Annotated in this window: 56 protein-coding genes, 2 tRNA genes and 3 pseudogenes (1 of these 61 running past the window's edge); 19 read left to right on the top strand and 42 right to left on the bottom strand. The window is 40.0% G+C overall.

Features of this window, described 5'->3' with window-relative positions:
* Positions 1 to 826, bottom strand: partial view of a M56 family metallopeptidase gene (locus QMA00_RS08105; RefSeq protein WP_290156747.1) — the 5' portion only. 149 nt of this gene lie to the left of the window's left edge; the window shows 826 of its 975 coding nt (coding positions 1-826); its start codon is at positions 824 to 826; the stop codon falls past the left edge of the window.
* Positions 827 to 843: 17 nt separating this feature from the next.
* Complete coding sequence (locus QMA00_RS08100) at positions 844 to 1,227, bottom strand: BlaI/MecI/CopY family transcriptional regulator (protein ID WP_028834938.1); 384 nt, start codon at positions 1,225 to 1,227, stop codon at positions 844 to 846.
* A gap of 84 nt (positions 1,228 to 1,311) precedes the next feature.
* Between QMA00_RS08100 and QMA00_RS08095 the strand changes: the two genes are divergently transcribed.
* On the top strand, positions 1,312 to 1,665 hold the full coding sequence (locus QMA00_RS08095; RefSeq protein ID WP_028834937.1) for a DUF3147 family protein: 354 nt from the start codon (positions 1,312 to 1,314) through the stop codon (positions 1,663 to 1,665).
* Between the two features lie 219 nt (positions 1,666 to 1,884).
* Here the strand turns inward: QMA00_RS08095 and QMA00_RS08090 are convergent, their stop codons facing one another.
* The 3 genes from QMA00_RS08090 to QMA00_RS08080 all read right to left on the bottom strand — a co-directional run bounded on the left by QMA00_RS08090 (position 1,885) and on the right by QMA00_RS08080 (position 4,136).
* Entirely contained in the window at positions 1,885 to 2,622 is a 738-nt protein-coding gene (locus QMA00_RS08090) for an HNH endonuclease family protein (protein ID WP_193521953.1), read from the bottom strand.
* 41 nt (positions 2,623 to 2,663) lie between these two features.
* Positions 2,664 to 3,725, bottom strand: coding sequence for a DNA polymerase IV (gene dinB, locus QMA00_RS08085; RefSeq protein WP_128583181.1), 1,062 nt, complete (start codon positions 3,723 to 3,725; stop codon positions 2,664 to 2,666).
* A 234-nt stretch (positions 3,726 to 3,959) separates the two neighbouring features.
* Positions 3,960 to 4,136 carry a hypothetical protein gene (locus QMA00_RS08080; protein WP_175610042.1) on the bottom strand — a complete coding sequence of 59 codons (177 nt, stop codon included), beginning with the start codon at positions 4,134 to 4,136 and terminating at the stop codon, positions 3,960 to 3,962.
* Between the two features lie 315 nt (positions 4,137 to 4,451).
* On the opposite strand from QMA00_RS08080, the gene QMA00_RS08075 reads away from it, so the two are divergent.
* The 3 genes from QMA00_RS08075 (at position 4,452) to QMA00_RS08065 (ending at position 7,004) form a co-directional block, all read left to right on the top strand.
* The gene (locus tag QMA00_RS08075; RefSeq protein WP_076922037.1) at positions 4,452 to 4,883 is read left to right on the top strand and encodes a thioesterase family protein; all 432 of its coding nucleotides are present in this window, start codon (positions 4,452 to 4,454) and stop codon (positions 4,881 to 4,883) included.
* A gap of 12 nt (positions 4,884 to 4,895) precedes the next feature.
* Entirely contained in the window at positions 4,896 to 5,948 is a 1,053-nt protein-coding gene (locus QMA00_RS08070) for an aldo/keto reductase (protein WP_076922038.1), read from the top strand.
* 123 nt (positions 5,949 to 6,071) lie between these two features.
* Positions 6,072 to 7,004, top strand: a complete 933-nt coding sequence (locus tag QMA00_RS08065) for an ABC transporter substrate-binding protein (RefSeq protein WP_010390904.1) — start codon at positions 6,072 to 6,074, stop codon at positions 7,002 to 7,004.
* On the opposite strand, the gene QMA00_RS08060 is transcribed toward QMA00_RS08065, so the two are convergent.
* The 3 genes and pseudogenes from QMA00_RS08060 to QMA00_RS08050 form a co-directional block, all read right to left on the bottom strand.
* Positions 6,937 to 7,557 carry a fumarylacetoacetate hydrolase family protein gene (locus QMA00_RS08060; protein ID WP_076922039.1) on the bottom strand — a complete coding sequence of 207 codons (621 nt, stop codon included), beginning with the start codon at positions 7,555 to 7,557 and terminating at the stop codon, positions 6,937 to 6,939. The two genes, QMA00_RS08065 and QMA00_RS08060, sit on opposite strands and share 68 nt — an antisense overlap.
* Positions 7,558 to 7,799: 242 nt before the next feature.
* Positions 7,800 to 10,315 (bottom strand): annotated as a pseudogene (locus QMA00_RS08055) (exo 1,3/1,4-beta-D-glucan glucohydrolase).
* A gap of 16 nt (positions 10,316 to 10,331) precedes the next feature.
* Positions 10,332 to 11,597 (bottom strand): sugar MFS transporter, encoded by a 1,266-nt coding sequence (locus tag QMA00_RS08050; RefSeq protein ID WP_076922040.1) that lies wholly within the window; start codon positions 11,595 to 11,597, stop codon positions 10,332 to 10,334.
* A 251-nt stretch (positions 11,598 to 11,848) separates the two neighbouring features.
* Here QMA00_RS08050 and QMA00_RS08045 point away from each other — a divergent pair, with 251 nt between their 5' ends.
* The 3 genes and pseudogenes from QMA00_RS08045 to QMA00_RS08035 all read left to right on the top strand — a co-directional run bounded on the left by QMA00_RS08045 (position 11,849) and on the right by QMA00_RS08035 (position 15,548).
* Positions 11,849 to 13,183 (top strand): GH1 family beta-glucosidase, encoded by a 1,335-nt coding sequence (locus QMA00_RS08045; protein ID WP_076922041.1) that lies wholly within the window; start codon positions 11,849 to 11,851, stop codon positions 13,181 to 13,183.
* 15 nt (positions 13,184 to 13,198) lie between these two features.
* A pseudogene (locus tag QMA00_RS08040) lies at positions 13,199 to 14,526 on the top strand (MFS transporter).
* Between the two features lie 11 nt (positions 14,527 to 14,537).
* Complete coding sequence (locus tag QMA00_RS08035) at positions 14,538 to 15,548, top strand: LacI family DNA-binding transcriptional regulator (RefSeq protein ID WP_290156737.1); 1,011 nt, start codon at positions 14,538 to 14,540, stop codon at positions 15,546 to 15,548.
* A 12-nt stretch (positions 15,549 to 15,560) separates the two neighbouring features.
* Here the strand turns inward: QMA00_RS08035 and QMA00_RS08030 are convergent, their stop codons facing one another.
* From QMA00_RS08030 to QMA00_RS08010, 5 genes are read right to left on the bottom strand one after another with little or no spacing between them, the layout of a single operon-like run.
* Positions 15,561 to 17,522 carry a response regulator gene (locus tag QMA00_RS08030; protein ID WP_076922043.1) on the bottom strand — a complete coding sequence of 654 codons (1,962 nt, stop codon included), beginning with the start codon at positions 17,520 to 17,522 and terminating at the stop codon, positions 15,561 to 15,563.
* 25 nt (positions 17,523 to 17,547) lie between these two features.
* Positions 17,548 to 18,009, bottom strand: coding sequence for a response regulator (locus tag QMA00_RS08025; protein WP_028834347.1), 462 nt, complete (start codon positions 18,007 to 18,009; stop codon positions 17,548 to 17,550).
* A gap of 1 nt (position 18,010) precedes the next feature.
* Positions 18,011 to 19,495, bottom strand: a complete 1,485-nt coding sequence (locus QMA00_RS08020) for a sensor histidine kinase (protein ID WP_076922044.1) — start codon at positions 19,493 to 19,495, stop codon at positions 18,011 to 18,013.
* 23 nt (positions 19,496 to 19,518) lie between these two features.
* Entirely contained in the window at positions 19,519 to 19,728 is a 210-nt protein-coding gene (locus tag QMA00_RS08015) for a hypothetical protein (protein WP_008111968.1), read from the bottom strand.
* A gap of 39 nt (positions 19,729 to 19,767) precedes the next feature.
* Positions 19,768 to 21,108: a sigma-54 dependent transcriptional regulator gene (locus QMA00_RS08010; protein ID WP_010390890.1), complete on the bottom strand. Its 1,341-nt coding sequence runs from the start codon at positions 21,106 to 21,108 to the stop codon at positions 19,768 to 19,770.
* 225 nt (positions 21,109 to 21,333) lie between these two features.
* Here QMA00_RS08010 and QMA00_RS08005 point away from each other — a divergent pair, with 225 nt between their 5' ends.
* The gene (locus QMA00_RS08005; protein ID WP_076922045.1) at positions 21,334 to 21,852 is read left to right on the top strand and encodes an NUDIX hydrolase; all 519 of its coding nucleotides are present in this window, start codon (positions 21,334 to 21,336) and stop codon (positions 21,850 to 21,852) included.
* A gap of 4 nt (positions 21,853 to 21,856) precedes the next feature.
* Here QMA00_RS08005 and QMA00_RS08000 read toward each other — a convergent pair whose 3' ends face one another.
* From QMA00_RS08000 to QMA00_RS07990, 3 genes are all read right to left on the bottom strand, one after another.
* Positions 21,857 to 22,372: a YgjV family protein gene (locus QMA00_RS08000; protein ID WP_076922046.1), complete on the bottom strand. Its 516-nt coding sequence runs from the start codon at positions 22,370 to 22,372 to the stop codon at positions 21,857 to 21,859.
* A 61-nt stretch (positions 22,373 to 22,433) separates the two neighbouring features.
* Positions 22,434 to 23,000 carry a Crp/Fnr family transcriptional regulator gene (locus QMA00_RS07995; RefSeq protein WP_010390887.1) on the bottom strand — a complete coding sequence of 189 codons (567 nt, stop codon included), beginning with the start codon at positions 22,998 to 23,000 and terminating at the stop codon, positions 22,434 to 22,436.
* A gap of 6 nt (positions 23,001 to 23,006) precedes the next feature.
* The gene (locus tag QMA00_RS07990) at positions 23,007 to 24,041 is read right to left on the bottom strand and encodes a nitronate monooxygenase (protein WP_076922047.1); all 1,035 of its coding nucleotides are present in this window, start codon (positions 24,039 to 24,041) and stop codon (positions 23,007 to 23,009) included.
* 200 nt (positions 24,042 to 24,241) lie between these two features.
* Between QMA00_RS07990 and QMA00_RS07985 the strand changes: the two genes are divergently transcribed.
* Positions 24,242 to 25,618 carry an NAD-dependent succinate-semialdehyde dehydrogenase gene (locus QMA00_RS07985; RefSeq protein ID WP_076922048.1) on the top strand — a complete coding sequence of 459 codons (1,377 nt, stop codon included), beginning with the start codon at positions 24,242 to 24,244 and terminating at the stop codon, positions 25,616 to 25,618.
* Positions 25,619 to 25,696: 78 nt separating this feature from the next.
* On the opposite strand, the gene QMA00_RS07980 is transcribed toward QMA00_RS07985, so the two are convergent.
* The 4 genes from QMA00_RS07980 to QMA00_RS07965 all read right to left on the bottom strand — a co-directional run bounded on the left by QMA00_RS07980 (position 25,697) and on the right by QMA00_RS07965 (position 28,160).
* A complete protein-coding gene (locus QMA00_RS07980; protein ID WP_076922049.1) occupies positions 25,697 to 26,233 on the bottom strand; it encodes a DUF924 family protein in 537 nt (178 codons plus the stop codon).
* Between the two features lie 132 nt (positions 26,234 to 26,365).
* Complete coding sequence (locus QMA00_RS07975) at positions 26,366 to 27,445, bottom strand: endonuclease/exonuclease/phosphatase family protein (RefSeq protein ID WP_076922050.1); 1,080 nt, start codon at positions 27,443 to 27,445, stop codon at positions 26,366 to 26,368.
* 9 nt (positions 27,446 to 27,454) lie between these two features.
* On the bottom strand, positions 27,455 to 27,838 hold the full coding sequence (locus QMA00_RS07970) for a hypothetical protein (protein WP_076922051.1): 384 nt from the start codon (positions 27,836 to 27,838) through the stop codon (positions 27,455 to 27,457).
* A 73-nt stretch (positions 27,839 to 27,911) separates the two neighbouring features.
* Entirely contained in the window at positions 27,912 to 28,160 is a 249-nt protein-coding gene (locus QMA00_RS07965; RefSeq protein WP_076922086.1) for a TIGR03643 family protein, read from the bottom strand.
* Between the two features lie 143 nt (positions 28,161 to 28,303).
* On the opposite strand from QMA00_RS07965, the gene QMA00_RS07960 reads away from it, so the two are divergent.
* Entirely contained in the window at positions 28,304 to 28,960 is a 657-nt protein-coding gene (locus tag QMA00_RS07960) for a YoaK family protein (protein WP_010390879.1), read from the top strand.
* Positions 28,961 to 29,016: 56 nt separating this feature from the next.
* Positions 29,017 to 31,086, top strand: a complete 2,070-nt coding sequence (locus QMA00_RS07955; RefSeq protein ID WP_076922052.1) for a TonB-dependent receptor — start codon at positions 29,017 to 29,019, stop codon at positions 31,084 to 31,086.
* On the opposite strand, the pseudogene QMA00_RS07950 reads toward QMA00_RS07955, so the two are convergent.
* A pseudogene (locus QMA00_RS07950) lies at positions 31,074 to 31,867 on the bottom strand (helix-turn-helix transcriptional regulator). The gene QMA00_RS07955 and the pseudogene QMA00_RS07950 overlap by 13 nt on opposite strands.
* A gap of 114 nt (positions 31,868 to 31,981) precedes the next feature.
* Here QMA00_RS07950 and QMA00_RS07945 point away from each other — a divergent pair.
* Entirely contained in the window at positions 31,982 to 33,175 is a 1,194-nt protein-coding gene (locus QMA00_RS07945) for an MFS transporter (protein ID WP_076922053.1), read from the top strand.
* 48 nt (positions 33,176 to 33,223) lie between these two features.
* On the opposite strand, the gene tyrS is transcribed toward QMA00_RS07945, so the two are convergent.
* The 4 genes from tyrS to QMA00_RS07925 form a co-directional block, all read right to left on the bottom strand.
* Entirely contained in the window at positions 33,224 to 34,486 is a 1,263-nt protein-coding gene (tyrS, locus tag QMA00_RS07940) for a tyrosine--tRNA ligase (protein WP_076922054.1), read from the bottom strand.
* An 84-nt stretch (positions 34,487 to 34,570) separates the two neighbouring features.
* Complete coding sequence (locus QMA00_RS07935; RefSeq protein ID WP_076922055.1) at positions 34,571 to 35,377, bottom strand: LuxR C-terminal-related transcriptional regulator; 807 nt, start codon at positions 35,375 to 35,377, stop codon at positions 34,571 to 34,573.
* A gap of 24 nt (positions 35,378 to 35,401) precedes the next feature.
* Complete coding sequence (locus QMA00_RS07930; RefSeq protein WP_076922056.1) at positions 35,402 to 36,391, bottom strand: fatty acid desaturase; 990 nt, start codon at positions 36,389 to 36,391, stop codon at positions 35,402 to 35,404.
* A gap of 319 nt (positions 36,392 to 36,710) precedes the next feature.
* A tRNA-Leu gene (locus tag QMA00_RS07925) sits at positions 36,711 to 36,795 on the bottom strand.
* 270 nt (positions 36,796 to 37,065) lie between these two features.
* On the opposite strand from QMA00_RS07925, the gene QMA00_RS07920 reads away from it, so the two are divergent.
* Positions 37,066 to 37,566 (top strand): RDD family protein, encoded by a 501-nt coding sequence (locus QMA00_RS07920; protein WP_076922057.1) that lies wholly within the window; start codon positions 37,066 to 37,068, stop codon positions 37,564 to 37,566.
* A gap of 113 nt (positions 37,567 to 37,679) precedes the next feature.
* Here the strand turns inward: QMA00_RS07920 and lptG are convergent, their stop codons facing one another.
* Together lptG and lptF are read right to left on the bottom strand one after the other, a co-directional pair.
* Entirely contained in the window at positions 37,680 to 38,747 is a 1,068-nt protein-coding gene (lptG, locus tag QMA00_RS07915) for an LPS export ABC transporter permease LptG (protein ID WP_013464168.1), read from the bottom strand.
* Positions 38,744 to 39,856, bottom strand: a complete 1,113-nt coding sequence (gene lptF, locus QMA00_RS07910; RefSeq protein ID WP_041695840.1) for an LPS export ABC transporter permease LptF — start codon at positions 39,854 to 39,856, stop codon at positions 38,744 to 38,746. Before lptF ends, lptG begins: the two co-directional genes overlap by 4 nt.
* 307 nt (positions 39,857 to 40,163) lie before the next feature.
* Between lptF and pepA the strand changes: the two genes are divergently transcribed.
* The 3 genes from pepA (at position 40,164) to QMA00_RS07895 (ending at position 45,205) form a co-directional block, all read left to right on the top strand.
* Positions 40,164 to 41,675, top strand: coding sequence for a leucyl aminopeptidase (pepA, locus tag QMA00_RS07905; RefSeq protein WP_013464166.1), 1,512 nt, complete (start codon positions 40,164 to 40,166; stop codon positions 41,673 to 41,675).
* Between the two features lie 172 nt (positions 41,676 to 41,847).
* Positions 41,848 to 42,294 carry a DNA polymerase III subunit chi gene (locus tag QMA00_RS07900; RefSeq protein ID WP_076922058.1) on the top strand — a complete coding sequence of 149 codons (447 nt, stop codon included), beginning with the start codon at positions 41,848 to 41,850 and terminating at the stop codon, positions 42,292 to 42,294.
* A gap of 58 nt (positions 42,295 to 42,352) precedes the next feature.
* Positions 42,353 to 45,205, top strand: a complete 2,853-nt coding sequence (locus QMA00_RS07895) for a valine--tRNA ligase (protein WP_076922059.1) — start codon at positions 42,353 to 42,355, stop codon at positions 45,203 to 45,205.
* A gap of 128 nt (positions 45,206 to 45,333) precedes the next feature.
* Here the strand turns inward: QMA00_RS07895 and QMA00_RS07890 are convergent, their stop codons facing one another.
* On the bottom strand, positions 45,334 to 46,581 hold the full coding sequence (locus QMA00_RS07890; RefSeq protein ID WP_076922060.1) for an outer membrane protein transport protein: 1,248 nt from the start codon (positions 46,579 to 46,581) through the stop codon (positions 45,334 to 45,336).
* Positions 46,582 to 46,863: 282 nt separating this feature from the next.
* On the opposite strand from QMA00_RS07890, the gene QMA00_RS07885 reads away from it, so the two are divergent.
* Complete coding sequence (locus tag QMA00_RS07885) at positions 46,864 to 47,184, top strand: hypothetical protein (protein ID WP_076922061.1); 321 nt, start codon at positions 46,864 to 46,866, stop codon at positions 47,182 to 47,184.
* Here QMA00_RS07885 and QMA00_RS07880 read toward each other — a convergent pair.
* Entirely contained in the window at positions 47,144 to 48,361 is a 1,218-nt protein-coding gene (locus QMA00_RS07880; RefSeq protein WP_076922062.1) for an HD domain-containing phosphohydrolase, read from the bottom strand. The two genes, QMA00_RS07885 and QMA00_RS07880, sit on opposite strands and share 41 nt — an antisense overlap.
* A 283-nt stretch (positions 48,362 to 48,644) precedes the next feature.
* Positions 48,645 to 48,719: transfer RNA gene (locus tag QMA00_RS07875), tRNA-Arg, on the bottom strand.
* Positions 48,720 to 48,957: 238 nt separating this feature from the next.
* Here QMA00_RS07875 and QMA00_RS07870 point away from each other — a divergent pair.
* Positions 48,958 to 49,140 carry a helix-turn-helix domain-containing protein gene (locus QMA00_RS07870; RefSeq protein ID WP_076922063.1) on the top strand — a complete coding sequence of 61 codons (183 nt, stop codon included), beginning with the start codon at positions 48,958 to 48,960 and terminating at the stop codon, positions 49,138 to 49,140.
* Here QMA00_RS07870 and QMA00_RS07865 read toward each other — a convergent pair.
* From QMA00_RS07865 to QMA00_RS07855, 3 genes are read right to left on the bottom strand one after another with little or no spacing between them, the layout of a single operon-like run.
* Positions 49,137 to 49,940: a phosphotransferase gene (locus tag QMA00_RS07865; RefSeq protein ID WP_076922064.1), complete on the bottom strand. Its 804-nt coding sequence runs from the start codon at positions 49,938 to 49,940 to the stop codon at positions 49,137 to 49,139. The two genes, QMA00_RS07870 and QMA00_RS07865, sit on opposite strands and share 4 nt — an antisense overlap.
* Positions 49,941 to 49,943: 3 nt before the next feature.
* Entirely contained in the window at positions 49,944 to 50,567 is a 624-nt protein-coding gene (gene pnuC, locus QMA00_RS07860) for a nicotinamide riboside transporter PnuC (protein ID WP_076922065.1), read from the bottom strand.
* Positions 50,568 to 50,597: 30 nt separating this feature from the next.
* Entirely contained in the window at positions 50,598 to 50,849 is a 252-nt protein-coding gene (locus QMA00_RS07855; RefSeq protein WP_008110382.1) for a hypothetical protein, read from the bottom strand.
* Positions 50,850 to 50,949: 100 nt separating this feature from the next.
* Between QMA00_RS07855 and QMA00_RS07850 the strand changes: the two genes are divergently transcribed.
* The gene (locus QMA00_RS07850) at positions 50,950 to 51,189 is read left to right on the top strand and encodes a DUF2960 domain-containing protein (protein WP_004588463.1); all 240 of its coding nucleotides are present in this window, start codon (positions 50,950 to 50,952) and stop codon (positions 51,187 to 51,189) included.
* Positions 51,190 to 51,259: 70 nt separating this feature from the next.
* On the opposite strand, the gene alr is transcribed toward QMA00_RS07850, so the two are convergent.
* The 9 genes from alr to rpsF form a co-directional block, all read right to left on the bottom strand.
* Positions 51,260 to 52,339, bottom strand: a complete 1,080-nt coding sequence (alr, locus tag QMA00_RS07845; RefSeq protein WP_076922066.1) for an alanine racemase — start codon at positions 52,337 to 52,339, stop codon at positions 51,260 to 51,262.
* Entirely contained in the window at positions 52,339 to 53,718 is a 1,380-nt protein-coding gene (gene dnaB, locus QMA00_RS07840; RefSeq protein WP_016900130.1) for a replicative DNA helicase, read from the bottom strand. The genes alr and dnaB overlap by 1 nt, the downstream gene beginning before the upstream one ends.
* Positions 53,719 to 53,830: 112 nt before the next feature.
* Positions 53,831 to 54,769: a DUF4097 family beta strand repeat-containing protein gene (locus QMA00_RS07835; protein WP_024601519.1), complete on the bottom strand. Its 939-nt coding sequence runs from the start codon at positions 54,767 to 54,769 to the stop codon at positions 53,831 to 53,833.
* A gap of 9 nt (positions 54,770 to 54,778) precedes the next feature.
* Positions 54,779 to 55,258 (bottom strand): hypothetical protein, encoded by a 480-nt coding sequence (locus QMA00_RS07830; protein ID WP_076922067.1) that lies wholly within the window; start codon positions 55,256 to 55,258, stop codon positions 54,779 to 54,781.
* Entirely contained in the window at positions 55,251 to 55,802 is a 552-nt protein-coding gene (locus tag QMA00_RS07825) for an RNA polymerase sigma factor (RefSeq protein WP_076922068.1), read from the bottom strand. The genes QMA00_RS07830 and QMA00_RS07825 overlap by 8 nt, the downstream gene beginning before the upstream one ends.
* Positions 55,803 to 56,029: 227 nt before the next feature.
* Positions 56,030 to 56,482, bottom strand: a complete 453-nt coding sequence (rplI, locus tag QMA00_RS07820; protein ID WP_008110407.1) for a 50S ribosomal protein L9 — start codon at positions 56,480 to 56,482, stop codon at positions 56,030 to 56,032.
* Between the two features lie 36 nt (positions 56,483 to 56,518).
* Positions 56,519 to 56,746 carry a 30S ribosomal protein S18 gene (gene rpsR / locus QMA00_RS07815; RefSeq protein ID WP_002962753.1) on the bottom strand — a complete coding sequence of 76 codons (228 nt, stop codon included), beginning with the start codon at positions 56,744 to 56,746 and terminating at the stop codon, positions 56,519 to 56,521.
* A 12-nt stretch (positions 56,747 to 56,758) separates the two neighbouring features.
* On the bottom strand, positions 56,759 to 57,076 hold the full coding sequence (priB, locus tag QMA00_RS07810; RefSeq protein ID WP_008466122.1) for a primosomal replication protein N: 318 nt from the start codon (positions 57,074 to 57,076) through the stop codon (positions 56,759 to 56,761).
* 43 nt (positions 57,077 to 57,119) lie between these two features.
* Positions 57,120 to 57,461 (bottom strand): 30S ribosomal protein S6, encoded by a 342-nt coding sequence (gene rpsF / locus QMA00_RS07805; protein WP_008110420.1) that lies wholly within the window; start codon positions 57,459 to 57,461, stop codon positions 57,120 to 57,122.
* Positions 57,462 to 57,671 lie beyond the last annotated feature (210 nt).

Below are 57,671 nucleotides of genomic sequence, written 5' to 3'. Positions count from 1 at the left end.
GACTCGTGTAATCATGTCCGAAGTAGCTAACAGACGCCTGATCGCAATCCGTAGGAAGTGCTTTTTGAAGTCTAGCGACATCAATTAATGTCTGTGCGATATCATGGTGGTCGTATTCTTTTGTGACCTCATTGTCGGCCATCTTTTCCGTCATTAAGACATATTGCTCGATTAGGGTTTGTTTTATACGTGACGGATAGAAGCTGGCAAGTGCCGTGAAAAGCACTTTAAATAACGGGTCTCTTGCCGTTACATGAGCCAGTTCATGATTAACGATGATATTAAGTTGTTCATCGCTAACTTGGGTTTGTAGTCCGGTTGATACATATATCTTGGGAGATATAAAACCTGTAGTAAAGGCAACAGGCACTTTAACAGGCATCAATAAATATTGATTGCCATTAGTCGTCCTAGCATCTTGTGCATCAGTAAAGCTTAGTAAACTCGATAATGCGATGGACTGTTTGGTTCTAGCAAAGGTAGTCTTAGTTACGCGCCAAGCTAAATAGATTAGTGCTAAAAGTAAGGTTAACGCGTGCCAACTTGAAAAGCTAAAAATATCGATATGGTGCCAATGGGCAAAATCTTCGAACCAGCTTATGTTAAAAACTTTATCAAACCCTAACGAGTAAGGCATAAAGTAACTAATACAAGAAAAGGCTATCCACCAAGGTGCACTCACTAGTGACCACAATATAAACTTTTGACTATTAAAACTGACTTGTTCGAGTCTGAACAACACAAAACGAGATACGACAGCAACAGTTGCAATACCTATCACAAATGCAAGCACTGAAACACTGAGCAAATTTAGAACGATTGCCATATCTCCAACTAACATAATTAAGCCCGCTCCTTTCTAAGCTGGCGTTGTTTCTCGATCATTTTTTCTAATGTATCGAGTTGTTCGTCATTAAGCTGTGCCGAAGCAGAACTGAACGCAGCAATTAAGCTATTTTCACCATCATCAACAAAGTCACTGGTTACATTTGAAATAAGTTGAGCAATTAAGCCTTCACGATCTACTCTGGCTGAATAACAATACGCATGGCCTTGTTTAGTGCGTTTAAGTAATTCTTTTTTAAATAACCTATCAAGCGTACTTTGGATAGTATTTAACGAATTACCACGAGCTAACCCCAGTACTTTATGTACTTGCTTTGCATCCGCTTCTTTCACATTCCAGAAATGTTGAAGCACTAACTTTTCTAGTTCACCTAACTGCATAACACTTTACTCTATTTAATTCGTTGGCTATATTGTCACAACAAAAACCGATAGGCAATCGGTTTTTTCATTTAAGGACATTATATGGGTTGGCTAATAACTAAGTATTTGATCACCGCTACGGTCATTGTCGCGGCATCAGAGCTAGCAAAACGAAATGATAAACTAGGCGCACTAATAGTGGCCTTACCGACAGTCACAATTTTAGCCATGATTTGGTTATATGTTGAAAAGCAGCCGTCAGAGAAAATAGCCAATCACGCTTGGTACACCTTTTGGTATGTACTTCCCACATTGCCCATGTTTTTACTTTTCCCCATGCTGATGCAGCGCTACAGTTTTTGGCTATCGTTACTCATCAGCTCATTAATAACTGTAATTTGCTTTTGGCTGTTTTCTTTATTGCTGAAGCAGTTTGGAATAGATTTGCTTCCTTGAGGTTAACAGCAAGGTCCGTTGTTCGCCCCACAGCTGCCATTAGAGTATTTACGTTAACGCGTAATGGGGCAAAAGCTTCTTAGAGTTATTGTATTAGTCGATAGTGATACTCATTAAAATTAGTAACAAGTTCGACTTTTAATGGCTGTATGAAAATACTTATATCTGTATTAGTCCAAAAAATCGCATGTATAATTAAATTTTTTATACCTATTATACTTATCCACAATAGCTTTTCTTAAGGCTTGATATTTTGTCTGCTTCGAGTTTGGATAAATTTAATTCGTAAGTTTTATAAACTCGTTGAAATCTTAAAATATACTGACATTGATTTTTAGGCGGTAACCACTCGTCAGGTCCCTTATCACCTTTGCTTCTATTTAAACTAGACTCAACACTTAATAAGTTAGCAGGATCATTAGCAAACTTTATACGTTTTTCATTTGTCCATTTATTAGCACCATGTTTCCACGCCCAAGATAAGGGAACAACATGATCGATATCTATTTCTGAGGCTTTAAAAATTGTATTCCCTGTAAAGGGGGATATCCATTTACCTGATTCAACTTTGCACATTCTGTTCGATTTAAACCTAACCTCTACTAATGATTGAGAAATTAAAGCTTCCATTCTAGAGTTTTGACAATCACCATCTTCATCAGCCCAGCCATTACCAAACTTGTTTCTTGAATATTCGGATCTATCTGCTAATTGCTGAGGTATCTTGTCAGGAATCGCTTGTTTACTCCCAGAAGGTTTTCCTTGCCTTTTAGGTAGCCTACCGCCTGATTCAAGGCAGGACTTTATCGAATTAAATGAATGAAAATTTTTAGTACGAGCATAATAAGGAGTATTTTCGTCGTGACAGATACCACTCTTTGATTTTTTGACTATTGATGCATCAATGTCATTTGAAAACAGAAAAGCGAAAAAAATAAACAACAAATAACGCTTCATATTACTCCCTAATCAAATAATGAAAAATATAAGGTTTAGTATTACTCAAACCCCAGTCCAAGCTGCAAGCTACGTTCTTCGGGTTCTTGTAACCCGATATGAATACCAAGCAATCTCACAGGCTTTCCCTTCCCCCTGACTATTGCTTCCGATAACAGTACGTTCAATAAATCTAAGCTAATTTCACTAGCTTTCTGCTCTTTTGTAGTTTGTTGGAAGTCGCTAAATTTAACCTTTACCCCAAGCTTATTCATAAAACGAGTCTCAAGGTACTTTGATGAACGACGCTTTAACTCAGGTAATAACTTATCAACTATTATCGCTTCAAGTTCACTTTGTGAACTAATATCGAACTCAAAAGTTCTCTCAACCCCAACAGACTTCCTTATACGGGTTACTTCGACTTCTCTATCATCTTTCCCATGACTACGATTCCATAATACGTGACCATATTTCCCAAAATTACTCGCTAAGAAGCTTTCATCAGAGCGCCTTATATCACCACAGGTTTCAAATCCAAGAGCCTTAAGCTTTTCAAAAGTTACTTTGCCCACACCGGGAATCTTTTTTAATGGTAGTGTCTCTAGAAACTCCCATACCTGATCTGGTTTTATTGTACATTGGCCGTTTGGCTTGTTTAGGTCAGAAGCTACTTTAGCGACGAATTTAAGCGGTGCAATCCCTGCGGAAGCAGTTAAGCCTGTAGCTTTTAGTATCTCATCCCTAATCTCTTGAGCAATCAAGGTAGCAGAACCTTGGTGAAGTGAGGAGTCGGATAAATCTAAGTAGGCTTCATCAAGTGACAATGGCTCTATTTTATCTGTGTACTTTTCAAAGATGCCATGAATGATTTGGCTGGTCTCTTTGTACACTTCCATTCTTCCGGGAACTACAACCAGACCGGGACACTTTTTAAGAGCTAACCCAGTTGGCATTGCCGAACTAATACCATACTGCCTTGCAATATAATTACAGGTAGAAAGAACCCCTCGACGATCAGATTTACCTCCAACAGCAACTGGCTTATTAGCTAATGATGGATTGTCTCTTATTTCAATTGAGACATAGTATGCATCCATATCAATGTGAGCGATTTTTCTCATTAGTACTATGTAAAAACTGTCAATATTGACAATGTATTATTTGGAGTATCAGTTTCAATCATATCCAAGCCCTTTATTTCCCTTCGATAAACAGGCTGTCATCTAATTTTGTCAAGGTGTTGACAAGTTAGATAAGATATCTATATGAATAAACTTTTTCATCACACAATAACAACTGTTTATTTATACAGCCATTATTGTGGAATCACTTTTAATTAGCAAGCATGTTATTGCTTAAAAAGAGCGTTTACTTTTCTTTGGCTTATTAAAACAATACATCCAAAATAAAATTTCTAAAGAAAAGCCTAATAAAATCAAAACAATTGCCCCAGCCTCATTACCCATAGCGTAACAAGTAAACGACGCTATAAAAACGGTGCATACCAATAACCAATTAATTATATTCTGCATAGTTATCTCCTTGTGTGTTAATAGTTACTATAGCCATGAATTTAAAGAGGTACAATTTTTACTCAAGGGTTTTTATTTAGCACTGTTGATCTTTCAAGATTATAGTTTGTTCAATCTGGGGCGGTTTACTCGCGGCGCGAGGTTTGTAGTCTAGTGGCCTAAGTAAAAATGGGGCAAAGCTTCCGCGTCCTGCTTATGTCCCTTACTTACATCCACGAAGGCAACACAGAGTAAATACCCCCTAGTTATAATTCCCTTGAGCTCATCCGACCATATTGCTAATCTAAATGCTTTAAAACTAAGAGCAATAAATACATGGAAACGTTTAAACAACAATACCCTATTCATACCGATATCACTGTGGCATGGGGCGATATGGATGCCCTACAGCATGTTAATAACTGTGTTTACCTGCGTTATTTTGAAATAGCCAGAATCGATTTTTTAAATAAATTAAATTTATTTGATACCATCAACTCAAAAGCCACGGGGCCTGTGATCAGTGAAAATAATATTCGTTATAAGCGTCCCGTTACCTTTCCCGACACATTGAGCGTAGGTATTACCATTAGTGATATTAAATCTGACCGCTTTGTAATGAACTACAGTGTGTTTAGTCATGCGCAAAACGCGATAACAACCACCGGCATGTCAAAAGTGGTGATGTTTGACTTTAAAACAGGCCAAAAAGCCACGATCACTGAGCCATTGTTATCGGCTTTAAAAGCAAACTCTCAAACCGAATAATTAGGATTAGCAATGCAATATAGTCAATTAGGCAGTAGTGGTGTTAGCGTTTCAAGAGTGTGTTTAGGTAGCATGACCTGGGGAGTACAAAACACTCAGCATGATGCCGACCAACAGATAGCCTATGCGCTTGAGCAGGGTGTGAACTTTATTGATACAGCAGAAATGTATGCTGTTCCTCCCTCTCCCGATACCTACGGTAAAACAGAAGAAATTATAGGCAATTGGATAGCACGTAATTCACAAAAACGAAAAGACATTGTTATTGCAACTAAAATTGCCGGTAATGGGCTTTCATGGATCCGTGATGGCGGTGATATTACTCGCCAAGCTGTTATTGATGCGGTTGATCATTCTCTAAAACGCCTACAAACCGACTATATTGATTTATACCAGCTACACTGGCCAAATCGCCGTACCCCTCACTTTGCTAGGCAATGGCCTGGTATGCTTAAATTTACCGAGGTAGATGCAAAACAACACACTGCTGATATGCTTGATATTTTAGAGGGGTTAGATGCGTGTGTTAAAGCAGGAAAAATTAAGCATTGTGGGCTTTCTGATGATACGCCTTGGGGAATTAGCCAATTTTTAAATTTAGCAAAAGAGCATAACTTGCCAAAAATGGTGTCTATCCAAAACGAGTTTAGCCTAGTACATGCCAAAGATTGGCCTTATTTAATAGAACAATGTGTACATGAAGATATTGCTTATTTACCTTGGTCACCATTGGCCGCAGGGCTATTAACCGGTAAATACCTAAATGGAGCACGCCCTGAAGGCTCCCGCTGGACATTTATGCAGCGCAACGGTATTTTTCGTGATACGCCACAATCACAACAGGCGACCAAAGAGTATGTTGAACTTGCCCATGCACACGCTATCACCCCAGCTCAATTAGCGCTGGCTTGGTGTAATCAAGTTGATGGAGTGACATCATCTATCATTGGTGCCACTACTATGGCGCAATTAAAGGAAGACATTGATGCGTTTGATCTAACACTGAGCGATGACGTGTTATCAGCGATTGATATCATATTTAGAAATAATCCAATGCCTTACTAATGAAATCAAGCAAAGGGTAAATGTTATTCAATAATGTTGATTCTTTGCTATTCTTTATGTTTATTTTTTAAGCGCTAAGGTATAATTAAATACAGTCATTTCATAAAGAATTATCAGCTTTTTATGGATACAGCTCGTTATTTCTGCCTGCTATTTTTAATATTCTCGAGTAACAGTATTAGCCAATCTAAAAATCAGCTCACTGAAATTTTATGGCTACAAAGCAATACACCACCTTTTCACTTAGACTCAGAGAATACTCAAATGGGCTTGTGTGACAATTTAACTAAGCAACTTATCAGTAGTATAAAGGATGTAAAACATACTCGATTATTTGTTCCACAAAAACGAATTAATAAATATATCAAAGAAGGCAAAAATGTCTGCTTTCCATGCGTAATCCATAAAAAGAGCACCAACGAAGTCTATACATACTCACGCCCTACCTCTATCTACCCTGAGTTTAGTATTATTACAACTAACCAAAAAGCAGAAACACTTACTAAAGCACATGGTAATCCTATAAATTTAATTAGTTTACTTAGCGATGAACGCTTTACCTATGGACAAGCCGCAGCACGACGTTTTTCACCACACATAAATATGATTATTGAAAACTCTTTGAGCCATCATAACGTGTCCTTGAGCTTAAGTAGTGATAATGAGAGTGGCGTTGTGATCGATAGGTTGAGGCATGGCTTTTTAGACTACTCGCTCGATTACCCTTTTATGGCCAGTTACTTTAACCAGCAACAACACCCTATAAAAATCGTTAGTATCCCCATAGCTCAAAATACGCGCTCATTAATCAAAGGAGCTGTAGGCTGTGCGACTAATGCACCTAATGATTTTGCTAATCAGGCAATTAAGAAAATTAATGCGGCATTAGAAAGTACCATACTAGAATCAGCGGCTCATCAACTAAGCCAGCGACACTGGCTAAGTGAACATATCGATAATTTTGATAAACAATATTATCAACACATAATTAACTTTGACTCACAGACCAATGATGCTCCAATAAACACTGCTGACCAGAATAAAGAGCAACGTTGAACTCTCGCCCAGTACTAACCATCCCTACGCCAGCAGGCGTGCCAGTCATAATAATGTCGCCTTCTTCGAGACTCATAAACTGACTAACCTCAGCCAATATTTGTGCAGGTTGGTGCAACATAAGTTGGCTATCACCATGTTGAACCGGCTTGCCATCAATATGTAATTCAAATATAAACGATGTCATTTCTGGCGTTAACTCAATAAAATCACTAAATAGTGCTGAGCCATCGAATGCTTTAGCACGCTCCCACGGCAGGCCTTTTTCTTTTAAGCTGCTTTGCAAAGCGCGTTTAGTCAAATCAAGTCCAATGCCCACACCTGCAAGTTGCTTATTTTTAATAACAAAGCATAATTCAGTTTCATAATGTAGCGTATCACCGTTATGTGAAGAGAGTAAGGCATCGGTGATCGCGCTATTAGGCTTATTAAAAATTACCATTTGCTCAGGGTGTTCGTTGTTTAATTCAGCAATATGCGCACTGTAATTGCGCCCCACACAGACTATTTTTGAAGGTTGTATGCTCTGCGAAGCCAGCTTTATTTGATTCATTCTATCACCTGTTAATTACACAACGCGTTTAATATTTTGGCATACTCTCAAATAATTAACGCAAAAGCGAATGCAGTTTTATTATGTTTTTATGATAACTATTGAGCTGAATATAATCAATCACATAGAATGGAATGAAAGTAAGAAGGGACTAATTTGGTAGGTTTTTGTATACGCGGTTTTAAAGCAATAAGCAGGTACATTTAGTACCTGCTTATTGATGTTTGTTAATAGGTTATTGACTACTTACAAGTAACACTACTTTGCTCGGCAGCATTTGCTGTAATAGCCAGCTTAGCAATAGATACATGCCAATCACCTTGCGTGCTTAACTGCCAAGGGGTAAACACTTGTGCTAAGTCAACACCTTGCTCTGCAAAACAACTTAAGTTGATGTTTAATGTTTGCCATTGACCTGATTGCTCAAGGTTATCAGTAATATCAAACTTAAACTGACAACTCTCACCACACCCCATACCAACCCATAACGGACTAGCCGCGGCTTTATCTACTTTAATTTGTATTTGCAGCTGACCATTGTTTTCAACGTATGAACGTAAGTCAGATGGAAACGCAGCGGCTAAATTAACCCCAGCCATTGCTTGGCCATTAAAACGAATAGCGCGTGCATCTTCTTGCACCTCTTTATCAAATGTTTGGATGCTCACCGCACCTAATGACTCGCGACTGCTCGCCACCGTTTTTTGTTGCTCACCACTTTTTAAAACCAGTGACCACGGTGCTTTAATTGCACGCTCAAACAATACTAAATCATCCAGTTTTTCAGTCTGTTGAGTTTGCTCCACCAAGTCATCTTTAAGTACGTTGCTATCACCGTAAGTAAACCAAAACCATAAGGAAGTAATGGGCTATAAGCTTCGCCGTTGCGGTTTTCATTGTCGATTGGGTTATTCGGCCATGAAAACGATAACTTTCCTTTAAAGTCGTGGTTAATTGAACCGTCTGCATTTTTAAACAATACATCACTAATTGCATCACCTTCACTGCCTGGAAGCCAAATAGCAACAAACGCATCACTGGCATTTAGCTCAGCATTAACCCACATTGGGCGACCGCTAATAAATAATGATACAACAGGGATTCCCGCATCTTTAAACTTTCGCAGTAGCGCTAAGTCGCTTTTATTACCGCGCTGGTATTCTAGGTTATCAACATCACCATTACCCTCTGCATATGGTTGCTCACCAAACACCACAATGGCTACATCTGGGCGTGCTTTGTATTCCCCTTCAACACTCAGCATTGCACTGCCACCAGCTTGCTCTACAGTATCTTTAATACCTGCGTAAATAGAGCTGCCGCCAGGGAAGTCACTGTTGGTATTGCCTGTTCCTTGCCACGTAACGCTCCAACCACCCGACTGCATGCCGATGTTATCAGCCCCTATGCCTGCGACTAATACGTTGGTTTTAGGTGATAATGGCAGTAACTGCTGCTTATTTTTAAGTAATACTAAAGACTCGCGTACAGCCTGTTTAGCCACTGCACGGTGATCGCTACTACCAATAATTTCAGTTTTTCCAGACAGGGGACGCTTCGCAGGGCTTGGTTTATCAAATAATCCTGCGCGCATTTTAACGCGTAAAATACGCGTTACTGCATCATTAATTCTACTGAGTGGGATTTCACCGCTATTAGCTTGGTTAACCAAGTTGCTAAATAATGGTTTCCACTCATCCGGTGCCATGTATACGTCTAAGCCCGCATTAGCCGCTTGAGCACAGTTACTATTAGAACAACCTTTAACCTGCCCGTGGCCATTCCAATCGCCAACAACAAAGCCATCAAAACCCATTTTATCTTTAAGCACATCGGTCAGTAAATATTTACTGCCGTGAATTTTTTCACCATGCCAGCTATTAAACGAGGCCATTACCGTTTGTGCACCTGCACCCAAACCACCAACATAACCTTGAGCATGAAGCGCAAATAATTCTTCTTCAGAGGCGATATTATTACCTTGATCATCGCCATTGACAGTACCACCATCACCTAAAAAGTGCTTAACGGTGCTAACTACCCGCGTATCTGATAAAAAGTCTTCATCAACAGCGCCTTGCAACCCTTTAACGATAGAAGCGGAATACGCTTTCACTATTTCAGGGTCTTCAGAATACCCCTCGTAAGTACGCCCCCAGCGGTCATCACGAACCACCGCAACAGTAGGTGCAAATACCCAATCTATACCGGTAACCATTACTTCTCGCGCAGTAGCGGCGGCTATTTTTTCAATAAGTGCAGGATTGTTTGCAGCACCTAAACCAATATTATGCGGAAATAAGGTCGCACCAATCACATTGTTGTGTCCATGTACCGCATCAGTGCCCCACATTGTAGGGATCGTGCTCCCATCGAGGGAATCATCAATAGACGCTTGATACATCTTTTCAGCTAAATCAACCCAATCTTCAGGGGTTGCATGCTTATTATTGTTTGGAAACGAACCACCGCCATTTAAGTAAGAACCAAAACCATACTTACGCATATCTTCAACCGTGATATTACGGATTTCAGGCTGGATCATTTGCGCTATTTTTTGCTCTAGCGTCATGCTCTTTAGCATATCAGCGATTTTTTGCTCCATTTGAGCATCGCTTTTAATACCTGTTTCTATTGTTGGCCAAATTTCTTTTGGACTTGTCGTATCACCAGCACTGTTAGAGGGTTGCGAACAACCGCTGCTGGTTATTACTGCTAGCATCAGCGCAGTGATTGAAAAAGTGCGTTTAATAATCATAGCATCCACCCAAAACTCAAAGAGGAGTTGACGTTGTTTTTTTTGCACCAAACAGCGCGAAATAAGTAATATATAAATAGCAACCAATGGGCAAAATAAGAGCTAATTGCACACCGATGCTATCAGCTAGCATACCTTGTAATAACGGAATAATGGCACCGCCAACAATCGCTAAACATAAAATACCCGAACCCTGCGAGGTGTATTTACCAAGCCCCTGCAGTGCTAAACTAAAAATAGTAGGAAACATAATTGAGTTACATAATCCAACTAATAAAATAGCCCACATAGCCAGTGACCCTTGACCCGTCATAGCAATTAACACAAGTAAGCCTGCTAAAATACCGTGACAAGCTAATACCTTGGCTGCATTTAATTTTTGCATAATCGCAGCGCCAGCAAATCGCCCTATCATTGCACCTGCAAAATAATAGCTAATATAATGTGCAGCTTGTTGCTCTGGTAAACCTGCAATATGGTCAAGGGTTAAAAAGCCGACTAAAAAGCTACCAATCGCAACTTCAGCACCTACATAAACAAAAATACCAATCGCGCCCAAAATAAGATGGCGATATTTCCAAACACTGCCTAAGTCAACAAACTCTGTGTCACCTTGATTTTCAGCTTCACTATCAATCGCTTTACCGAGTTTAGGTAACTTCAAAAAAGCAAAAATAATAGCCAGTGTCAGTAAACTTGCACTGAGCATTAAGTAAGGGAACTTAACTTGTTCGGCTGTAGCTTGACTAATTTCAGACAAAATCAACCAACTACCAAATAATGGCGCAACCGTTGTTCCTAAAGAGTTAAAAGCTTGGGTCATGGTTAAACGCGAAGACGCTGTTTTTGCAGGCCCTAATACGCTTACATAAGGGTTAGCAGAGACTTGTAAAATAGTGATCCCTGAAGCAAGCACAAATAAAGCAAGTAAAAATAGTTCGTAAACATGTGCCTCTGCAGCGGGGTAGAATAATGCACACCCTATCGAAGCGACAACCAAACCAACAACAATACCAAATTGGTAACCTATTTTACTAACGAGTTTTCCTGCAGGAATTGACATAACAAAGTAGGCACCAAAAAAACAAAATTGTACCAACATTGCTTGGGTGTAATTAAGGGAGAACATTCCCTTTAAATACGGAATTAAAATATCGTTCAGGCAAGTAAGAAAACCCCACATAAAAAACAAGGTCGTAAGCGATGTTAACGCAAAGGTGTGTGTAGACCCTGGTTTTTGGCTGTTTTCTGCTGCCGGTAGTGGCTGTGTGATATGTGCCATAGTATAATCTCTAATTATTTATAATTATCAGATTGTTACCTCTATTTAATTGCGTTTAGTAAAACTTAAAATGCAGATAATAGTTGCAACACCAAATGTAAGCGCTTACATTTATAGCATACAGAGAAAATTTATCAATTTATTTACAAATAACATTGTAAGCGCTTACATTGCTGTATTATACAATTTCTATTGCTTAGCTAATTACGGTAAAGCGCATTATTATTGCAAGCTTAAGGACGTATCTCATTGTGTTTAAAACAATTTCGTTGCCAGGCACGTCAGCCCTTTTAAAATCGCCGTTTATTTTTGGTGTTGCCACGGCCTCTTTTCAAATAGAGGGAAGCCACAACACGCGATTGCCATGTATTTGGGATACTTTTTGTAGCAAACCAAACACCATTGCAGATAACAGTAACGGCAATCACGCCTGTGAGCATGTAAAATATTGGCAAAAAGACGTTCAAATGATTGCCGATTTAGCCGTTGATGCCTATCGACTTTCTATTTCTTGGCCCCGCGTTTTACACCAAGACGGAAGTTTAAACATTCAGGGCATGGCGTTCTATAAGTCATTACTACAGGCCCTTAAAGCACGCAATATTAAAACTTATGTCACTTTATATCACTGGGATTTGCCACAACATTTAGAAGACAACGGTGGTTGGCTAAATCGCGATACCGCGTATCAATTTGCTCATTACGCTCATATAGTAACTCAGCAACTAGAGGGCTTAGTGGATTCTTATGCGACCTTAAACGAACCGTTTTGTAGTGCCTACCTAGGCTATGAAATAGGGGTACATGCACCAGGCATAAAAAGTCAAAAAGCAGGACGCCAAGCGGCGCACCATTTACTATTAGCCCATGGACTTGCGATGCAAGTGATACGCAAAAACTGCCCTAAGATAGAGGCCGGTATTGTGCTTAATTTTAGCCCTGCCTATCCATTTACTCCTGACGATGAACGCGCTGCTAAATTAGCTGATGACTATCATAACCAATGGTATATACGGGCAGTACTAGAGGGCTGTTACCCTGAAGTGATTAATGAGCTTGCAAATGATGCAAAGCCCCAGATTAGTGATGGAGATATGGCAATTATTAGCCAAAAGATCGATTTTTTAGGGGTTAATTACTATACTCGTATTCATTACAAAAATACCCCAGATCATTGGTTTAGCGAAGCTCCTTTAGAGAATGTTGCCACCACCGATATGGGCTGGGAAATATACCCGCAGGGATTGTGTGAACTCCTACTTTCATTAAATGATCGTTACACGCTACCTAAAGTATATATAACTGAGAACGGTGCAGCGATGGCCGATGTATTAATAGATGCAAAAGTAGATGACATACATCGTATCAATTACTACCATACACACCTTAATGCCGTTCATAATGCCGTTGAGCAAGGCGTTAATGTGCAAGGCTACTTTGCATGGAGTTTAATGGATAATTTTGAATGGGCCTATGGCTATGAAAAACGCTTTGGGCTAGTCTATGTTGATTACCAAACTCAACAACGCACCTTAAAACAAAGTGCAATTGCGTATCGTGATTTTCTTAAACAGCGCCAAAAATAATAATGAGTGGCTTTTATGCTGAGTAAAAAAGAAAAAATAGCTTATGGCCTAGGTGATACGGCCAGTAATATTATTTTTCAAACCGTAATGCTATTTTTAACTTTTTTCTACACCGACATTTTTGGTATTTCGCCTGCTGTTGTTGGTACCCTTTTTTTAGTCGTCAGAGTCATTGATGCAGTTACAGACCCAATAATGGGCGCCCTGACCGATGCCACTCATACAAAATACGGTAGCTACCGACCTTATCTACTTTGGCTTGCCATCCCCTTCGCTGTTATAAGCGTGATTACCTTTACTACCCCCGCGATGGATGACGGCAACAAAATTATTTACGCGTTCGTTACCTACGCCTTGCTAATGTTGGTTTATACCGCAATTAACATTCCTTATTCGGCACTTGGCGGCGTACTCAGTAGCAATCCTAACGAACGGGTTTCTATTCAATCATATCGATTTGTGTTTGGCATGCTGGGGGGGTTATTGGTTACCAGCTGCACTTTACCTTTAGTAAAGTCGTTTGGGGAGGGTAATAACGAGTTGGGCTATCAACTCACCATGCTGGTTATGAGTTGCCTTGGTGTAGTGTTATTTCTAATTTGTTTTCGTTACACCAAAGAGCGGGTAATCAATCCATCACATAAATTATCTTTAAAAACACAACTTCACGTTTTATGGCAAAATCAGCCGTTTAAAATATTGTGTATGGCAGCCTGATATTATTGACCAGTATGGTGCTGCGCACGACATTAGCTATTTACTATGTAAAGTATGTTCTTGGAAAAGAAGATTTAATCACCGAATTTGTGACTTTAGGTATGGTCGGTAATATTATAGGCTGCGCTTGCGCACAACCTTTAAGTAAACGCTTAGATAAAAAAACGGCTTATGTTTATCTGCAATATATTTCCGCCATATTGAGCTGCATTGCCTTTTTTGTTCCTAATGAACACGTTTTACTAGCGTTTTTAGTGTATTTTTTATGGTGTTTTTTCACTCAAATGGCAACGCCTTTATTATGGGCAAAAATGGCTGATACTATAGATTACGGAGTCTGGCAAAATGGCCTTCGACTCACGGGTTTAGTTTACGCAAGCATCGTATTTTTTATCAAATTGGGGCTCGCATTAGGCGGCGCTATAGCGGGTTGGTTACTTGCGTATTATCAGTATCAAGCCAATGTAGAATTAAGCGAAGCAACTAAAAGCGGTATTTTAACCTCATTTACACTCTACCCTGCTATTGGCAGTATACTTGTGGTTTTAATAATGACTAAATACAACTTAGATAACAAAACCATAAAAAAAATCACCGCCGATTTAACACAAAAAAGTAATTTGTAACAAGGAATAGTATGGCCACCATTTATGAGGTGTCAAAGCTTGCAGGGGTATCACTTGCCACTGTTTCAAGAGTAATGAACAACAATGCAAACGTAAGTGATGCAACCAGAAAAAAAGTGACTTTAGCGATGGAAGAATTAGGCTACCGCCCAAATTCTATTGCCCAATCACTGGCCTCTAATTGCTCTAATAGTGCTGGCTTATTGGTTTCTGAGTTAAAAGGTCCTTTTTATGGCCCTATGATGAGCGGCATAGAAAACACCCTCAGAAAACACGGTAAACACGTTATTATTACCGCAGGGCACAGTGACGCAGAGCGAGAGCAACAAGGCATCGAATTTTTAATTAGCCGTAACTGCGACGCACTTATTTTGCATGTTGAAGCTATTAGTGATGAATACTTAATAAAACTCAGTAAAGGCAAAACCCCGTTTGTTTTGCTAAACCGCTATATTGAAGAGCTCGCCGACCGCTGTATTATTCTTGATAATACTAAAGGTGGCTATTTAGCCACTAAATACATTATTGAATCGGGCCATAAAGACATTGCGTATATTAGCGGCCCATTATGGAAAAAAGATGCCCAAGAACGCTTAAATGGGCATAAACAAGCGCTTGATGAATTCGCCATTAAATTTGATGAAAATAATTTATTTGAAGGTGACTTTGTAGAAGAAAGTGGCTACGAAGGCTTCGCTACACTGTATAAAAACAACCCCGCCTTTACCGCCTTGGTATGTGCCAATGACGAAATGGCCACTGGTGCCATGGTGAGTGCCAGAGAGCATGGTATACAACTACCTTCGCAGCTTTCAATTATTGGCTACGATAACGTGTTTTTTACCCGTCATGTTTACCCTCCGTTGAGCACTATAAATTACCCTATAGATGAAATGGGAAAAGTGGCAGCGCAGTGGATACTTAGTCATGTTTATCAAAAAAGCGTACACCCTATTCAAACGTTATTTGAGCCCGAGTTAGTTATACGCCAATCTGTGGTTAAACCTTTAACATCTAGGTAAGCTAATAGGGTGTTAAACAAGCTGATTGAGTAATGCTAAATTTATTGGTTTTAACAATACCTGCTCTATTTTTAGTTGCCTGATATGCACGGCATCGGGCTCCATACCACTAATAATAACGCGCTTAATATTAGGGTAATGCTGTTTAATAAACCCAGCCAGCTCTAAACCTGAACCATCAGGTAAATGCATATCAAGTAATACTTTATCGTAATTACTATTATGCTCTAGTACTGCCTTACAGTCTTTAACACTTGTTGCTATATCGGTATCTACATCCAAGCTTTCTAGTAATAGCTGGGTAATTTGTGCGGCATCAGCATCATCTTCTACTAATAAAAAGCACTTCTTATCTCTACTCGGTTTAGGCATTGGCTGAATAGATGAAGTAGGCTGTTCTTTTTGCCCGAGCCTTAACTCTAAGCATTGATAAAGCAAGTTGGAATCGACAGGTTTGGCAATCATATCGTCAAACCCTAACGCATTGAGTTCGCTATGAATGCCTTTCATAGTTGCTGCAGTTAAGGCTATGATTGCGCCTTTAAATCCTAGCTTTCTAAGCTCAATAGCGGCTTCTTTTCCGCCCATTACCGGCATATGGATATCTAAAAATATAATATCGTAGGTAGTGTGCCCGTCTGCTAGCTGTTTTTTTACTTTTTCAAGCGCTTGCTTACCATTATCAGCATAATCGACCGCAGCGCCTGCTGAACCGATTAAGTGACCAACTAACACACGTAAATCGCGTAAATCATCAACCACCAACACCTTACCGCTCACTTGGCAGGGTGCTACTTTTTGCTGCATATTGGGGGTTAAATCAAGTTTTAATAAATTGCGCTCTACCTGCCTGATATCACCAGGATATAAAGAAATGGTAAAGGTTGACCCTTTACCTACGTGAGAGTCTAATGAAATATCCCCCTGCATACGACTAAGTAGTTCAGAACAAATAGCTAAACCTAAGCCTGCACCACCTACTGAACGCGACTCTACATCAGCTATTTGCTCAAAAGGCTTAAAGATGAGAGCTTGTTTTTCTGGAGCAATGCCTAAGCCTGAGTCTTTAATACTAAAAAATAGCATTTCACGCTCATTGACTACTTCAGTCCACGCGTTAACCACAATCTCGCCTTGCTCAGTAAATTTAATCGCGTTATTGATCAGGTTAATAAGAATTTGTCGAACTCGAGTGGCATCTACACGAATGACTAGTGGTAAAGGCTCCAGTGATTCAAACTTTAGTGATAAGCCTTTATCGAGTGCCGATACGCGCATTAATGTAAATACGTCGGCCATTAAGCTATCAAGGTTAACCTCCCCTAAACTCAGTTCGAGTTTATCGACAGCAATTTTAGATAAATCTAAAACATCATTCAGTAAGCTTAATAAATGCTTACCATTACGATAAATCACACCGAGCTCGTTTTCAGCCTGCTTGTTAAAGTCACTGAGCATCAACAACTCGGTATAACCTAAAATAGACGACAAGGGAGTTCGCAATTCGTGGCTTAAATGTGCTAAAAAGCGATCTTTTGAACGGTTTTCAGCCTCGGCTTTTAAGCGTTCCACTCGCTCATCTTCTACATCACGGCGCGCTAATGCGTAGCGAATAGAGCGAGCAAACCGGCTACCACTCATTTCACTTTTAACTAAGTAATCAACCGCACCAGCATCAAGCGCAGCCGAATCTAGCGCATCGTTAGATTGCCCCGTTAACATGATAATAGGCCCACAAAAGCCATTCTTAATCGCTTGCTTTAAAACACTTAAGCCATCTGAGGCACCTAAGCGATAGTCAAGCAGGCAAATATCATGCTCATTTTTACTTAGTACATGTATTGCCTGCTCAGGAGAGCTTATCCAGTCTATGTCGAACACATGGGAACTGAGCTGCTCTAAATAGTCACGAGTAAGAATGTAATCATCTTCATCATCTTCAACCAATAGCAGCTTCGTTGCCTTTGCTAACATAGCGTCTCCTATTTTAATTATATGCTTAATCGTTAAACGTGCTTGGTAGCTCTACAAATTCAACCCAGTATTTACCTAACGTTTTCATCAACTCAACTAAACCATCAAAAGTTACTGGCTTGGTAATATATGACGCCGCACCTAAATCGTAACCTTTAACCATATCCTCTTCTTGCTTTGAAGTAGTTAAAATAACAACGGGAATACCTTTTAAATTAGGGTTGGCTTTAATCGCTTGAAGTGCTTCACGTCCATCCATTCTCGGCATGTTTAAGTCGAGTAAAATCAAGCCAGGTCTTGGTGACAGGGTTTTATCTTCAAACTTGCCTTTACGCTCTAAATACTCTAAAAGCTCTACACCGTCTTCAACAAAGTGTAATTCATTTAAAACGCGACTTTCAGCGAGGGCATCTTGGGTTAATAAACGATCATCTTCATCATCGTCTGCCATTAAAATGGTAATGGGTTTTACGTTTGTTAATGGCATATTATGCCTCTCCTTGTAATGTGAATAACTCTGCATCCACAGGTAGTTTAATAATGAAGGTTGCGCCTTCATTAGGGGTGCTTATTGCTGTAATAGTTCCGCCATGTCGCTCTACAATTCTGCGACACACAGATAATCCAATGCCGGTTCCTTTATATTGAGAACGCCCATGTAAACGCTGAAATGGCACAAATATTTTATCTGCATACTCAGCTGAAAAGCCGATACCATTATCTTTTACAGTAATAACATGCCAACTTACTTTACTATTATGGTCTTCACTAAACTCGCTAATTCGTTCAAAGCTAATATCAATAACAGGATTTACGTTAGGCGCTCTAAACTTCACAGCATTTGAAATTAAGTTTAAAAACAGCTGATGCATTTGACTCGGATCAGCCTGAATGATTGGCATATCAACCGTTATCACTTGCGCATTAGACTCGTTAATGGCTATTTCTAAATCGCTTAAAATATCATTAAGTATGCTATTTAGATTGGTGTCGGTAAAATCTATACCTCGAGTTGTTACTCGAGAGAACTCTAATAAATCATTAATTAAATTAGACATGCGCTGCGCAGCATTTTTCATTCGAGCAATGTAGTCAGTTCCCTTTTCACCTAACTCGTCTTTAAACATGCTTTCAAGACGATCGCTAAATGCTTGAATTTTCCTTAACGGCTCTTGCAAATCATGGCTAGCAACAAAAGCAAACTCTTCTAACTCTCGGTTACTGCGACTCAATTCATCAGAATACAAGGTAAGCTCTTGAGTACGTTCAGTCACCTTACTGGCTAAAGTTTCATTTTGCATTTCAAGCTCGGCACGATACTCGGCCGCATTTTTTAAATTAAGCCTAGCTAATAAAAACATACCCAAAATCAATAATGCGCTGGTAACTGCAGTAATACCAAAAGTGATTTTAGCTTCTTTTTTAATTTGTGCTAATTTCGAAAAGTGACTGACTTTAAACAGCAATTCGCGTTCTTGAATGTCACTAACCAATGTGCGAATTTCTCTGTAAAGATCACGCCCTTCATGTGTATTGAGCCTCAGAAGTGCACGCTTTTCCTTATCGTTTAATGCTAATTTAACCGTTATTTTAAGCTCATCTATTTTAGCTTCAACCAATAGTAACAGCTGTGCAATACGCTCAGCTTGCCCGTCAATTTCAGAATGTAAGGCATTCACATGACTTGTTTGGGATTTTATTTGCGCAACAGCATCATAATAAGGCACTAAATAATCATCAGATTGGGTTAATAAGTACCCTCGCTGTCCCGACTCTGCTTGCACCACCGAAAGATGCAATTGCTCTACCGCCGTACTTAGCATATTAGTGTTATCTAAACTTTGTTGAGTACGCGATAATCCTTGAATAGTATTAATGGCTAAAAAAGCATTACCAACAATAATACACAGCACTATAGAAATAAATAACGCCCATACTACATTTGCCTTACCTTGCTGTTTGCGTTTAATCATTTATCGTCCTGAATTAATTAGGGTTACTTCGACTCTGAAATAAGCTGCAAACTGTCACTGCACGCTTGGCAATTAGCAATTATTTTATCCAGTGCGGCGAGTGCTTTATCTTTTGGCATATCGTTTTCAAGTACTAGCTTAATTAGCTCAGCGTTCATCGAAATACGGTTTAACGGCGCACGTGCGTCGTGTACCAGCTCATTCAAAGGTTTTGCCTGTTGTGGTGATGCCATTAAAGTCCTCGTTTTGTTGTTATTAAATTTGCATGCTGGTTATTTATACTCGCCAATACCACCATAAGCATTTAAACGGTTGTATAAGGTTTTAGTACTAATGCCTAACATTTGTGCCGCTAATGTTTTATTACCTTGTACCTTATCGAGCGTGGCATGAATAAGCTCTTTTTCAACTTCTTCAATTGTTTGCCCTGCTGATACCTGTTTGTCCTCAGATTGAGTATTAACCCTTGAAAAAGGCGATTCTAAGTTGTCAGGTAAACTAATTGTGCTAGTTTGCGGGTCGCTCATAATAAAAGCGCGATGAATAGCATGGCGAAGTTCACGTACGTTACCCGGCCAGTCGTATGTTTGTAGCTCTTTAAGCTGTTCGTTAGCCCAGGCAAACGCTGTACCATTTTCGTCGTTCAACTGACCTAAAAACGCTTTTGCGAGTAATGGAATATCTTCTTTTCGCTCTCGTAGTGGCGGTATATCAATTGGAAAAACAGCCAGTCTAAAGTAAATATCTTCACGTAAAATATTATTCTGCGCTAAATCGGTAAGGGAGCGGTTAGTCGCTGAAATAACACGGCAATTTACTGGTAACTCACGATTACCGCCAACCCGTGTTACTTTTTTAGTTTCAAGTACACGCAGTAAATTAGGCTGCATATCAATCGGCATTTCGGTGACTTCATCAAGAAATAACGTTCCGCCATCTGCTTGTTCAAAAACGCCCTCTTTACGGGCAATGGCACCGGTAAATGCGCCTTTTTCGTGGCCAAATAATTCACTGCCAATAAGCTCTTTAGAGAGTGCCCCACAGTTACTCGCCACCAGTGGACCTTCGCATTTACTAGCATTATGAATGGCTTGGGCTACCACCTCTTTACCTGAGCCACTTTCACCCATAAGCATAACATTAGCATTGGTTTTAGCTACACGCTCAATCATAGTATAAAGCTGTTGCATGGGCGCAGACTCGCCAATAAGCGTGTCAAAATGATGAGTAATAGCGGCGCTTTTCGCTTTTTTTACTGTTTTTTTAGGGCCATTTAAAACCAGTTCTAAATCTTCACGTTGCAGCGGTTTTAATAGATGCGACACATTAGGCTCACACATCTCAGCTAAAATACCTTTAACCGAAGGGTGACCTGAAATAAGGGTGACTTTAGGCGATTGACCAATCATTTTTAAGTGATCCAGCAAGTGTAAACCACTGCCATCAGGTAACATAAAATCGAGCAGCACATGATCAAAGGTGTTATTTTCAAACCATTGATGCGCTTCTTTTAAACTGGTTGCTGTATTAATGTTGTGGCCAAGAAACTCAACAATATGGCAAATAACATCACTGAATTCGACGTCGTCATCGACTAAAAGTATATTTAACATGAATAATCCCTGTGCTTTTTCACCATTCTACTTACCCTTTAATGTAAATGAAAGATATACATAATTAAGGTACAAAATGCAGCTGTTTTATTTTTAATCCACTAGTTTAATCATAAGTAGCTGTATAGGCGCTGAAATAGCGCTATTTTATGAGGCTTATTAAATCTCTATTAAAGCAATTAATATAACCAACTGATATAATTTATTTTTATTACAGGAGTTGTTATGCGCTTATTAAAAACCTACATTCATCCCTCAATCAATATTGAGCAAGGTCGTCAATTTTCTCGCCCAACCGCTCGCGCTATTGCATTTAAGCAACAACAAATTTTACTTATGTATACTAAGCGCTACGACGACTTTAGCTTACCTGGCGGTGGAATTGACTCACATGAAAGCATAGAGCAGGGGTTGGTCAGAGAACTAAGTGAAGAAACTGGCGCACAAAATATAAAAGTATGTAGCGAGTTTGGGCTTTACGAAGAGTACCGCCCTTGGTACAAAGATGACTTTGATATTATTCATATAGAATCATACTGCTACCTCTGCCAAATTGATGAGCAACTAGGCCAAGCACAGCTTGAACACTACGAACAACAAAATGGCATGCAGGCTAAATGGGTTGATATTTTCCAAGCGATAGCCCATAACGAACGTACACTTGCAAACAGTGACAAGCAAGGGCTATCAATTATTCGCGAAACCTATCTGCTAAAAGCCATTGCAGCACAGTTTTTTACCTAAGTATTTAGGGTTGCGTTTGCGGTTCGCTCAGCGATTTTTTACTCACATAAAAGCGATATAGTCCCAGTAAGTTACTACTTAAAAATAGGCTTTCCATGAGTATTGCCACTGGCGAGCTGGCGAAAATATTATGTGTTATCCAAAAAGAGGTTCCCACCACCATACATAACCTTAAGTGCAAATCTCGATTTTGAAATGAAGCGATAGTTTGTATTAATGTCGCCACCAATGCAAAAACACTAAACCAATCTTGCCAAGTAAAATAAACTGCCAAGCAGCTTACAGCCATAAACCCAAACATAGCCCAAGTATGCTTATAATAAATACAGTAAAAATAACGTACCGCGGCAATAAACATTAAGCAGCCGGCACTGTTATAGCCCAATATAAAGAAGTGAGCAGAGGTTAATAATACTGAGGTAAATAAACAGCTTAAAATAATTCGTCGGGATTTAAACTGAAATGAAGCTAAGTCGAGTAAAGTGGCAACTGCAACCAACGATTGGGCAATTAAAAACATAACACTCCAAGGCATTAAGGCTTAAAAATGGGGAGTGTATAGTGCTTTATAAAAACAGCACTTAACTTAAGTTAAGTCGCTTACGAATTCGTGATAACGAAATAGCCGAAATGCCTATATACATTGCCACTTGGCTTAAACTTAACTGCGCCAACCAATGAGGTTTATGTTTGAGTAAATAGCAGTAACGCTGCTCGGGACTATTGAGTAATAAAAATGCTTCTTTGGCTTCTTTAAAAATAAGTTGCTGTGCAATAAGCTGCTGCTTAATCAGTTGATACTGTGCTTGCTCAAATAGTGTTAGTGGTACTTTAATTACATTGGCTTCGTTAATCACTTTTAATTGATAAAACGCAGGAGTTGAGGTCATCCAATTGGCAAACAGCAAAGCAAATTCATTTTTAAAATAAAACTCTTTACACTTTTGCACGCCGTCAATGTCGTCATGAATAGCGCCTAGAACCCCGTCCACAACTAAATACCCATAACTTTGCAGATCGCCTTGTTGCACTAATACGGTATTGGGCGCTATTAGTTGCTGAGGATACTTACCAGCCAATTGCACTTTAAACTTGTTTACTAGTGCTTCATAACTGTCGCCAAGCGATAAAAGTGGATTATCAGACATTAAAAATTACCATTTTTTCATTAAAGCATGTGTAATATCAGCCGCTGATACACCCACCCTAGGAATATATTTTTGGCCACACCATAAAGGTGAAAAATCACTTTTAGCACTTTTTTCAGCTAGAGTTCTTAAGGCTGTTATAGCACTGCTGGCATGTGGAAACGCAGGAACGCCCTTTGGTATAGCACCTAGATCTTGCATTACTCGATTTTTAATACCCCGAGCAGCTCTACCAGAAAACAATGTAGTCAGTGTAGTCTCGTCTTGTTGTTGATCTAAAATAGCCTGTTGATGCAAAGCTGATGTTGTTGCCTCCTTACATAGTAAATAAGCGCTCCCTACTTGTACAGCACTCGCTCCTAACGCTTTAAACCGCTGTACATCATCGGCTGAAGCAATGCCACCAGCAGCAATAATAGGCAGTGATATATGCTCAACACAACGTTTAATTAACTGCTCAGTAGTTTGTTGTAAGCTTAAATCCATTGATAAAAAGTGCCCTCGATGGCCACCAGCTTCTATACCCTGAGCAATAATCCCATCAGCGCCATTTTCACTAAGCCAAATAGCTTCATCTAAAGTGGTAGCCGTTGAAATTACTTTAGTGCCCCAGCTTTTTATTTGCGCCACAATAGCTTGCTTAGGTAAACCAAAATGAAAACTAACTACTGCTGGCCTATAGGGGGCAATAATATCAACAACCGATTGATTTATAGGTTGACGGGAAGCCCCTGCAGTTAAACTTTGCGGGTCAATTTCATACTCTGCAAAATAAGGTGCCAGCATATTATGCCATAGCTGCTTTTGTTCGTTCGTGTAATCAGCAACCCTATGACAAAAAAAGTTAAGATTAAAAGGTTTCGTTGTTTTTTGGCTAAGTACTTCTAGCTGCTCAATTAATTGTGCTGGTGATAACATGGCGCAAGGCAAAGAGCCTAACCCTCCAGCCTCACTCACAGCAAGAGCAAGTTGCTCATTTTGAACACCCGCCATAGGTGCCTGAATTATCGGTAAAGCGGTATTAAACAATGATGGCTTCATTTGAACTCTCCCTGTAACTTTTTCAACAACTTGCACTATTTACAGAACCATAGCAAAAACAACAAGAAAACAACATCTAGATTTTAGTCATAAGTAATGTAAAAACCATTACTAACAGATAGTTATGACTTTTTAATATCTAGAAACTAACTGGCTTTGGTTTTGCACCTATCCTATTACATAATTTGTTAGGAGGTAAAATGAGTAACACAGTTGATACGATCAATCCCGCAACCGAGCAAGTCATTAATAGCTATACGCTGCTTTCTCAAGCTCAAGCAGAACAAGTGATCGAAAAGTCTCATGAAACATACTTAAAATGGCGATTAACCTCGTTTACCGAGCGCGCACAACATCTAAATAAATTAGCCTCTTTATTTGAAAGCCAAAAAGAAGCCTTAGCAAAACTAATGACCGAAGAAATGGGTAAAGTGTACGAACAAGGCTTTCAAGAAGTGCAGCTTTGTGCTGACATTTGCCGTTATACCGCAGAACATGGCGCCGATATGCTGAGCGACGAAGAACGCGATATGCAAGGCGGTCGTGCAATTATAAGTTATCGCCCCACTGGCGTGTTGCTAGGTATTCAGCCATGGAACTTCCCACTTTATCAAGTTATTAGATACAGTGCCGCAAATATTATGGCGGGTAATACCACGGTATTAAAACACGCGGGCAATGTGTTTGGTATGGCTGAAAAAATAGATACCTTATTTAAACAAGCTGGGTTCCCTGAGCATTGCTTTAGTAACTTACTAATTGATGGAAAAACAGCCAGCGCACTTATTTCTCATAAACACATTAGTGGCGTTACCTTCACAGGAAGTGATGGCACAGGTAAAAAAGTAGCTGAGCAGGCCGGTAAGCACGTTAAAAAAACGGTATTGGAGCTTGGCAGTAACGATGCTTATGTTGTACTTGATGATGCTGACCTCGCACTAGCAGTTAAAACCTGTTTGCAGGGCCGTATTATTAACAATGGGCAAACCTGTGTGGCTGCCAAGCGTTTTGTGGTAGTTGACTCATTATACAATGACTTTAAAGAAGCGCTGAGCCAGCAATTTAAAGCAATTAAAATGGGCGACCCTATGGATAAAGATACGGAACTGGGTCCTATGGCACGAGAAGATTTACGCGACAAAATTCATCAGCAAGTGCAAGACTCAGTTAATGCAGGCGCAAAAGTAATTGTAGGCGGCGAAATTCCGCAGCAAATAGGCTATTACTACCCGCCTACCGTGTTAGAAAATTTATCACCAGGGATGCCCGCATACGATGACGAATTATTTGGCCCTGTCGCATCTTTGATTAAAGCCAAAGATAATGACGACGCTATGCGTATTGCCAACGACTCCCGTTATGGACTAGGCGGCGGTATCTTTTCAAAAGATGAGAAAAAAGCCATTGAGCTGGCTAAAAAGCATTTTGATACCGGTATGATCAACATAAATGGTTACGGACTGGCACAACCGAACCTACCATTTGGCGGTGTTAAAGACAGTGGCTATGGCAGAGAACATGGCGGCTTTGGTATTCGCGAGTTTGTGAATGTTAAAAGCATCATGATTAAGAGCTAATATCAGGTATCAGGTATCAGGTTAGTAAAATTAAATACCGCGCTTGTAATAAGCGCGGTGTTTTTTTGCCTGATGAATCTAAAAACCTGAATTGGGCTGTTTTAAAAACTCGCGTTCTTCTTCTGTAGACTCCCGCCCCAGTATTTTATTACGATGCGGGTAACGATTAAATTTATCGATAATCGCTTTATGTTGATACTCAAAGTCTAAGTTATTTTGAATACCTAATCCCTTATATAACTTAACCGCTTCCTTATGAATTAACTTCGATTCGCTGTGCATAAAAGGCATATACAAAAATACGCGTTGCTCATCCGTCAACTTCTTATCAAACCCTTTTGTAATGGCCGATTGTGCTAACGCTAAAGCCATTGAATCACAGGCAAATGATGCTAGCTTGTCACGATAAATATTGCGCGAGAACTGATCAAGCACGATAATTTCAGCTAGGCTGCCTAGTGCACTCTCACGCCATTGAAATAACTCACTCGCACTCGCTTGCTGGTGTAATTGGCCAAAACGAGCCTGAATCATCAAATCAAACGCCTCGTCTTTTTGCCACCACTGCTTAGGCTCAAGCTCTGTAAACCAAAAGTCGATAATTTTATTAAACATAATGAATCTCTTTGTTAATTAACACTCAACTAAATAGCTCGCTACATAAAATCCCGCAAATTTAAAAGCACGACCCTAATGTATTAATTTTGCCTTTCGCCTAAAGCCTTTAACCTAACATCTGTACTTCATCTAGCCTTTTTCAAACCTAGGCACTTTACGTTTATCGGCTTTGCTCATAGCAAGCTCTTGTATGTCTTGCTGTTTAAGCTCGCTGGGCTTTGTTTCGAGTGATTGCTGATTAGCATCTTCATAAACAAGTTCGGTAAGCAGAGCAAAGTGATCGGAGCCATATTTAGCAAGACGTTTGATACGCTTTACAGTAAAACCTGTAGAGTGGAATAAGTGATCGAGCGGCCAGCGCATAAAAAAGTAATTAGCGTGAAAAGTATTAAAAAAACCACGGCCTTTACGAGGGTCTAAAAAGCCACTAATTTGCATAAATAAACGAGTACTGCGTGACCAAGCAACATCATTTAAATCGCCAGCGACTATCGTCGGGCGGCTTGGATTTTTAAGCGCTTTAGCCACCATTATTAATTCGCTATCGCGCGGGCGTGATGAATCTTCTTCGGTTGGGCTTGGTGGCGCGGGATGAATAAAATGCCCCTGCATTTTTAACCCTTGGTGGTTTTCAAATAAAATATGAATAGAGGGAATATTATCTTCTATGAGTTCACAAATTTGTGCATCGAGTATGTTAAATTTACTAAAGACATGCATGCCGTAGCGGTTATCTTTTGGACACTGTACTTGATAAGGGTAGTTTTTTTTAAGCACGGACAATTTATCTTGCCACCAACTATCGCTTTCTAAAGTGATAAGTAAATCGGGCTGATATTTATCGACTAAGTTAATTAGCTGCTCACTATGTCGATTCGACATCAGTACATTAGCGGATAAGATTCTGATACTATGATCACTACTTTTTGGCGCTGTTAATACTTCTTTTTTTGCAAACCAAGTGTAGGGATAAATCCACTTAGCTTGAAGCGCACAAATAATTAAAGCAACAGCCGCTATTAATGAGTATGCAATAAAGTCGCTTTGCCACATACCTATTAGTGCCACGATAATTACAGCGCTTGCTAGGTAGCACACCTGCAAGCGCACAAAGTCGCAACTACGTATCAAGTAATGCTGACTGTATGACAGGGGTAATAAGGTTATTAATAACAACAAGCCAGTAACTATGACCAATACAGTGAGCATTTATAAATCCTAATAGCGCTGTAAAATAGAGAGTATTTCACGAGTGTCGTGCACTAAGTGAATAATAGTGCGATCAACTTCTATTCGCACAGTGTCTCTTTCTCGGTCTATTACTCTAGCACGCTTATAAATATCACGCTCGAGGATATCGCCTTGATGATAACGGGTGTGCCACCCTGGTGGAGTCCACCCTTGACGAATTAACTGCTTGGCTTGTTTCTTAGAAAGCCATTTTTTATTATTGTATTGGTTATATTTTTGCTTTTTCCAGTGATGCTTGTTTGCGTGTTTATTCGCATGCTTGCCTGCATGTTTGTCTTTGTGTGGTACAGCAAATGCGTTTGTTGCCGTTAGCGCAAAAACCATTACTAAAATACTGATTAGTGATTTCATGGCGATTCTCCAGTGTGATCATTACTGAAAAGTATTAACGGCTAAGCCTGAACATTACATGAAATGAGAAAAATTAACGTTGCTTGTACTGTGTTTTACAATGACAGCGCATAATCGCGGGGTCGCGTAACTTTAGGTGTTTAGTTTTACGCCCAGCATGGCGCTTACGCCATACTTTAAATGACCCGCTAGAGATATGCTCCCGCATAAAATTAACTAATTGAGGGTAATTTAGCCCATACAGATTTTCAATGGCCTCAAATGGCGTTCTGTCTTCCCATGCCATTTCTATAATGCGTGATTGCTGTTCTTGGTTAAACATATTAATTCCAAATTTGGTTAATACGCAAAAGTTAAATTTAGCGATCATCACTTGCTTGTGATGTTAAAAATATAACCTCTTTTCATTTATTAACTTTAATTAAGTGTATGATTAATCTACACACTGAAACCGGAGCTAAAAGGATGTTTACAAAACTACCTAAGTGGGTCGAATATGGTGCGTTTACCCTCGCTTTTATTGCCGGTATGGTAAACGCAGTAGGTTTATTAGGGTTTGAACAGCAAGCAATTTCTCACGTTTCAGGGTCGGTGACTTCATTAGCTATTGAACTTACTACCAACATCAAGGCAGCGTTATTTTTAATTGCGATTGTACTGAGTTTTATATTTGGCTCGGCATTAACAGGCTTAATGCTTTCAGGGGGTTCACTTAAGCTAGGCCGCCATTACGATACGCTCTTATTTATTGAGGGTATTTTACTGCTGTTAAGCGCACAGCTACTTCAATATTCTTACCCTTACGCACTTACACTCGCTTCTGCGGCCTGCGGCTTACAAAATGCTTTAGCCACTAACTACAGCGGCGCAGTTGTGCGAACCACTCACTTAACAGGTATTTTTACCGATCTGGGTTTGATGTTTGGTAAAGCCCTAAAAGGAGAAGCTTTTGACAATAGAAAATGCTTGGTCTTTGTATTAATTATTGCCGGGTTTTTAGCCGGCGGAGTGGTAGGTGTATTACTATTTAAACATTACTCAGTGCTCACTTTAGTTTTTCCGGGCATTTTTTGTATTGTTTTATCGATTACTTATCGGGTTTATAGGTTGAGTGTGCTTTAACCAATTCACAAAATCCCCTACCCTAAACTTATCAAATTGCCGATGTGCTGGAATTTATGAAATATTACTATTTACCCCCGTTATTGTTATGCAGTCAGTTAGGTTTAATTAATAGTGCGTGTGCTGAAGATACCGCGCAATCAATTGAACGTATCACCACCACAGCATCGCGTAGTGAAGCGCTTTCCACGCCATTACCACTGGTGATCAGTGTATTAAGTGAATCACAGCTTGAGCTTATAGCTCCTACCCATGTAGAGGAAGCGCTACAACGCGTTGCAGGTGCCAATGTGCAACGTGGGAATGGCCAAGAGTATTTACCGGCTCTGCGCTCGCAAGTACTTTCTGGTACGGGCGCTTGTGGTGGTGTTTTAACCGCAGAAGATGGCATAGCTCTTCGTGCAGCTGGGTTTTGTAATATTAATGAGCTGTTTGAAGCACATAGTGAGATGGCACAGCGTATTGAAGTATTAAAAGGCCCAGGCTCTGCACTGTATGGCTCAAATGCAGTGCATGGCGTAATTAACGTCATTACACCAGACACGACCCAAGGTGGTGGTTTACTGGGTGTTGATTATGGCTCTTACGGTTATGCTCGCTATAAACTGCGTGCAGGCCATGCTATGGATAATTCAGGGTTCGGTATTAATGCCAGCTTTACCGATGATGGCGGTTACCGAGATGATGAAAGCGTTAAACAACAAAAAATAAATGTGCGACATCGATACGCTAACAACAACTTAAGTTTAATATCGGGGTTGACCTATACCGACTTAGACCAACAAACCGCAGGATATATTAGTGGCTTTCAAAGCTATAAAGATGAAGATATTGCACAGCAAAATTTTGATCCTGACGCCTTTAGAAAAGCCCGATCGCTTAGGGCTTGGAGTAAAGCAAGCTGGCAATTAGGTGAGAACACGCTTGTTGTTACTCCTTATATTCGTGACCAAAGCATGGACTTTTTCAAACACTTTTTACCCGGTACTCCGCTCGAAAAAAACAGTCAAACGGGGTTTGGCCTACAATCGCTTTATCAACATTATGTGAACGACAATACGAACTTAAAGCTTGGCTTTGATGGTGAGTTTACCCAAGCCGATGTTTTACAAACCCAAGATAACCCCACCCAAGGCTCTGCGTTTTTAGTGGCCACTGTGCCGCAAGGTAAACATTACGATTACCAAGTCGATGCCACCTTATACGCTCCATTTGCCGCTATTGATTGGCAACTAAATAATTGGCTTATAACCGCAGGTGTTCGTTATGAGCATGTGCAATATGACTATCAAAACAATATGCTTACAGGGCGTACGAAAGAAGATGGCAGTAAATGTGGTTTTGGTGGCTGTCGTTATAGTCGCCCAGAGAGCACTAAAAACAGCTTTAGTAATCTTTCGCCAAAACTCGGGGTGAGCTATCAGCTTAATATTAACAATACACTATACGCTAACTTTTCAAGAGGCTATCGAGCCCCCCAAGCGGCTGAGCTCTATCAATTACAACGCGAGCAAAGTACTGCCGACTTAGACGCAGAAATAGCAAATAATGCTGAGTTAGGTATTAAAGGGGTGTACAACAATACTCGCTACGGTTTGTCGGCTTATACGATGAGCAAGCACAATACCATCTACCGTGACAGTGACTTTTTTACTGTTAATGACGGCCAAACTCGACATCGCGGCATTGAGCTTGAGTTAGCGCATAGCTTTAATCAGCACTTATCGGTTAACTTCGCAGGCACTTATGCCAAGCATACGTACTCGAATGAGCAAGTTATTGGCAGCATTAATATTAAAGGTAACGATATTGATACCGCACCTCGAAAGGTTGCTAATATCGATTTTAACTGGCAAGCCAACGAGAGTATTAGCCTTGCGCTGCAATGGCACTATGTTAGCCGCTACTTTACCGACCCTGAAAACTTACATGAATATCAAGGCCACGATATTTTAAGCTTGCGCGGCCAGTGGCAAATTAGTCCACAGCTATTACTGAGTGCCCGAATTATAAACTTAACTAACACGGCCTACGCTGAGCGCGCCGATTACACCAGCTTTACTGGGGATCGTTACTTCCCAGGTAAACCACGTAATGCCATGATTTCGGCAACTTATAATTGGTAGGCATCCAGTTCGCTCATGTAACGCATGGGCGATTTTTTCATTACCTTTTTGAACATAGTAATAAACGCACTCACCGATTCATAACCTAATAACTCTGATACCTGTTGTACACTTTGCTGATTAGATAACGCCTGCAGTGCAATTATAATATGCAATTGAGTACGCCATTTACCAAAGGTCATGCCTGTTTCTTTTTTATCAATCGCGCTAAAGTACGCTCAGTTAAAGCAAATTGCTGCGCCCATTGTGGTAATGTTTTGCGGCTATAAGGCTGACTAATAAGCTGATTACTCATGTTTTTAATCACACTATTTTTTGATAGTACAAAATCTAAAGGTTGAATTGGCATATCCACTAGTTGATCAAATAATACTTGTGCAAGCCGCGCGGTTTTACCTATTAAGCTATAGTTTTGCTGGTTACCTGCCAAACTAAGCATTAATTCTTTTACAAGAGGACTGATAGTTAATGTACAGGCTGTAGCTGGCATTCCTTGTAAGTTTACATCAATGAATAAATGGCATAAATGCGCATTATCAGATGCCCTATTACTGTGCTCTACATTTGCTGGGATCCAAATAGCACTGTGGGTAGGTACCATCCACATTTTTGTTGCTACTTCACAAGTAACATAGCCGTATAGAGCTAAAATTAACTGCCCTTTTGGGTGTGTATGCAGTGGAATTTCACGGCTAAGCTGGGCATATTCTATTTTTGCAATAACCGGCTGCGGCATAATTTCAAAGTTTATTATTTCATTCCAATCTTGGGAAAGCTGCATTTTGTCTGTTTTTAGTTATTTAATGTCTCTTTTACTAAATTATAGTGATGATTAAGCCTTTATACTAGGCTCAATTGCCTCTTGCTAAATAACTAACTTGCTAGGACATTTACCTTGTTAATCCAACAACCTCAATCTCGTTTATCTTTCGCATTATTAATACTGGGTATTATACTTATTGCTAGTAACTTACGTGCGCCGGTGACTGGTTTAGCTCCTGTATTGGACCAAATAATTCTTAGTTTTAATTTAAGCGCATCACAAGCCGGTATGCTTACCACCTTACCTTTAATTGCATTTGCTTTAGCAAGCCCATTAGCAACTAGTTTAGCTAAGAGGCAAGGTTTAGAAGTATCGCTATTTATTGCTCTTATTTTGATTGGCCTAGGCTTAGCATCACGCATGATAGATTCTGTGCCGATACTCTATTTAGGCACCGTTGTCATCGGGGTAGGCATTGCGATAGGTAATGTACTGCTACCGAGTTTAATTAAGCGCGACTTTGCACATAAAGTAGCAGTAATGACCTCGGCGTATGTACTTGCTATGGGTATTTTTGGTGGTAGTTACTCAGCGTTAATTATTCCACTTGCAGAATATAAACAAATAGGTTGGCAAATCGCTTTGGCCAGTTATGCGTTAATTACTTTACTAAGTTTATTTATTTGGTTACCGCAATTAAAGCTACGCACCAAACCAACTAAAGATCTGGTTGAAAATACCGATGAGGTTAAAGTGTGGCACCAAGCGCTTGCGTGGCAAATTACCTTGCTACTTGGCTGTAATTCGTTATTTACTTATATAATTATAGGCTGGTTACCAAGTATATTAATTGACAGTGGCTTCAATGCACAGCAAGCGGGTGCATTACAAGGCTCATTTCAGGTGGCTTCGGCATTGCCTGGTATTATCCTAATTCCTTTATTAGCAAAACTGAAAGATCAGCGTGTACTCACCTTTGCCTTAGGAGTATTGGCAAGCCTATCTTCAATAGGACTACTGTATATGCCAGTACATGCGTTTGTGTGGTCAATTACTATGGGGTTTTGCTCGGGTGCATGCTTTATATTGGGCTTGTCGTTTATAAGTTTACGTACTCACGACTCACATCAAGCTGCTGCCCTTTCAGGTATGGCGCAGTGTATTGGTTATTTACTTGCCGCTACGGGGCCTATTATTGCAGGTGCACTACATAGTTATTTTGGTAACTGGACATCTACTTTGTGGTTTTGCGCGAGTGCGAGTGCACTAAGCGCTATGTTTGGCTATTTAGGCGGACGGAATATTACTATACGCAACAAGGCCTAAGTGTAAATTTAAGGTGGGCCGTGTAATCATAAGCCCACTGTTTATACTTTAAACTAGTTTAATAAGCCTGAATTGCTTTTTGCCACGTTGCATTATCCAAAAGCGTTCAAACAACGAAATATCAAGCTGCGCATGCTCGTCAGTAACGACCATACTATTAATTTTAATCGCATTAGCTGTTATTAATTCACGCGCCTGTCGCTTTGAGCTGGCCAGTTTACTTTTAACTAGTAACTCAGCAATACTTATTTGCATGTCGCTAATAGTGTTCACGGTTAGCCCATCTTGCTCTAATTGTTCAAGTTCTGCCAAGGTGAGTGTTTGCACCTGACCATTAAATAACAACTCAGTGAGACGCTGCGCACTTGCCAAGCCTTCTTCAGCATGAACAAAACGTGTTAATTGCTCAGCTAAAATGCGCTGTGCTTGAGGCTTTTGGCCGCTTATCTTATCGTTTGCTTCTATGGCCTCAATTTCTTTAACTGATAAAAAAGTATAAAAACGCAAAAAGTTATACACATCAGCATCTTCACAATTTAACCAAAACTGATAAAAACGATACGGTGAGGTTTTTTTGGGGTTGAGCCAAATAGCACCGCCCTCGGTTTTTCCAAATTTTGTACCGTCTGACTTGGTAATAAGTGGCAACGTTAAACCAAACACTGTTTGCTGGTTTAAACGGCGGGTTAAATCAATTCCACTGACGATATTACCCCACTGATCGTTACCGCCTATCTGCAAAGTACAATTTAGCTCACTATTGAGCTTAGCAAAGTCATACGACTGCAATAAGGAGTAACTAAATTCAGTAAACGACAAGCCTTGGTCTGGACGTTGCAAACGTTGTTTTACTGACTCGCGGTTGATCATGGTGTTAATTGAAAAGTGTTTACCTACATCACGAAAAAAGTCTAATACATCAATACTGCTAAACCAGTCAGCGTTATTTTTTATTTGCAGTGGCTGGTTTAAATGCGGACCAAGTACACTCTCAACTTGGTTTGCAAGCGCATCCACCCATTGCGACACCGTTTGTTTGGTATTTAGGCTACGCTCAGTGGCTTTAAAACTCGGGTCACCAATCAACCCTGTAGCCCCCCCAATTAATGCCACACCTTGATGCCCTGCATCCATAAAACGCTTTAGCATTATTAATGGTACTAAGTGACCTATATGTAAGCTACCTGCGGTAGGATCGAAGCCACAGTAAACCACCTGTGGGGTTTCAAGCTTCTGGGTTAATTGCTCAATATTACTCACTTGAGAGACTAAACCACGCTGCGTAATGTCATTAAGTAAATGTGCTGTCATCGTATTTCTCAAAATTATCTATAAGAAAAATACTAATTAAACTCAGCGATGGGCACTATATCCCTAAAGGGACATAAACGCATTTTATTCTGTGCGCATTAAATGGTTTAAAAACAGTCGAAAAAATTCACTTAGTGAAGCAACGTTTAACTGCGAATATATACGTTTGCGATGGTTTTTAACTGTACCTAGGGTGATCCCAAGCTGAGCAGCAATATCTGCGGAGTCGCAACCTTGTACAATTAAACAAGCAACCTGATGCTCTCGCTGAGTGAGTTGTTGATTAGCAAATGATGTGAGTGCATTTTCCATCAGCTGTCCAGTCGCTGTACTATTAAATTGATTTAATAGTAATTTTTGGCTACCCCAATGTTGGCTACACAGTGCTTTTATTAAATTAAAATGTGCTATTAATTGTTGCTTTTGCAACGCACTAAAGCGCTGGTTATTGGATAATAAACCAAGGTAAATAACAATCGAGCGACCGTTACCTATATTAGTACAAATACTTAGCTCATCAGTCCAGTCAGTGTGAGTATAAAACTGCTGTTGATATGCCTTAAAGGTCAGTTCATCTTGATAACTAGCTATATCAGCGAGCCGAAATACTCCTTCCTCAGCTTTACTAACCAGTTCAGTATAAAAAGGGTCGTTTACAAACGAGTTAGTAAGGTAGCGCTGAAATAAAAGTTCACGCTGTTTCTCGATAGAATCGAATAAATAAATGGGATGCTTATTTACTCTGCAAGCCAATACAACCGCACAATCAAACTCAACAATAAGGGCAATGTAATTAACCAGCTTTTGCGCAAAACTGGTCCCCTTTATAGCTTGTACACATTGCGCTAACGCATCTTGCTGAGTTAATTGCTGCTGCGAGTCCGACTGCATTATGATGCCATTTTACACTGAGTATTACTGATACAAGTTTGCTTGCTTAATACTGGCAAAATCATTAAAACGCACGCCGTGTTGGCGCATCACTTCAAGGATTTTTTTACTGATCATTTGTCGTAAATAAAACGGCTGATTCGGCACAAAATGATGAATAGTATGAGTATGCCCAAAGTTAAAGCAAAATAAATTAAATGGCATAAACAAACGGCTGGTGATGACGTGAGTTTGTTCAAGCATATTATTAACACCGCCGTAATAATGCATACTTGAAGTAACAAAATTAAGTGAGCTCGAACGCACAATATTAGGCACAATCAGCACCACCATTAGAAATTCAAACACATTCATTACATCAAGCAGCAATACAGGTGAATTAGCAGCCAGTGGAGTGAACAAATTAACTAAGTGAAACACAATTACGCTATATAAAATGGCGAAATACGCAGTAGTAATCGGAAAACCTGCATTAAACACTTTAAAGAAGCTAAACCCATTAATTTCTTTACTAAAACGTTTTGCATTAATTAATAAACCGAGTAATCCATCAACAATTACCAAGGCACGTAAAAACGGATTTTTAATACCATTACCTACCAAACGCTCTTCTAAATCTTGCTCAGTCCCCGAGGTTTTATGATGATGTAAATGCATCTTGCGGCGGTACCACGGGCTAATAGTATTAGGACGCATCAACCACACGGTTAGCATCATAAAATTATGTAAAAATGGCTGGTTACTAAAATACTGTTTGTGAATTAGGTCGTGCTCAAGTTCATGGGAAATAGAGGTGGCAATCGCCGCTAAAATCATACACAGCCACGCGGGGATAATAGCAAAATAATACAGCGTGCCAATTCCGATTAATGCACTCAAAGAAAGTAATAAAATAGCCATTCCTAAGGTATTTTGATGCATTAATAGCGGGTGTTTTTTACGCAGTAATGCTTCTTCAGCCTTAATCGCTTTTACAATGGCTTGAATATTCTGTTTTGCGGTTAGTTGAGTCATGATGTTTTATTCGCAACAAGAGGTTGAGGTATATAATACCCGAGTCAAAACACATTGCATAACTTAGCACACCCGTATCAATGAAAAATACGATTAAAGTCAGGCCTGTGTTTACTATATAACCTAAGTTCTGGATAAGAAACCTATCTCAAGCAGAGCTTAAGGTTAGGTAAACCAAAACGTTTACAGGCCAAGTTTAGATCAAAACCTACTGCTTATAAAAGTAGCAATGTTGGACACATTTTTTGTAATTAAAATCCGTGAACTCAAATCTTAGGCATAAAAAAACCCCAACCAATTTGGTCGGGGCTATAAAAAGTGGTACCAGCGGCCGGACTTGAACCGGCACGCCTTGCGGCAGGGGATTTTGAATCCCCCATGTATACCAATTTCATCACGCTGGCATCATTTTTCTTTAACCTTCTAAACACGAGAAGATAAAGAAAAACCACTTTAGAGTGAAAGATTATGTACCCTCTTCCATCTCACTGTCTAGCATTATACAAACAATAAGCAAAGCGGCAAGCGTTTTATGTATTAAGTATGATCAACCGCTTAACATTTAGGCAACCATTAACATTTGAGCCAATACCGAGTTAAGCACGTAGCGTAATAGGTAGTATTTAGCGGCTTATTTGCTAAACTAGCCACACATTAACAGTGAGAGTATTTTTATGTCGGGTGAGTTTCCACGTGCTGGCTTTTGGCGCCGTTTTGCGTCGCTAATATACGACTCTTTAGTCGTCATTTCATTATCTATGCTAACCGCTATTTTGTACTTTGCTGCAATTCAAGTTTTAATTTCTACGGGCCTTATTGAACAAACCGAAGGTCAAGACCCTGCTGCATTTATAGATAATTCACCTTTACTAGATGGCATTCGCAGTGCGTTGTTTGTGGGCGTAAATGTTATATTTTTTAGTTACTTTTGGACCAAAAGCGGTCAAACAATTGGTATGCGAGCATGGCGATTAAGAGTACAAACTAACGATGGCAATTTAATTAGTTGGTCGCAATCAGTTATTCGCTGCATGGGCGCGTTACTTGGTTTAGGTAACTTAGTTGTTTTAGTTGATTTTAAAAACAAAAAATCACTACAAGATTACTTATCAAAAACCGAAGTGGTTACGCTCACCAAAGAAGAAAATAAACGCGTTTATCGCGAACTAGATTGATATCAATTCGCAATAATACTTAATTAAGCGAATTGGTATAATCTCAAGCTAAAGAATAAAAAACGCGGCGCTTTTTACAAAGGCCGCGTTTTTTATTTAAGCTTTAAATTTAGTTATACCCGCTTATTCATTAAATAAGCTGCAAACCCAGTAAATAAGATACTCGGCAAAACGGCGCCTATAATTGCAGGAATTTGATATACCATTACCACAGGCCCAAATATCTCATTGGTTAGGTGGAACACAATACCGGTTACCACCCCCATAATAATTCGTGCCCCCATAGTTACAGTTCGCAGCGGACCAAATATAAACGACAAGGCAACCAACAACATTACGGCAATAGACACGGGCTGCATTAATTTACGCCACAATGCTAAATCATAGGTGCTGGTGTCTTGCTCATTTTGTTGTAAGTAAGCTAAATATGACCATAGCCCTGAAAACGACAGTGATTCTGGTTTTACCGATACCACGCCTAGCTTTTCGGCGGTAAGCTGCGACGGGTAAAACTCTTCAGAAACTTGTTCAGTGGTAATTAACTCTTCGCTGATCATCACTTTATTTACATCGCGCAATAGCCAACCACTATCTCGCCCTACGGCTTCTTTTGCTTTGGTGATTTGTGTTAGTGATAACGATTTATCAAAATGATACATGTTAACGCCGCGCAGCATGCCATTTTGGTCAACATCTTCAATGTTAATGAAGTTATTAGCGTCTTTAGCCCATACTCCTTTTTGCGCATTAAACACATCCCCACCATGAATCGCTTGATTACGCATTTCCTTAGCGTGCAGCTGTGCAGCAGGAGCGCCCCACTCGCCTAAAGCCATTACGCACAATGCCATAAAAATAGCTGTTTTCATTACTGAGCCAATAATTTGTAAACGCGACATCCCCGCCGCTTGCATTACTACCAACTCACTATTTGAGGCAAGCGCTCCTAATCCAGTTAAGCCACCAATAAGTGCAGCCATAGGAAAAAACACCACTAAATCATCTGGAATACTGTAAATAGTGTACAGCATGGCAGTCATTATATCGTAGCTCCCGCGCCCTACAGATTTAAGCTGCTCAATAAACTTTATTAATGTACTAATACCCACTAGCACCATTAACGCAAACCCTGTGGTTTGCAAAATGCTACGGCCTAAGTACCAATCAAGTGTTTTCATCATAGGTTTTGCTCCCGCTTAGTGACGACAGCTTTAAGCCAAGCACCCAATGGACGACCTCTAATAATTAATAAGCTACCAATAAATAATGCACTTAAATGAATCCACCACAGTCCAATTGATGGCGGAATTTTGCCATCTTCTACCGCAAATTTGGCCGCATTAAGTAAAATAAAATAACCTAAATACAAGCTGATAGCGGGTACCAATTTTGCAAATTTACCTTGGCGAGGGTTTACTACACTCAAAGGCACGGCCAGTAAAGTTAATAACGGAATGGAAAGTGGGATCGCTAAACGCCACTGCCACTGTGCAATTGCTTCGGGAGTATTAATTGACATAAGTTCACGGGTTGGCACAGCTTCTAATTTACGACGTTGATGCTCTATTTCTTGTTCGCGAATTTGTACGCTGTAACCATCAAACTCAGTTAAGTTAAGCGAAGGCGCTTCGCCATCAGTTTCGTAGCGTTTACCATCAGTAAGTACTAACTGCTGCTCACCACTTTGTGCTTCAATTACAACGCCTTGCTCAGCGTATACTAAACGCGCTAAATCGCCTTTTTCACTATCTGGCAACTGCGCAACAAATACTTTATTAAGTTCTTTGCCGCCATTTTCAATATTATGAATAAACACCACGGCTTTTTCGTTACCGGTTTGTTGAAAACGCCCAGCTCTAAGCGCCGATAATCCAGCATCCGCCTTTGCTTGCTCTTTTAATTGATATTCTTGCTCGCTAGCCCAAGGTGCAACATACAAGGTAAGTACCGCGGCGAGTAACGCTAAGATGACACTAGAAATAAGCGTAATGCGCACCACATACCACTCACTCACGCCACAAGCTTTAAGTACCGTCATTTCACTGTCAGCGTAAATACGGCTATAAGCTAAAATAATTCCTAAAAATAAACTCAGGGGTAAAATTAATGATGCTAACTGTGGCAACTTAAGCGCAATCATTGCGAACACGAGTTTTGCTGGGATACTCCCCTCTGAGGCATCACCAAGAATAACAACAAACTTTTGCGACAAAAATATGGTCATTAAAGTTAAAAATACGGCGACCTGCGATTTTAAAACCTCAGTGGTCAAATAACGGAAAATTAGCAACATTCGCCCCTGTTAAACATGGAATTTCAATATAATAATAAAAAACGATGAGTGAACTAGTTAATTCACTCATTTTAAATGAGTATTAAGCACATATTATAAGCCATCAATATTAATTATCCTACCTAACATCACGATATAATGTTGCATTAGTTACCCTTAAGCATATAAAGTTCAAATACACAGTAAGAGTCGAGTAAAATCTACTAATATTAGCGCTAGACCTAAAAATTTAGGTAAAAAGACTAGAAAACACATTTTTAGTCCCAATTTAGCTTCTATAGATGACTCAAAATCAGGAGTGACAATGGAATTCAACGTAAAAAGTGGTAGCCCAGAAAAACAACGCAGTGCGTGTATTGTTGTGGGTGTATATGAACCACGCAGGTTATCCCCCATTGGTGAACAACTTGATAAAATTAGCGATGGTTATATCTCTAATTTATTACGCCGTGGCGACTTAGAAGGTAAGCCAGGACAAGTACTACTATTGCATCATGTGCCCAATATTTTAAGCGAACGTATTTTACTTGTTGGCTGCGGTAAAGAACGCGAACTTGACGATAAACAATATAAGCAAATTATTTCTAAAACTATCAACACGCTAAACGAAACGGGTTCAATGGAGGCCGTGTGCTTTTTAACTGAACAACATGTTAAAGGGCGTGATACCTATTGGAAAGTACGTCAAGCTGTTGAAACAACACAAGATTGCCTTTACACCTTTAATCAGCTGAAAAGTAAAAAAGTAGACCCTCGCCGCCCACTACGTAAAATGGTGTTTAATGTGCCTACGCGCCGCGAACTGACTATAGGCGAAAGTGCCATTGAGCATGGTTTAGCGATTGCGGCAGGTAGTAAGCTGTGTAAAGACGTTGCTAATATGCCGCCTAATATTTGTAATCCAGCGTACCTTGGCGAGCAAGCCAAAGAACTGGAAGCTAATTTTGATAACATCACTGTTGAGCTAATTGGCGAAGATAAAATGGCCGAACTAGGAATGAACTCATACCTAGCAGTAGGTCGTGGCAGTGATAACGAATCAGTTATGTCGGTAATTAACTACAAAGGCGCAAGCGATGACCAAGCGCCTATCGTTCTCGTTGGTAAAGGCTTAACCTTTGACTCAGGCGGTATTTCATTAAAACCAGGCGAAGGCATGGATGAAATGAAATACGATATGGGCGGTGCTGCTGGTGTTATTGGCGCTATGCGCTCACTTGCACAAATGCAGCTACCTATAAACGTAATTGGTGTTTTAGCCGGCTGTGAAAACATGCCAAGCTCAAACGCCTATCGCCCAGGAGACATACTAACAACTATGTCTGGGCAAACGGTAGAAGTACTTAACACCGATGCCGAAGGCCGTTTAGTATTATGTGATGCGCTGACCTATGTTGAACGTTTTGAACCAGAAACCGTGATTGATGTTGCAACCTTAACCGGTGCATGTATTGTTGCTTTAGGTGCCCATGCTACGGGTTTATTAGCTAATCATAATCCACTGGCGCATGATTTATTAAAAGCGTCTGAGCAAAGTGGCGATCGTGCATGGCAACTGCCATTATGGGATGATTATCAAGATCAACTTGAAAGCCCGTTTGCCGACTTTACTAATTTAGGTGGGCGCGCAGCAGGTACTATTACCGCGGCCTGTTTCTTATCTAAATTTACTAAAAAGTATAACTGGGCTCATTTAGATATTGCCGGTACTGCATGGCGCAGCGGTGCTAAAAAAGGCGCAACAGGTCGTCCTGTTCCTATGCTGACTCAGTATTTATTAAACCGAGCTGGTATTAGCGAAGCAACTCACGACTAACAAACCAACACAGGGCTTCACAGCTCAATGTAGAGTATAAAATAAGGCGCTTTTAAAGCGCCTTATTTATTGGGTATTAATTGAAGCAAACCCCGTTATATGGCAAAATCCCCTTCTTAATTTGTGTGTATTTAATAACAGCACAATCAATGTCATGGGAAATCCCGATACAATGAGCATGAATGCCCAGTTTTTCATTTTAAAGCAACAAGATGAGTCATTAGCTAAAGCCGATGATCACTTTGCTTTAGCAGCTCAAATAGCTGGGCAACAGTATCGGCTTGGTCAACGCGTATTTATTTTTGTAGATAGCGAAGAAACCGCCAACAGCATTGACGAAACTATTTGGACATTTGATGCCGACAGTTTTGTACCTCACAATTTACAAGGCGAAGGCCCAAAAGGCGGCGCACCTGTAGAAATAGGCACAACACCACCCGTTGGTAATCGTAAAGTATTAATTAACTTGGCCAATCACTTACCGGATTTTATTCGTCGGTTTAACCAAGTTTTTGATTTTGTACCCGTAGAGCCCGTAGCCAAACAAGCCGCTCGTGAGCGCTTTAAAAAACTACGCCAACTCGGTGCCAATATCACCACGCAAGATATTAATCGCTAACGCTCACTGCGTACAAAGCTAACTAACTCATTTAAGTACTTATTTAAGGTTCTGTGTAATGGATAAAACCTACAATCCGCAAGATATTGAACAGTCTCTCTATCAAGACTGGGAACAAAAAGGCTACTTTAAGCCATCTGGCCAAGGCACCCCATATTCAATTATGATCCCGCCGCCAAATGTCACGGGTAGCTTACACATGGGCCACGCTTTCCAAGATACTATCATGGATACCTTAACGCGCTTTAAACGTATGCAAGGTAACAATACGTTGTGGCAAGTAGGTACTGACCACGCAGGTATTGCCACACAAATGCTAGTAGAGCGTAAACTTGCGGCAGAAGAAGGTAAAACACGCCACGATTTAGGCCGTGATGCATTCATCGATAAAATTTGGGAATGGAAAAACGAGTCTGGTGGCACAATCACTAAACAACTTCGCCGCCTAGGTGCTTCTGTTGATTGGGACCGTGAACGCTTTACCATGGACGATGGCCTGTCTGAAGCTGTTAAAGAAGTATTTGTACGCCTTCATAAAGAAAACCTAATTTACCGTGGTAAACGCCTAGTAAACTGGGATCCAAAATTACACACTGCGATTTCTGATCTTGAAGTTGAAAATAAAGACAAACAAGGCCACATGTGGAACTTACGCTACCCACTGGCTGATGGTGTAAAAACACAAGACGGTAAAGACTACATTGTTGTAGCCACTACGCGCCCAGAAACCATGTTAGGTGACTCAGGTGTGGCAGTAAACCCCGATGACGAGCGCTATCAAGACCTAATCGGTAAAGAGATTTTACTACCGATTGTTAATCGTCGTATTAAAATTGTTGCCGATGAACATGCCGATAAAGACAAAGGTACGGGTTGTGTAAAAATAACCCCTGCGCACGACTTTAACGATAACGAAGTAGGTAAACGTCATCAAATGCCGATGATTAATATCTTCGATAAAGACGCGGCTATTTTAACAAAAGGTGAAACATACACCTTTGATGGTAAAGAACTTGAATTTGACGCGCCTATTCCTGAGCGCCTGCATGGCCTTGACCGTTTTGACGCACGAAAAGCGATTATTGCTGAATTTGAAGAGCTCGGCTTACTTGAAAAAATTGAAGACCATGGCTTAACCGTTCCTTACGGTGACCGCTCTGGTGTTGTTATTGAACCACTACTTACTGACCAATGGTATGTGCGTGTTGCACCTCTTGCTGAACCTGCAAAAGACGCAGTTAAAAACGGCGACATCCAATTTGTACCTAAGCAATACGAAAACATGTACTTTTCGTGGATGAATGACGTACAAGATTGGTGTATTTCACGTCAGCTTTGGTGGGGTCACCGTATTCCAGCTTGGTACGATAGCGAAGGTAACGTATACGTTGGCCGTGATGAAGCGGAAGTTCGCCGCGATAACAACATTGCAGATAGCGTAGCACTAAGCCAAGACGAAGACGTTCTTGATACCTGGTTTTCATCTGCACTTTGGACATTCTCAACTCAAGGTTGGCCAGAAAATACTGATGACTTAAAAACTTTCCACCCATCTGACGTGTTGGTAACCGGTTTTGATATCATTTTCTTCTGGGTTGCACGTATGATCATGATGACGCTGCACTTTATAAAAGATGAAAACGGCAAACCACAAGTGCCATTCAAAACCGTGTATGTAACTGGCTTAATACGTGACGATAACGGCGATAAAATGTCTAAGTCAAAAGGTAACGTACTTGACCCACTAGACATGATTGACGGCATTGGCCTTGAAGACTTAGTACAAAAGCGTACTGGTAACATGATGCAGCCTAAACTCGCCGCTAAAATTGAAAAAGATACCCGCAAAGTATTTGCAAACGGTATTGAAGCACACGGTACCGACGCACTGCGCTTTACCTTAGCTGCAATGGCATCAACCGGTCGTGATATCAACTGGGATATGAACCGTCTTGAAGGTTACCGTAACTTCTGTAATAAATTATGGAACGCAAGCCGTTACGTATTAATGAACACAGAAGATCAAGACTGTGGCTTTAACGACAGTGAAAAACAGTACTCGTTAGCTGATCGTTGGATTTTAGGCCAATATGAAGCAACGGTTAAAACCTACACCGAGCATCTTGATAACTACCGTTTTGATTTAGCGGCGAACACGCTGTACGAATTCACCTGGAACCAGTTCTGTGATTGGTACTTAGAGCTGACTAAGCCGGTATTATTTAAAGGCAATGAAGCACAACAGCGCGGTACACGTCATACCCTTATTACCGTACTTGAAAGCTTATTACGCTTAATGCACCCAATGATGCCTTACATCACTGAAACGATTTGGCAACGTGTTGCTCCACTTGCTGGCCTTGAAACAGCGGGTACCAGTATTATGGTTCAGGGTTTCCCTGTTTATAACCAAGCCAATGTTGATGCACAAGCGATGGATGACTTAGAGTGGGTTAAGCAATTCATTTTAGCAATTCGTAATATCCGTGGTGAAATGGATATCAGCCCAAGTAAACCACTTAGCGTTTTACTGGCTAACGCATCAAGCGATGATGTGCGCCGTATAAACGAGAATGAATCATTCCTAGCGTCATTAGCTAAGCTTGAAGCGTTTACCCTGCTTGAAAACAAAGACGATGCTCCAGCGTGTGCGACCTCTTATGTTGGCAATCTTGAGATTATGATCCCAATGGCGGGCTTAATTGACGTTGAAGCCGAGCTTGCACGAATTAACAAGCAACTTGAAAAAGCAGAGAAAGGCCTAGCGCAAGTGCAAAACAAATTGGCTAACGAAAAGTTTGTTAACAATGCACCTGAAGCGGTACTCGCTAAAGAAAATGCTAAGCTAGCTGAATTTACCGATGCTAAAACTAAGCTACTAGAGCAAAAAGTTAAAATAGAAAGCTTATAATTAAACCAGTACGAATGGCTTATGCCATTCGTAACCAGTTAATTTATAAGTATAAAAAAGCCGCTTACTTCAAATGAAGTAACCGGCTTTTTTGTGTCTAGGCTCTAGGCTCTAGGCTCTAGGCAGAATTAGAATGTGTAGTTGTACTGAGCACCTAACAATACTGCATGACCTTTTGATTCAAAAGACCACGCGCTACCTGAATCATCAGTTTCAGTAAAGTTTTGTGTCTTACCACGTAATACACTCACACCTAGATCAACGTTTGAGTTTTGATCAATCACATAGTTACCGCCAAACGAGAACCAAAAACGGTCTGTATCAGGAATAGAAATTGATAAATGCTGTTGTGATACAGGTGACTCATCAAACGCAAAACCAGCACGAAGCATTAAGTTTTCGCTGTACTGGTAATCAGCACCAATTGAGTAGCGTAATGCATCAGAGAAGTCTTCTGTTTTTTCAAACGCAATAAACTTGCCACCTGTAGGTGCAGTAACTTGTGCTTCTAATGAATCAAAACTGCTCCAACCTGTCCATAATACGCTGTAGTGAACGCCTAGCTTTTCATCTAACTGATGAGAACCTGAAAACTCAGCAATAGCTGGTAATGTGATTTCTACTGACCCAGGAAGAACTGGTATAGACTGAGCCGGACTTGAGAATGTTCCTTCAAAAGTAATGTCTGTCTCTGTGCGATAGTTAAAACCAAAGCGGCTATTTTCATCTAATTGATACATTAGACCAACGTTTAAACCATAACCAGTATCATCACCTTCTAGGTCAACCGCGTTTGTTGAAAATGGAGCGCTTGGATTTACACCCACTTTACGCACTATCGTTGCATCTGCATAAATGTAGTTTAAACCAATACCAAAACTGAACTGTTCTGATACTTTATAGGCAACACTCGCATTCATGTTTACAGTAACAATTTCAGTTTCACCGGCAATTTGGCCAGCTACGTAATCATCGTTAAACTCAGTGGCAAGGCCAAAGTTAGAAAATGCACCAAAACCAACCGATACTTTATCGTTTACTGGCATAGTGAAATAACCTGCTGGAATAATCGCGCTTGGTGCGATGCTGTCATCATTTAATGCACTAGCAGGTATGCCGTTATTTGTACCTGTGCCTTTTAGGCTAACATCAGGAATGACAGCCATAGCTGCAACGCTAAGTTGCTTCTCTTTAAACAACGTCATTAATGCTGGGTTACGTGCAACCACAGACGCATCGTCTGCTACAGACGCTTCACCTGCGTATGCGCGGCCTAAACCAGATACGTTTTGCTCAGCAAGCTGAAAAGCCGCTGCAAAAGTATCAGCTGAAACAAATGCCAGCGATGCCGCAATAAGAGTTTTAGTAAATTTCATTGTTGTGTCCTTAGCCAAACTTACTGTTTGGATAGCTATGTGTGTTGTTATTAGAGTTTCAAACCTGCGTACCCTACCTTAATTTTTTATAAAAAACCTTACTAAAACGTTAAAAAAAGCCAAAAAACACGTTTTTTAACGACAATTTAACAACTATTTAAAACTCATCGGAGCAGAAGTATGGTATTAGAGTATATACTCTAATGGTATTAATTCTCATTTGCATTGACTTAACTTGCGTTGCAATTTACACTGCCAATAAAATCACAAAGGGAGAAAACTGTGATCATTTTACTTATTATTGCTGGGCTTATTTTTTGCGGCATTAGTGTTTATTTCTTTTATAAGGCAAATTACTGCGCGTGTACGCGTGCTGGGAAATGTGACAATCCTGTCAATCAATATTGGCTCGCAGCCATTGCCATGGCGATTATTTCTTTGGTTTTTTGTTGCTTAGCGCTGCATGTAGAATTAGGCACATTACTGTGGTTAACGCTGATGGGAAGTTGTTTTTTGGGTGGCTATATTTCTGTTAAAACAAACGAAAAAAGAAGATGTAACGCTAAAGCAGTAAATGCTCTTTTAAAAGCCGAGGCAAATTAATCTTATAATCAGCAGGTTTAACACTTGCCTGTATTTTTATCTCGTTATTATTTAAGCTTAAATCTATATCTTTTGCGGTAACATGATGGTTATGTTTAGCGTTGTAAAAAAGCTTCACTTTAGGTTTGATAGGGTTTGAATGATTGCCCTCTAGCACCAACGCTAATCGCTCATTGGTTAACTTAACAATAGTTCCTACTGGGTGTACACCTAAACACTTAATAAATAACTGTACTAACTCTGCATCAAACAGCTGTTTGTTAGCTAACAAATAGCGAAGCGCATTAATTGGCTCATCACCCTCTTGATGCGGTCTATCTGCTGTCAATGCATCGTATACGTCTACAATGGCAATGATCCGAGCTGGGCGGCTTAATTTGCTTCCATCTACACCTCTTGGATAGCCTGAACCATCAAGACGCTCATGATGATTTACAATCATATCAAGCATTAAAGGCGTAATACCTTTTCCGCCTTTTAACAATCCTAAGCTTTGTGCGACATGCTTTTTTATTGCCGTCATTTCGTTACCCGTGACTTTTCCTGTTTTGGAAAATATCCCTTGCGGTAACTTAGCCTGACCTAAGTCATGCATTAAAGCCCCCATTGCAAGCTCTTGCACAACAGCGCGTTTATAACCTAAGTATTTAGCAAACACCGCTGTAAAAATGGTGCAGTTGATCATATGACGCCAGTTGTAACTGTGCTTATCTTTGATCCGAGTTAAAATAGTCATAGCGTGTTCATTACGAAATACAGAGCTCACTATTTCATTACTTATTTCATTGAGCGCTTCAATATTAAGTGACAAACCTGATGTTAAGTCACCAAAAATACTTTGTAGTTTTCTGTTGTGCGCATCATAACTCACACTGGCTTTTGCAAACTCTTGCTCTAAGCTTATAGCAACCTTTGCCTTAACTGGCTTATCTTGCTTAGCTACAGGAGCTTGTGGTTTTTGTTTTTCTTTGTATTTAGCTGGTACGGCGACATCACTTTTTGTAAAGTCGATGAGAAGCTCAAGCACCCCTTCGGTAATTAAACGCTGAATGATTGATTTATCACGAACCAAACCACTGGTTTTAATTTTTATGCCATCCACACCCTCCTGCTGCTTAGTAACGCTATTTACGTACATGCCTGGAACGAGTTCTGATATAGGTAAGGTGATTAGCATAAAAATGAGGGTTTCTATAATTAATGAATATATACTTTAAGTAGCATTATTTAGCTATAAAAGTCTAGCTTTTGAGTTCAGGGTAATAATAAATGATTACATCAATAATTATACGCACTAGCAAGAATAAACCATAAGCTCAGCAATGAATATACGCCTAAAGGTATAAAATAGATTGCTACATATTTTATTATCGAAAATTAAATAATGTAAGGCAGCGGACTAATTTAAATAATTGTAGGTATTTTGAGGAAGAAACAGGAAATGATACTTTAAACGCAAATGGCGCTCTCGGTAGGGATCGAACCTACAACTTAGCCTCCGGAGGGCCACGTGATATCCATTTCACCACGAGAGCACATTTGTTGCCGCCACATCAACTCGCGATATCAATGCTTTAGCATGCGCAATAATAAAGGCATCTTTGTATAAATACCAGCATGATTCGTTTACATGTCTATAATTTAAACTAATCACTTCACAAAAGGTAAAAAAAGCGCTATTTGTTTATATTCTATAAAAAAAACAGTAACGCTTTAGACACATATTATCTATTATTGTCACTGAACGGAAAGATTAAACACGAGGAAGTAATTATGAAGTTAATGTCAACAGAGCAAGTTGCTGAATTTTTAGGTGTAAAAGCAGAGCGCGTTAAACGCCTTGCTCGAGAAAGCCTATTAATTGCTAAATCAGAAGATGATAACGGCAAAATGCAATTTGACGCTGATGAAGTAGCAAAATACAAAGAGCTTGCGGAACGCTTTGGCGGACTTTAACCCTCCATTAAAGCAATAAGCTCATCCAGTTGCGCGCGCAATACAACAACCTGATTGTCTATAGCGCGTTGCTCATACCAACCTATACATAACAGTAAGTAAACTAACTGATAGCAATTGAGTTTATGCATAGATAAATAAAATTGATCTGATAGGGTGTGCGTTTTGTAATTGTTAAGCAGAGCCTGCTTGCCTGAAGCATCTAATTTAAAACTAACCACTAACGCAGCAAGATCAAAATACACATCATTTGTTTGAGCATACTCAAAATCGATTAAATAAACGCCTTGCGGGTTTACCACGATATTTTCTTTGACTAAGTCATTATGGCAAAAGCCGCTATCTACGGGCATGTTGGCAATGCTTTTTAATGTTTTGCTTATGAGCTTTTCATACTGTTTAAACACTAATAAATGCTGATAGGCTTGCAATTCCAAAGCTATATTCATTGCCTCATTATTAGTTGTATACGCATGTAGCTTAACAAGTTTAGTCAGTAGCGGCATCGCCAAATAAGACTGAGCGACGTCGCCATCAATATAGTTAAAAGCTGCGCGCTTATTTTGCTTATCAAGCCAGATGGGAGCAGAGCAAACTTGCTGTTTACTGAGCTCATATTGGGCATGTAACCCTACTTGTGGCCAATACGATTTATAACACTTTAATAAATAAGCTTGGCTGTCAGTACGGATCAAAAAGTTATCGTTGCTTAAACCGTTAACCAAATACTCTGTTGAGGTTATTGTGCTCGGTACTAAAAACGCGCTACAAATATTAACTAGCTGAGAATGCTGATTCATAGATTAAAGTTGCGCCATGGGCTTGGCTTGGCTTTGCTCGTATTCTTCGTACCACGTTTTAAATCCCCATGCTGCCATAACGGTATAAAATACAAATAAAACAAGGGTTGGGTAATAGCCTTTTTCATAGTACAAATACATAGAGGCCGCATCAATGACTATCCAATAGAGCCAATTTTCTAATACTTTTTTAGCTACCAGATACGTAGTAACCACGGCAAAGCAGGTTGTGAAACTATCAAGATACGCAAAATCTGCATGCGTATAGTTTTGCATTACATAGCCAATTGCTAATGACACTAATGCAGTCAGTACAATTAAAATAATATGTCGGTTTACCGGCCAGGATGTAATTAGTCGCTGCGCTTGATTAGCCTTGCCTTTGCGCCACACAACCCAACCAAACACCGCCATATACATATAATAAAAGTTTAGTAACGACTCCATTAGCAGCGCGCCATTCCAATACATAATAGTATAAATAAGCGTACTAAAAAAAGCCGCAGGCCAGCACCATAAGTTCTCTTTAATGGCCAGTAATAAATACGCCATCGACAAAGCAACCGCAATATATTCCCAATGCGACATTGCAGTAAAACCACTGAGTATTTGCGTTACAAAATCCATCATTATAAAACGACCGTGTTTGTTAAGGGGTTATTCGGGAGATAAATCGCCCGAAATAAATTTACACACAAATATAGCTTTACCAAATTGCTCATATGAATGTTTAATTTCTGTGCTGATCACTTGCATAACTAGATCATAATCACCAAATATTTGGGTCGACATCGTATTAGTGATCACTTTAAGCTCTTCGTAGGCATTAACTCTGTCGATAAAGCCTTTAATAAAAGGAATGTAATCTTGGTGGAGCGGGTATTTACTGATCTCTACTGATAATTTCATTTCAAACTCACCTTTTTAATTATTTGATTTCAACTAATCATTCAACGCAACTTAAATACAGTGTAAAATTACACTAACACTCAATTTAAATGAGCTCATTATGGCACGCAGAATTACCTACACTTTTAAAAATCAACCGCGCGAAATTAACTTCGCCAAAGATAAATACCACGATATGTATCAGGCTATTGCGGCTGCCGAAGGTATCGATTTAACTAACTACTTAAACATGGTACGCCAAATTGAAATGACATCTAAAGGGTCATCGGCTGTGCGTAACTTTCGTGATCAAGAATTTGCTCGCATGGGCTTTAGCGATATTTACTTTATAAAAGAGTAACGATACCGATTAAGTGAGCATCACGATCATTCTAGTAATGTAAACTTAATGGGTATTTTTAAAATAAATATTAGCGCTGGTACTCATAACTTACGCGCGGTGTAATATTACACAATAACTCGTAAGATATAGTATCAGCACATTGTGCAATCTCTTCTACTGGTAACTCTGGCCCCCACATAATCACTTCATCACCCACCTGGACGTTGTGCTCGTTATTACCTATATCAAGGGTGATCATATCCATAGCTACACTACCCACAATACCGTAACGATGCCCATTAATAATCACGGGTGTGCCTTCTTTTGCATGACGCGGATAACCATCACCATAGCCCAGTGCTACCACAGCCAACACCGTAGGTTTATCACTTTGCCAGCGGCCGCCATAACCTACTTTTTCATGTGCTCTTACATCGCGCACAGCTATCACTTTAGTGGTTAAGCGCATTACAGGCTTTAATTGGTGATCTTTACCTGTGTGATTAGCCATAGGCGATACACCATAAAGCATTAGCCCGGGCCGGACCCAATCACCATGGCCACTCGGCCACGCTATAATTCCTGCAGAGTTCGATAAACAATGAGCTTGCTGAACCTCTTGGGTTAAATTATCGAACAAAGTTATTTGCTGCACTGTTTTAGTATTTTTTACATCATCGGCACAGGCAAAATGGGTCATTAAGTTTATTTTTTTTTGTGCATTCGGGCTGGCTTGTAGGCGCTGATAAAACATATCAAACTGCTCAGGCGCAATACCTAAGCGATGCATGCCGGTATTTATTTTTAACCAGCAACTGATTGGTGCATCGAGCTTTGCATTTTCAAGTGCTCTGAGCTGGTTTTCATCATGGATTATGGTTTGAAAGTTATTGGCTAATAAAATCGGCAAGTCATCTTGATGGAAAAAACCTTCCAACAACACAATAGGCTTGGTCAGCCCGCCTGCTCGCAGTGCGAGCGCTTCATCTATTCGTGCCACTGCAAATGCGTCGGCATCATTAAGGTGTTGCGCAATAGTGACTAAACCATGCCCATAAGCATTCGCTTTAAGTACGGCCATTACTTTACTATTGGGCGCAAAGCGTTTTACCTGTGCTAGGTTATGTTCAAGCGCGGTTAAATTAATTTCAGCAGTGGCTAAGCGCATTAGTAATCATCATCTACAGCAGGCCCCGCGTAATTATCAAAGCGAGAGAATTGACCTTGGAAGGTTAGGCGCACTTTACCAATCGGACCGTTACGCTGTTTACCGATGATAATTTCTGCAACACCTTTATCAGTACTGTCTTCGTTGTATACTTCGTCACGATAAATAAACATGATTAAATCGGCATCTTGCTCAATAGAGCCCGACTCACGCAAATCTGAGTTAATTGGGCGTTTATCAGCACGTTGCTCTAGGGTACGGTTAAGCTGCGATAGTGCAACAACCGGACACTGTAATTCTTTTGCTAATGCTTTAAGTGAACGTGAAATTTCGGCAATTTCTAAGGTACGATTATCTGACAAGCTAGGTACGCGCATTAATTGTAGGTAATCGACCATGATCATACTAATACCACCATGATCGCGGGCAATACGACGTGCACGTGAACGTACATCAGTGGGTGTTAAGCCTGAGGCGTCATCAACATACATTTTGCCTTTTTCCATGAGTAACCCCATGGTTGATGAAAGGCGCGCCCAGTCATCGTCATCTAGCTGACCAGTACGTACTTTGGTTTGGTTAATTCGGCCAAGGGACGCCAGCATCCTCATCATAATTTGTTCAGAGGGCATCTCTAGTGAGTAAATAAGCACTGGCTTGTCTTGGGTCATTGCTGCATGCTCAGCAAGGTTCATCGCAAAGGTAGTTTTACCCATAGATGGACGTGCTGCTACAATAATTAAATCTGAGGGCTGCAGACCAGTCGTCATTTTATCTAAATCAGCGTAACCTGTGCTTACACCGGTAACACCATCTTGTGGTGACTGATAAAGCTCTTCTATTTTATCAACGGTTTTTTCAAGTATGTTGTGAATGCTTTGCGGGCCATCACTACTTTTTGTACGTTGCTCAGCAATTTTAAATACTTTGCTCTCAGCAAAGTCGAGTAAATCGTGACTTGTGCGCCCTTCTGGATTAAAGCCTGCCTCAGCAATTTCATTGGCAACACCAATCATTTCACGCACAACTGCACGTTCGCGTACAATGCTAGCGTAAGCATCAATATTAGCAGCACTTGGGGTGTTTTTAGCTATTTCGGCTAAATACGCAAAGCCACCAATCCCTGAAAGCTGATTATTTTTTTCTAAACTTTCAGAAATAGTAATTAAATCAATCGGATCGCCAATTTCAGCCAGTGCTGTCATTGCCTCAAAAATAAGCTTATGGGTACGGGTATAAAAGTCCTGTGACACAACGAGTTCAGCTACGCGATCAAATGCTTGATTATCAAGCATTAAACCACCTAAAACAGATTGTTCAGCTTCTATTGAATGGGGAGGAACTTTAAGAGTGTCGACTTGCTTATCTGGTTTGGCCATAACTTCACAGTACTAAAATTGAATGGCTCTATTCTATCGACTTGGCGGGGCTGTGCAAATAGCAAAGCAGGAAATCTTTCCTGCTTTTTGTAACTTAAAATAAAATGGATGATTATTGACGCTTAAGTCCAATCGTCCCACTTATGGTATTCATTTCTACACTGGCATCGGTGCCATTAGTATTAAACTTAATTCCACTGGCTGGGCCATATTTGGCTTTTTGCACTTGGTCGCTCGTTAGCTGGTTGTCAATTTTACCGCCGGCATGGGCTTGCACTTCAAATTGTGCCGATAAATCAGCTGGAAAGTAAAACTCAGCATTGCCACTTACAGATTCAAAACTTACATCAGCATCACTTAAAAGGCGATTAATACGCACTTCAACTTCGCCATTTACAGTGCTTATTTGTAACTCTTTGATTGCATCGAAGGTAAGATTGATATCACCGTTTACGTTTTCTAAGCGAATATCATTGGCAGTCGAGTTTGATTTTATATTCCCATTAACCGCATTAAAACGAACTTCTCCGTTAGATTGCTGATCATCAATTGCGCCATTTACAGTTTCAAATTGCACTTTACCACTGAGGTTTTTTGCGTTGATGTCACCGTTAACACTAGTAAGCTTAATATCGCCGTTAAGATCATTTACTGTAATGGCGCCATTGACTACATCAATTTCAGTGCCTCTTTTTAACTCTTTTGCAGTTACCGAAGCGTTAACCCCAACATACTCCAGCGCACTGCTTTGCGGCATGAAAATAGTTAGCGTTGAGCCATTATTGTTATTATCCCAGTTTGAAAGATCAGGCATTTTTACAATAAACTGAGTTTTATTACCCTGTGTTTTAAGAGTGTAGCCTTGTGCTTTATCATCAAGCTCGCCGCTCACTTTAAATTGATTTTTCTCCCAGCCCATAATATTTACATTGCCGCGCTGATTTTCTATATGAATAACGCCACCGTTTGGTACTTCAATTTGTTGTTCTATTTTTTCACCGGCAAATACAGCCATTGGTAATAAAGCGATTCCAAGTATTATTGCTTTCATTTATTTCTCCTAGATTTGTTGCCAACGCGGTGCATGCACCTTGTTAATTAAGTCGAGTTGTTGTTGATATACTTGCGCTAACATAGACAGTAGCGCCTTATTTTGTGGTTCATTTTCAAGTGTTTGCTTTATAGCCTGCTCAGCATCTTCAAGTTCTTGTAACTGTACTTGCCAGTTATCTGTTAGTGCCGCTTGGCTTTGGTATTGAACAAGTAAACTTTGTTTTTGCTTAGTAAAAAAATCACTCATCGCCACAGCGGTATTTGTCTCCGGAGATGTAAAAAACACCATAGTGCTAACCAAAGCAGCCACACAACATGCTGCAATAGCAGTTAGCTTCGGCCAAACTACACTATTAACTGTGCTTGCCTGCTTATTAGTCATTATGGCGCGCTCAATCCCATCCCAGAGCTCTTTATCGGGTGTTATATTTTTATTTAATTGTGTTAGCGACTCATTTAAGTAGTCATCAAAATTTGTTTTACTCATTTTCGTACCACTGTTTTAATAATTGCCTTGCACGATGATATTGCGCCTTACTAGAGCCTACAGCTATGCCTAGCAAGGTTGCTATTTCTTCATGCCTATAACCTTCAACGGCATACAGTACAAATACCATTCTTGCGCGCTCAGGCAGCCTAACGATTAATTTATCTAAGCCATTTAAGCCATTGCAGTCATTTGCAGATTGCTCATCCATACCGCTTTGTTCAAAGCTAATAACTTTATTAAGCCAATGTTTTTGCTTACGCACATAGCTAATAGCAATATTACTGGTGACACTGTAAAGCCAGGTAGAAAATTGCGAACGCCCATCAAATTGCGCTATTTTGTGCCATACCTGTACAAATACTTCTTGGGTTGCATCTTGCGCATGCCCCTCATCGGCTATTAGCCTCAGGCATAAGCCATAAACTTTTGCTTTATGCATGTCATAGAGCGCTTTATAAGCTAACTGGTCGCCGTTTTTAACTTGATCAATAAGCATTTGCTGCACTTGATCAGTTATTGGCTGATTAGCGTCCATTAACATCGCAAATTTTTCCTGTTTATAATTATGTAATTGCAATTTAACTTATTAGACGTGAGAAGAAATAGAAAGGTTTAAATGAAATAGAAAATATTTGTAGAAAATGAAGCTTTATTTTAGAAAAGTGTTTGATTTAATCCACAACAAACAATTTATTACTTTTGGGTTATAAATTTTAGACACAAAAAAAACCGTGCAGAGCACGGTTTTTTTTAACTTAATTTTAAAAATTAAGCTTCAGCAATAACGATTACTTTAATAGTAGCTGTTACGTCTGAGTGTACTGCGATTGCAACGTCAAATTCGCCAGTCTCACGGATAGTACCTAGAGGTAAACGAACTTCTGATTTAGCAACTTCAACACCAACAGCTGAGATAGCGTCAGCGATGTCACGAGTACCGATTGAACCGAATAATTTACCTTCGTCACCAGCTTTAGATACTAATGTAACTTCTGCTAATGCTTCAAGTTTGTCAGCGCGTGCTTGTGCTGCAGTTAACTGTTCAGCGATTTTTGCTTCTAGTTCTGCGCGACGTGCGTCAAACGTTTCAATGTTTGCTTTAGTTGCAGGAACTGCCTTACCTTGTGGGAAAAGGAAGTTACGTGCGAAGCCAGATTTAACTACAACCTGGTCACCTAGGCCACCTAGGTTAGCGATCTTATCTAGTAGAATAACTTGCATGTTTCTACACCTTTTAAAAACGTGTTAATCCGCTGCTTACTTATGTAAGTCAGTGTATGGAAGAAGGGCTAAGTAGCGAGCACGCTTAATAGCAGTTGCTAGCTGGCGCTGATATTTAGCGCTAGTACCTGTGATACGGCTAGGTACGATTTTGCCACTTTCTGTAACATAGTTTCTAAGAGTAGCTAGATCTTTGTAATCGATTTGTTGTACGCCTTCCGCTTTAAAGCGGCAGAACTTACGACGTCTGAAATAACGTGCCATGAGATTAATTCCTCAAATAATTCTTTCTATATGCTGAGCATGCAAAACCAATTGGCTAAGGCCGTTACGACCTTCGTGGCGATTTAAAAAACCACTCACTTGCAATGCCTGCCCAACGTGCAAATGTTGAGTCTGTTGTTGCATTTGCTTACCACTGGCAACCACCTGAAGCCTCACATAACTATTACGGTTAAGATCTGCTTCAACTTGCATTGATTTATGTTCTACAACAAAAATGCAATGCGGTATGCCCGCGGGGCTTTGGCTAAACTTGGGTGTTTTACAAACTACCCCCGATATAACCAGCTGATTCGTATATGGGCTAACCATTATAGTAACTGCTGACTACGTGCCATGCTAGGACTCAAAACAATTAAGCAGCTGGTGCTTCTTTCTTCTCTTCTCTTACAAGAGGAGACGCTTCAGTTACAGCGTTTTTAGTACGCATAACTAAGTTACGAAGCACTGCATCGTTGTAGCGGAAAGTAGTTTCTAGCTCGCTGATTACTTCAGTTGGTGCTTCAACGTTCATAAGAACATAATGAGCTTTATGAAGCTTGTTGATTGGGTAAGCCAGTTGGCGACGACCCCAGTCTTCAAGACGGTGGATAGTACCACCTGCTTCAGTGATAGAACCAGTATAACGTTCGATCATACCAGATACTTGCTCACTCTGATCAGGGTGAACCATGAATACGATTTCGTAATGACGCATGGATATTCCTTACGGTTAATAGAGCCTTCTACCGTTTCGGCCGGTCGGTTTAAGGCAAGGAATTAATAGTTTAAAAGCCGAAATGAGCGCGCATTTTACGCTTAGTAGGATAATTAAGCAAGCAGGTTTTTTAAGCTTTGATAGATAAGTGTTAAAGCTATCAGCTATCAGCTATCAGCTATCAGCTATCAGCTATCAGCTATCAGCTAT

It is taken from the genome of Pseudoalteromonas sp. APC 3694 (assembly GCF_030407565.1).
In the GTDB taxonomy this organism is placed as follows: Bacteria; Pseudomonadota; Gammaproteobacteria; order Enterobacterales; family Alteromonadaceae; genus Pseudoalteromonas; species Pseudoalteromonas tetraodonis.
Note: the sequence above shows the minus strand (reverse complement) of the source record. Positions and strands in the feature narration are given on the sequence as shown.

Bases quoted from the DNA above. Each gene is read 5' to 3' on its own strand.
- lptG (WP_013464168.1), bottom strand. From the start codon at position 38,747: ATGATGAAAACACTTGATTGGTACTTAGGCCGTAGCATTTTGCAAACC.
- QMA00_RS07970 (WP_076922051.1), bottom strand. From the start codon at position 27,838: ATGAAATCACTAATCAGTATTTTAGTAATGGTTTTTGCGCTAACGGCA.
- QMA00_RS08060 (WP_076922039.1), bottom strand. From the start codon at position 7,557: ATGAATCAAATAAAGCTGGCTTCGCAGAGCATACAACCTTCAAAAATA.
- QMA00_RS07960 (WP_010390879.1), top strand. From the start codon at position 28,304: ATGTTTACAAAACTACCTAAGTGGGTCGAATATGGTGCGTTTACCCTC.
- QMA00_RS08050 (WP_076922040.1), bottom strand. From the start codon at position 11,597: ATGGCACATATCACACAGCCACTACCGGCAGCAGAAAACAGCCAAAAA.
- QMA00_RS07865 (WP_076922064.1), bottom strand. From the start codon at position 49,940: ATGAATCAGCATTCTCAGCTAGTTAATATTTGTAGCGCGTTTTTAGTA.
- rplI (WP_008110407.1), bottom strand. From the start codon at position 56,482: ATGCAAGTTATTCTACTAGATAAGATCGCTAACCTAGGTGGCCTAGGT.
- QMA00_RS07880 (WP_076922062.1), bottom strand. From the start codon at position 48,361: ATGCTAATCACCTTACCTATATCAGAACTCGTTCCAGGCATGTACGTA.
- QMA00_RS07980 (WP_076922049.1), bottom strand. From the start codon at position 26,233: ATGTTTAATAAAATTATCGACTTTTGGTTTACAGAGCTTGAGCCTAAG.
- tyrS (WP_076922054.1), bottom strand. From the start codon at position 34,486: ATGACAGCACATTTACTTAATGACATTACGCAGCGTGGTTTAGTCTCT.
- rpsR (WP_002962753.1), bottom strand. From the start codon at position 56,746: ATGGCACGTTATTTCAGACGTCGTAAGTTCTGCCGCTTTAAAGCGGAA.
- QMA00_RS07975 (WP_076922050.1), bottom strand. From the start codon at position 27,445: ATGCTCACTGTATTGGTCATAGTTACTGGCTTGTTGTTATTAATAACC.
- QMA00_RS07985 (WP_076922048.1), top strand. From the start codon at position 24,242: ATGAGTAACACAGTTGATACGATCAATCCCGCAACCGAGCAAGTCATT.
- QMA00_RS08080 (WP_175610042.1), bottom strand. From the start codon at position 4,136: ATGCAGAATATAATTAATTGGTTATTGGTATGCACCGTTTTTATAGCG.
- QMA00_RS08090 (WP_193521953.1), bottom strand. From the start codon at position 2,622: ATGAAGCGTTATTTGTTGTTTATTTTTTTCGCTTTTCTGTTTTCAAAT.
- QMA00_RS08015 (WP_008111968.1), bottom strand. From the start codon at position 19,728: ATGGCATCACCACAACAGGCAAAACCTTTGAATGAGCTGGTACACGAC.
- QMA00_RS07955 (WP_076922052.1), top strand. From the start codon at position 29,017: ATGAAATATTACTATTTACCCCCGTTATTGTTATGCAGTCAGTTAGGT.
- QMA00_RS07900 (WP_076922058.1), top strand. From the start codon at position 41,848: ATGAGCATGAATGCCCAGTTTTTCATTTTAAAGCAACAAGATGAGTCA.
- QMA00_RS07835 (WP_024601519.1), bottom strand. From the start codon at position 54,769: ATGAAAGCAATAATACTTGGAATCGCTTTATTACCAATGGCTGTATTT.
- QMA00_RS08070 (WP_076922038.1), top strand. From the start codon at position 4,896: ATGCAATATAGTCAATTAGGCAGTAGTGGTGTTAGCGTTTCAAGAGTG.
- dinB (WP_128583181.1), bottom strand. From the start codon at position 3,725: ATGAGAAAAATCGCTCACATTGATATGGATGCATACTATGTCTCAATT.
- QMA00_RS07990 (WP_076922047.1), bottom strand. From the start codon at position 24,041: ATGAAGCCATCATTGTTTAATACCGCTTTACCGATAATTCAGGCACCT.
- QMA00_RS08000 (WP_076922046.1), bottom strand. From the start codon at position 22,372: ATGTTTTTAATTGCCCAATCGTTGGTTGCAGTTGCCACTTTACTCGAC.
- QMA00_RS07920 (WP_076922057.1), top strand. From the start codon at position 37,066: ATGTCGGGTGAGTTTCCACGTGCTGGCTTTTGGCGCCGTTTTGCGTCG.
- pnuC (WP_076922065.1), bottom strand. From the start codon at position 50,567: ATGGATTTTGTAACGCAAATACTCAGTGGTTTTACTGCAATGTCGCAT.
- QMA00_RS07825 (WP_076922068.1), bottom strand. From the start codon at position 55,802: ATGTTAATGGACGCTAATCAGCCAATAACTGATCAAGTGCAGCAAATG.
- QMA00_RS08065 (WP_010390904.1), top strand. From the start codon at position 6,072: ATGGATACAGCTCGTTATTTCTGCCTGCTATTTTTAATATTCTCGAGT.
- QMA00_RS08030 (WP_076922043.1), bottom strand. From the start codon at position 17,522: ATGTTAGCAAAGGCAACGAAGCTGCTATTGGTTGAAGATGATGAAGAT.
- QMA00_RS07930 (WP_076922056.1), bottom strand. From the start codon at position 36,391: ATGACTCAACTAACCGCAAAACAGAATATTCAAGCCATTGTAAAAGCG.
- QMA00_RS07935 (WP_076922055.1), bottom strand. From the start codon at position 35,377: ATGCAGTCGGACTCGCAGCAGCAATTAACTCAGCAAGATGCGTTAGCG.
- QMA00_RS07995 (WP_010390887.1), bottom strand. From the start codon at position 23,000: ATGTCTGATAATCCACTTTTATCGCTTGGCGACAGTTATGAAGCACTA.
- priB (WP_008466122.1), bottom strand. From the start codon at position 57,076: ATGGTTAGCCCATATACGAATCAGCTGGTTATATCGGGGGTAGTTTGT.
- QMA00_RS08010 (WP_010390890.1), bottom strand. From the start codon at position 21,108: ATGTTAAATATACTTTTAGTCGATGACGACGTCGAATTCAGTGATGTT.
- QMA00_RS07855 (WP_008110382.1), bottom strand. From the start codon at position 50,849: ATGAAATTATCAGTAGAGATCAGTAAATACCCGCTCCACCAAGATTAC.
- dnaB (WP_016900130.1), bottom strand. From the start codon at position 53,718: ATGGCCAAACCAGATAAGCAAGTCGACACTCTTAAAGTTCCTCCCCAT.
- QMA00_RS08095 (WP_028834937.1), top strand. From the start codon at position 1,312: ATGGGTTGGCTAATAACTAAGTATTTGATCACCGCTACGGTCATTGTC.
- QMA00_RS08035 (WP_290156737.1), top strand. From the start codon at position 14,538: ATGGCCACCATTTATGAGGTGTCAAAGCTTGCAGGGGTATCACTTGCC.
- QMA00_RS08100 (WP_028834938.1), bottom strand. From the start codon at position 1,227: ATGCAGTTAGGTGAACTAGAAAAGTTAGTGCTTCAACATTTCTGGAAT.
- QMA00_RS07830 (WP_076922067.1), bottom strand. From the start codon at position 55,258: ATGAGTAAAACAAATTTTGATGACTACTTAAATGAGTCGCTAACACAA.
- QMA00_RS08025 (WP_028834347.1), bottom strand. From the start codon at position 18,009: ATGCCATTAACAAACGTAAAACCCATTACCATTTTAATGGCAGACGAT.
- QMA00_RS07965 (WP_076922086.1), bottom strand. From the start codon at position 28,160: ATGTTTAACCAAGAACAGCAATCACGCATTATAGAAATGGCATGGGAA.
- QMA00_RS07895 (WP_076922059.1), top strand. From the start codon at position 42,353: ATGGATAAAACCTACAATCCGCAAGATATTGAACAGTCTCTCTATCAA.
- pepA (WP_013464166.1), top strand. From the start codon at position 40,164: ATGGAATTCAACGTAAAAAGTGGTAGCCCAGAAAAACAACGCAGTGCG.
- QMA00_RS07850 (WP_004588463.1), top strand. From the start codon at position 50,950: ATGGCACGCAGAATTACCTACACTTTTAAAAATCAACCGCGCGAAATT.
- QMA00_RS07890 (WP_076922060.1), bottom strand. From the start codon at position 46,581: ATGAAATTTACTAAAACTCTTATTGCGGCATCGCTGGCATTTGTTTCA.
- alr (WP_076922066.1), bottom strand. From the start codon at position 52,339: ATGCGCTTAGCCACTGCTGAAATTAATTTAACCGCGCTTGAACATAAC.
- QMA00_RS07870 (WP_076922063.1), top strand. From the start codon at position 48,958: ATGAAGTTAATGTCAACAGAGCAAGTTGCTGAATTTTTAGGTGTAAAA.
- QMA00_RS08020 (WP_076922044.1), bottom strand. From the start codon at position 19,495: ATGATTAAACGCAAACAGCAAGGTAAGGCAAATGTAGTATGGGCGTTA.
- QMA00_RS08075 (WP_076922037.1), top strand. From the start codon at position 4,452: ATGGAAACGTTTAAACAACAATACCCTATTCATACCGATATCACTGTG.
- QMA00_RS08005 (WP_076922045.1), top strand. From the start codon at position 21,334: ATGCGCTTATTAAAAACCTACATTCATCCCTCAATCAATATTGAGCAA.
- rpsF (WP_008110420.1), bottom strand. From the start codon at position 57,461: ATGCGTCATTACGAAATCGTATTCATGGTTCACCCTGATCAGAGTGAG.